Annotated in this window: 58 protein-coding genes and 1 riboswitch (1 of these 59 cut by a window edge); of the genes, 34 read left to right on the top strand and 24 right to left on the bottom strand. The window is 61.7% G+C overall.

The features are described from left to right. Window positions 1-30: 30 nt before the first annotated feature. The 7 genes from G9X68_RS26160 (at window position 31) to G9X68_RS26130 (ending at window position 8515) form a co-directional block, all read left to right on the top strand. Window positions 31-936, top strand: a complete 906-nt coding sequence (locus tag G9X68_RS26160) for a LysR family transcriptional regulator (protein ID WP_027665520.1) — start codon at window positions 31-33, stop codon at window positions 934-936. A gap of 178 nt (window positions 937-1114) precedes the next feature. After that, a complete protein-coding gene (locus G9X68_RS26155; protein ID WP_171604852.1) occupies window positions 1115-2059 on the top strand; it encodes an ABC transporter permease in 945 nt (314 codons plus the stop codon). Next, window positions 2056-2874: an ABC transporter permease gene (locus tag G9X68_RS26150; RefSeq protein ID WP_171604851.1), complete on the top strand. Its 819-nt coding sequence runs from the start codon at window positions 2056-2058 to the stop codon at window positions 2872-2874. Before G9X68_RS26155 ends, G9X68_RS26150 begins: the two co-directional genes overlap by 4 nt. Next, the gene (locus tag G9X68_RS26145) at window positions 2871-4499 is read left to right on the top strand and encodes an ABC transporter ATP-binding protein (RefSeq protein ID WP_171604850.1); all 1629 of its coding nucleotides are present in this window, start codon (window positions 2871-2873) and stop codon (window positions 4497-4499) included. The genes G9X68_RS26150 and G9X68_RS26145 overlap by 4 nt, the downstream gene beginning before the upstream one ends. Before the next feature lies 1 nt (window position 4500). Beyond that, window positions 4501-5364, top strand: coding sequence for a serine hydrolase (locus G9X68_RS26140; RefSeq protein ID WP_171604849.1), 864 nt, complete (start codon window positions 4501-4503; stop codon window positions 5362-5364). Window positions 5365-5388: 24 nt separating this feature from the next. Then, entirely contained in the window at window positions 5389-6933 is a 1545-nt protein-coding gene (locus G9X68_RS26135; RefSeq protein WP_171604848.1) for an ABC transporter substrate-binding protein, read from the top strand. A gap of 133 nt (window positions 6934-7066) precedes the next feature. Beyond that, on the top strand, window positions 7067-8515 hold the full coding sequence (locus tag G9X68_RS26130) for a M20 family metallopeptidase (RefSeq protein ID WP_171604847.1): 1449 nt from the start codon (window positions 7067-7069) through the stop codon (window positions 8513-8515). Between the two features lie 133 nt (window positions 8516-8648). Here G9X68_RS26130 and G9X68_RS26125 read toward each other — a convergent pair whose 3' ends face one another. Continuing rightward, the gene (locus G9X68_RS26125) at window positions 8649-9089 is read right to left on the bottom strand and encodes a DMT family transporter (RefSeq protein WP_171604846.1); all 441 of its coding nucleotides are present in this window, start codon (window positions 9087-9089) and stop codon (window positions 8649-8651) included. Beyond that, window positions 9086-9568 carry a DMT family transporter gene (locus G9X68_RS26120; RefSeq protein ID WP_171604845.1) on the bottom strand — a complete coding sequence of 161 codons (483 nt, stop codon included), beginning with the start codon at window positions 9566-9568 and terminating at the stop codon, window positions 9086-9088. Before G9X68_RS26120 ends, G9X68_RS26125 begins: the two co-directional genes overlap by 4 nt. A 264-nt stretch (window positions 9569-9832) precedes the next feature. Here G9X68_RS26120 and G9X68_RS26115 point away from each other — a divergent pair, with 264 nt between their 5' ends. Both G9X68_RS26115 and G9X68_RS26110 read left to right on the top strand, forming a co-directional pair. Continuing rightward, window positions 9833-10645 carry a pirin family protein gene (locus tag G9X68_RS26115; protein ID WP_171604844.1) on the top strand — a complete coding sequence of 271 codons (813 nt, stop codon included), beginning with the start codon at window positions 9833-9835 and terminating at the stop codon, window positions 10643-10645. A gap of 93 nt (window positions 10646-10738) precedes the next feature. Then, window positions 10739-10957 carry a hypothetical protein gene (locus tag G9X68_RS26110; protein ID WP_018483477.1) on the top strand — a complete coding sequence of 73 codons (219 nt, stop codon included), beginning with the start codon at window positions 10739-10741 and terminating at the stop codon, window positions 10955-10957. A 141-nt stretch (window positions 10958-11098) separates the two neighbouring features. Here the strand turns inward: G9X68_RS26110 and G9X68_RS26105 are convergent, their stop codons facing one another. The 6 genes from G9X68_RS26105 to G9X68_RS26080 all read right to left on the bottom strand — a co-directional run bounded on the left by G9X68_RS26105 (window position 11099) and on the right by G9X68_RS26080 (window position 15953). After that, window positions 11099-11509, bottom strand: a complete 411-nt coding sequence (locus tag G9X68_RS26105) for a TIGR02588 family protein (protein WP_171604843.1) — start codon at window positions 11507-11509, stop codon at window positions 11099-11101. Between the two features lie 6 nt (window positions 11510-11515). Next, window positions 11516-12385, bottom strand: coding sequence for a TIGR02587 family membrane protein (locus tag G9X68_RS26100; RefSeq protein ID WP_171604842.1), 870 nt, complete (start codon window positions 12383-12385; stop codon window positions 11516-11518). Window positions 12386-12556: 171 nt separating this feature from the next. Next, on the bottom strand, window positions 12557-13369 hold the full coding sequence (locus tag G9X68_RS26095) for a DUF1206 domain-containing protein (RefSeq protein WP_171604841.1): 813 nt from the start codon (window positions 13367-13369) through the stop codon (window positions 12557-12559). 444 nt (window positions 13370-13813) lie between these two features. After that, window positions 13814-14347 (bottom strand): GNAT family N-acetyltransferase, encoded by a 534-nt coding sequence (locus G9X68_RS26090; RefSeq protein WP_171605070.1) that lies wholly within the window; start codon window positions 14345-14347, stop codon window positions 13814-13816. A gap of 19 nt (window positions 14348-14366) precedes the next feature. After that, on the bottom strand, window positions 14367-15185 hold the full coding sequence (locus G9X68_RS26085; RefSeq protein ID WP_171604840.1) for a bifunctional allantoicase/(S)-ureidoglycine aminohydrolase: 819 nt from the start codon (window positions 15183-15185) through the stop codon (window positions 14367-14369). Between the two features lie 114 nt (window positions 15186-15299). Further along, on the bottom strand, window positions 15300-15953 hold the full coding sequence (locus G9X68_RS26080; protein ID WP_171604839.1) for a glutathione S-transferase: 654 nt from the start codon (window positions 15951-15953) through the stop codon (window positions 15300-15302). Window positions 15954-16076: 123 nt separating this feature from the next. Here G9X68_RS26080 and G9X68_RS26075 point away from each other — a divergent pair, with 123 nt between their 5' ends. Next, a complete protein-coding gene (locus tag G9X68_RS26075; RefSeq protein ID WP_171604838.1) occupies window positions 16077-17291 on the top strand; it encodes a polyhydroxyalkanoate depolymerase in 1215 nt (404 codons plus the stop codon). Window positions 17292-17321: 30 nt separating this feature from the next. Here G9X68_RS26075 and G9X68_RS26070 read toward each other — a convergent pair whose 3' ends face one another. The 6 genes from G9X68_RS26070 to G9X68_RS26045 all read right to left on the bottom strand — a co-directional run bounded on the left by G9X68_RS26070 (window position 17322) and on the right by G9X68_RS26045 (window position 24575). Then, window positions 17322-19157, bottom strand: coding sequence for an ABC transporter ATP-binding protein (locus tag G9X68_RS26070; protein WP_171604837.1), 1836 nt, complete (start codon window positions 19155-19157; stop codon window positions 17322-17324). A gap of 32 nt (window positions 19158-19189) precedes the next feature. Then, the gene (locus G9X68_RS26065; protein WP_171604836.1) at window positions 19190-20386 is read right to left on the bottom strand and encodes an aminotransferase class V-fold PLP-dependent enzyme; all 1197 of its coding nucleotides are present in this window, start codon (window positions 20384-20386) and stop codon (window positions 19190-19192) included. 68 nt (window positions 20387-20454) lie between these two features. Next, entirely contained in the window at window positions 20455-20967 is a 513-nt protein-coding gene (locus G9X68_RS26060) for a RidA family protein (RefSeq protein WP_168313080.1), read from the bottom strand. A gap of 50 nt (window positions 20968-21017) precedes the next feature. Next, window positions 21018-21887, bottom strand: a complete 870-nt coding sequence (locus tag G9X68_RS26055) for an ABC transporter permease (RefSeq protein ID WP_094088629.1) — start codon at window positions 21885-21887, stop codon at window positions 21018-21020. Further along, complete coding sequence (locus G9X68_RS26050; protein WP_003547937.1) at window positions 21887-22828, bottom strand: ABC transporter permease; 942 nt, start codon at window positions 22826-22828, stop codon at window positions 21887-21889. The genes G9X68_RS26055 and G9X68_RS26050 overlap by 1 nt, the downstream gene beginning before the upstream one ends. 220 nt (window positions 22829-23048) lie before the next feature. Further along, window positions 23049-24575 (bottom strand): ABC transporter substrate-binding protein, encoded by a 1527-nt coding sequence (locus G9X68_RS26045; RefSeq protein ID WP_171604835.1) that lies wholly within the window; start codon window positions 24573-24575, stop codon window positions 23049-23051. Window positions 24576-24803: 228 nt separating this feature from the next. Between G9X68_RS26045 and G9X68_RS26040 the strand changes: the two genes are divergently transcribed. The 19 genes from G9X68_RS26040 (at window position 24804) to G9X68_RS25950 (ending at window position 43769) form a co-directional block, all read left to right on the top strand. Continuing rightward, entirely contained in the window at window positions 24804-25388 is a 585-nt protein-coding gene (locus G9X68_RS26040) for a DUF1349 domain-containing protein (RefSeq protein WP_168313076.1), read from the top strand. Window positions 25389-25614: 226 nt separating this feature from the next. After that, complete coding sequence (locus G9X68_RS26035; RefSeq protein WP_171604834.1) at window positions 25615-26748, top strand: transporter substrate-binding protein; 1134 nt, start codon at window positions 25615-25617, stop codon at window positions 26746-26748. Next, complete coding sequence (locus tag G9X68_RS26030) at window positions 26745-27326, top strand: ANTAR domain-containing response regulator (protein WP_168315105.1); 582 nt, start codon at window positions 26745-26747, stop codon at window positions 27324-27326. The genes G9X68_RS26035 and G9X68_RS26030 overlap by 4 nt, the downstream gene beginning before the upstream one ends. Beyond that, a complete protein-coding gene (locus G9X68_RS26025) occupies window positions 27326-28174 on the top strand; it encodes an ABC transporter permease (protein ID WP_168313073.1) in 849 nt (282 codons plus the stop codon). Before G9X68_RS26030 ends, G9X68_RS26025 begins: the two co-directional genes overlap by 1 nt. After that, window positions 28174-29094 carry an ABC transporter permease gene (locus G9X68_RS26020; protein ID WP_024320038.1) on the top strand — a complete coding sequence of 307 codons (921 nt, stop codon included), beginning with the start codon at window positions 28174-28176 and terminating at the stop codon, window positions 29092-29094. The genes G9X68_RS26025 and G9X68_RS26020 overlap by 1 nt, the downstream gene beginning before the upstream one ends. Before the next feature lie 25 nt (window positions 29095-29119). After that, window positions 29120-30739 carry an ABC transporter substrate-binding protein gene (locus tag G9X68_RS26015; protein ID WP_171604833.1) on the top strand — a complete coding sequence of 540 codons (1620 nt, stop codon included), beginning with the start codon at window positions 29120-29122 and terminating at the stop codon, window positions 30737-30739. A gap of 65 nt (window positions 30740-30804) precedes the next feature. Further along, window positions 30805-31749: an acetamidase/formamidase family protein gene (locus G9X68_RS26010; RefSeq protein WP_171604832.1), complete on the top strand. Its 945-nt coding sequence runs from the start codon at window positions 30805-30807 to the stop codon at window positions 31747-31749. Beyond that, a complete protein-coding gene (locus G9X68_RS26005) occupies window positions 31746-33434 on the top strand; it encodes a dipeptide ABC transporter ATP-binding protein (RefSeq protein WP_171604831.1) in 1689 nt (562 codons plus the stop codon). Before G9X68_RS26010 ends, G9X68_RS26005 begins: the two co-directional genes overlap by 4 nt. Before the next feature lie 159 nt (window positions 33435-33593). Beyond that, a riboswitch (TPP riboswitch) is annotated at window positions 33594-33690 on the top strand. Window positions 33691-33740: 50 nt separating this feature from the next. Continuing rightward, window positions 33741-34544, top strand: coding sequence for a hydroxyethylthiazole kinase (gene thiM / locus G9X68_RS26000; RefSeq protein WP_171604830.1), 804 nt, complete (start codon window positions 33741-33743; stop codon window positions 34542-34544). Then, complete coding sequence (thiE, locus tag G9X68_RS25995) at window positions 34541-35176, top strand: thiamine phosphate synthase (RefSeq protein ID WP_168312235.1); 636 nt, start codon at window positions 34541-34543, stop codon at window positions 35174-35176. The genes thiM and thiE overlap by 4 nt, the downstream gene beginning before the upstream one ends. After that, window positions 35173-35982 (top strand): bifunctional hydroxymethylpyrimidine kinase/phosphomethylpyrimidine kinase, encoded by an 810-nt coding sequence (thiD, locus tag G9X68_RS25990; protein ID WP_171604829.1) that lies wholly within the window; start codon window positions 35173-35175, stop codon window positions 35980-35982. Before thiE ends, thiD begins: the two co-directional genes overlap by 4 nt. Before the next feature lie 217 nt (window positions 35983-36199). Then, window positions 36200-36679, top strand: coding sequence for a GNAT family N-acetyltransferase (locus G9X68_RS25985; protein WP_171604828.1), 480 nt, complete (start codon window positions 36200-36202; stop codon window positions 36677-36679). A gap of 24 nt (window positions 36680-36703) precedes the next feature. Continuing rightward, window positions 36704-37726, top strand: coding sequence for a glycoside hydrolase family 3 protein (locus tag G9X68_RS25980; protein WP_168315096.1), 1023 nt, complete (start codon window positions 36704-36706; stop codon window positions 37724-37726). Between the two features lie 43 nt (window positions 37727-37769). Beyond that, window positions 37770-39413, top strand: a complete 1644-nt coding sequence (locus G9X68_RS25975) for an ABC transporter substrate-binding protein (RefSeq protein ID WP_171604827.1) — start codon at window positions 37770-37772, stop codon at window positions 39411-39413. 55 nt (window positions 39414-39468) lie between these two features. Further along, window positions 39469-40446, top strand: a complete 978-nt coding sequence (locus G9X68_RS25970) for an ABC transporter permease (protein ID WP_171604826.1) — start codon at window positions 39469-39471, stop codon at window positions 40444-40446. Window position 40447: 1 nt separating this feature from the next. After that, window positions 40448-41326 carry an ABC transporter permease gene (locus G9X68_RS25965; protein WP_033183630.1) on the top strand — a complete coding sequence of 293 codons (879 nt, stop codon included), beginning with the start codon at window positions 40448-40450 and terminating at the stop codon, window positions 41324-41326. Continuing rightward, window positions 41323-42126 carry an ATP-binding cassette domain-containing protein gene (locus G9X68_RS25960; protein ID WP_171604825.1) on the top strand — a complete coding sequence of 268 codons (804 nt, stop codon included), beginning with the start codon at window positions 41323-41325 and terminating at the stop codon, window positions 42124-42126. The genes G9X68_RS25965 and G9X68_RS25960 overlap by 4 nt, the downstream gene beginning before the upstream one ends. Continuing rightward, window positions 42123-43022: an ABC transporter ATP-binding protein gene (locus G9X68_RS25955; RefSeq protein ID WP_171604824.1), complete on the top strand. Its 900-nt coding sequence runs from the start codon at window positions 42123-42125 to the stop codon at window positions 43020-43022. The genes G9X68_RS25960 and G9X68_RS25955 overlap by 4 nt, the downstream gene beginning before the upstream one ends. Before the next feature lie 69 nt (window positions 43023-43091). Beyond that, window positions 43092-43769: a spermidine synthase gene (locus G9X68_RS25950; protein WP_171604823.1), complete on the top strand. Its 678-nt coding sequence runs from the start codon at window positions 43092-43094 to the stop codon at window positions 43767-43769. A gap of 20 nt (window positions 43770-43789) precedes the next feature. Here the strand turns inward: G9X68_RS25950 and G9X68_RS32230 are convergent, their stop codons facing one another. From G9X68_RS32230 to G9X68_RS25930, 4 genes are all read right to left on the bottom strand, one after another. Beyond that, entirely contained in the window at window positions 43790-44416 is a 627-nt protein-coding gene (locus G9X68_RS32230; protein WP_168315090.1) for a CatB-related O-acetyltransferase, read from the bottom strand. Window positions 44417-44526: 110 nt separating this feature from the next. Further along, complete coding sequence (locus G9X68_RS25940) at window positions 44527-45321, bottom strand: HpcH/HpaI aldolase family protein (RefSeq protein ID WP_168312224.1); 795 nt, start codon at window positions 45319-45321, stop codon at window positions 44527-44529. A gap of 99 nt (window positions 45322-45420) precedes the next feature. Continuing rightward, on the bottom strand, window positions 45421-45624 hold the full coding sequence (locus tag G9X68_RS25935; protein WP_171604822.1) for a hypothetical protein: 204 nt from the start codon (window positions 45622-45624) through the stop codon (window positions 45421-45423). A gap of 120 nt (window positions 45625-45744) precedes the next feature. Next, window positions 45745-46647: a choline sulfate utilization transcriptional regulator gene (locus tag G9X68_RS25930; RefSeq protein ID WP_171604821.1), complete on the bottom strand. Its 903-nt coding sequence runs from the start codon at window positions 46645-46647 to the stop codon at window positions 45745-45747. Window positions 46648-46790: 143 nt separating this feature from the next. On the opposite strand from G9X68_RS25930, the gene betC reads away from it, so the two are divergent. Then, window positions 46791-48299 (top strand): choline-sulfatase, encoded by a 1509-nt coding sequence (gene betC / locus G9X68_RS25925; RefSeq protein WP_171604820.1) that lies wholly within the window; start codon window positions 46791-46793, stop codon window positions 48297-48299. A gap of 137 nt (window positions 48300-48436) precedes the next feature. Here the strand turns inward: betC and G9X68_RS25920 are convergent, their stop codons facing one another. Together G9X68_RS25920 and G9X68_RS25915 are read right to left on the bottom strand one after the other, a co-directional pair. Then, complete coding sequence (locus tag G9X68_RS25920) at window positions 48437-49297, bottom strand: TIM barrel protein (protein WP_168312220.1); 861 nt, start codon at window positions 49295-49297, stop codon at window positions 48437-48439. 70 nt (window positions 49298-49367) lie between these two features. After that, entirely contained in the window at window positions 49368-50750 is a 1383-nt protein-coding gene (locus G9X68_RS25915) for an amidase (RefSeq protein WP_171604819.1), read from the bottom strand. 274 nt (window positions 50751-51024) lie between these two features. Here G9X68_RS25915 and G9X68_RS25910 point away from each other — a divergent pair, with 274 nt between their 5' ends. Both G9X68_RS25910 and G9X68_RS25905 read left to right on the top strand, forming a co-directional pair. Further along, a complete protein-coding gene (locus tag G9X68_RS25910; protein WP_062940326.1) occupies window positions 51025-51303 on the top strand; it encodes a hypothetical protein in 279 nt (92 codons plus the stop codon). A 176-nt stretch (window positions 51304-51479) separates the two neighbouring features. Beyond that, window positions 51480-51920, top strand: coding sequence for a DUF1810 domain-containing protein (locus G9X68_RS25905; RefSeq protein WP_171604818.1), 441 nt, complete (start codon window positions 51480-51482; stop codon window positions 51918-51920). A 48-nt stretch (window positions 51921-51968) separates the two neighbouring features. Here the strand turns inward: G9X68_RS25905 and G9X68_RS25900 are convergent, their stop codons facing one another. Continuing rightward, complete coding sequence (locus tag G9X68_RS25900) at window positions 51969-52157, bottom strand: hypothetical protein (RefSeq protein ID WP_003547852.1); 189 nt, start codon at window positions 52155-52157, stop codon at window positions 51969-51971. 82 nt (window positions 52158-52239) lie between these two features. Next, entirely contained in the window at window positions 52240-52863 is a 624-nt protein-coding gene (locus G9X68_RS25895) for a TetR/AcrR family transcriptional regulator (RefSeq protein ID WP_168315087.1), read from the bottom strand. A gap of 127 nt (window positions 52864-52990) precedes the next feature. Between G9X68_RS25895 and G9X68_RS25890 the strand changes: the two genes are divergently transcribed. Further along, window positions 52991-53206 carry a hypothetical protein gene (locus tag G9X68_RS25890; protein ID WP_168315086.1) on the top strand — a complete coding sequence of 72 codons (216 nt, stop codon included), beginning with the start codon at window positions 52991-52993 and terminating at the stop codon, window positions 53204-53206. 179 nt (window positions 53207-53385) lie between these two features. Here the strand turns inward: G9X68_RS25890 and G9X68_RS25885 are convergent, their stop codons facing one another. Further along, window positions 53386-54243 carry an SDR family oxidoreductase gene (locus G9X68_RS25885; protein WP_129419120.1) on the bottom strand — a complete coding sequence of 286 codons (858 nt, stop codon included), beginning with the start codon at window positions 54241-54243 and terminating at the stop codon, window positions 53386-53388. A gap of 247 nt (window positions 54244-54490) precedes the next feature. Here G9X68_RS25885 and G9X68_RS25880 point away from each other — a divergent pair, with 247 nt between their 5' ends. Then, on the top strand, window positions 54491-55339 hold the full coding sequence (locus tag G9X68_RS25880; RefSeq protein WP_171604817.1) for an IclR family transcriptional regulator: 849 nt from the start codon (window positions 54491-54493) through the stop codon (window positions 55337-55339). A gap of 23 nt (window positions 55340-55362) precedes the next feature. Here G9X68_RS25880 and G9X68_RS25875 read toward each other — a convergent pair whose 3' ends face one another. After that, a protein-coding gene (locus G9X68_RS25875) for an amidohydrolase/deacetylase family metallohydrolase (RefSeq protein ID WP_171604816.1) crosses the window boundary here: on the bottom strand, window positions 55363-56269 show its 3' portion. Its footprint extends 302 nt past the window's final position; 907 of the gene's 1209 nt are visible here — the last part of the coding sequence; its start codon lies beyond the right edge, outside the window — the gene reads right to left on this strand; its stop codon occupies window positions 55363-55365.

The raw sequence follows: 56269 nt of genomic DNA, 5'->3' as shown, positions 1-56269 counted from the left end.
GCCTGAACCGTCCCGGGGGATCGCAAACGCATGAATATCAAGCAACTGGAAGTCCTGCGCACGCTCCTGGCGACAGGCTCGACGATTGCCACTGCAAAGACGATGGGGCTCAGCCAGTCCGGCGTCAGCCGCCTGCTCCAGCAGCTCGAGGCGGACCTTTCGATGTCGCTTTTCGTGCGCGACAAAGGCCGTCTCATCCCCACCCCCGAGGCCCTGCTTCTTGCCCGCGATGCCGAGAACATCCTGCTCGCGGTCGATCGGATGTCGGGTCATGCGGAGGACTTAAGAAGCGGCGCCGCCGGCCCGGAGATCGTCCGCATCGGCCTGCCGAGCAGCATGTGGGAGCATTTCGCGCCGGCAATGCTGGCCGATTACATCAGCGATTTCCCCGGTGTGCGGATCGAAACCTTCTTCGAGACGACGACCGCGATCAACAAGCTCGTCGAGCAGAGGGTCATCGATTTCGGCTTTCTGCGCATGGAGGGCGAGAGCGGACCGGGCATCGAGGTCGAGCGTGTCGCCACCGGCGAAAGTGTCTGCGTCGTTCCGAAGGATCATCCTCTTGCGAAACTGGAGGAAATCACCGTCAGGAATTTGCGCGACGTGCCCCTCATTCTGATTGGCCGCCAACGGCCGAACCGCATGGCGCTCGACCAGACCTTCCGGCGGGCCGGCGTCAAGCAGATCGTCAAGATCGAGACGCATACCAACAGTTCCGCCTGTTCCTATGTCGCGCATGGCCTTGGGGTCACGATCATCAGCAGCTTTTATGCGAATCTCTATCGCCACCTGCCGGTGGTTCACCGTCCTTTCGTGCCGCGCGCGACCCAGGAATTCGGATTGGCGAGGGCGGTGGGCACGCCACTCTCGATTGCCGCCCACGCTCTCAGCGATGCATTGAAGCGACAGATCCAGCTTTCTCAAAAAGACATTTAAAATCAGATTTTTAACCTGAGCACTTACGCCAACGCAGCCGTTTTGGTTGCGGTCGTATTCCGCATAGACTTATGACAGAATCGCATAATATTGCGGATATTTCCTCATTCGATCATAGTCTGCGGCAACGAAACCGATGGCGCCGGGCACTGTCCGTCGCCCATCGCGGGGAACAAAAATGCTGAAATTCGTTCTGAACCGTCTGTTGATGGCATTGCCGACGATCGTCCTCGTTTCGGTGACCGTCTTCACGCTGATCCGCTTCATACCCGGCGATCCGGCGGCACTGATGCTGGGTGATATGGCTGAGCCGGCTCAGATCGCGGCGATGCGCTCGGAACTCGGCCTCGACAAATCGCTGCCGCAACAGTTCCTGATCTGGACCGCCAATGTCGTGCAAGGTGATTTCGGCCGCTCGATCGTCAATGACGAGCCGGTTCTGCCGCTCGCCGCATCACGCTTTCTGGTCAGCGCCCAAATCGTCGTCGTCGCCGTGCTTCTGGCGAGCCTGATCGCCGTGCCGGCGGGTGTCATCGCCGCCTGGCGGCAGAACAGTCTGACGGACCTCGCGCTGGTCGGCACGGCCACGATCCTGCTGTCGATCCCGACATTCTGGCTCGGCCTCCTGCTTCTGCTTTTCTTCGGCTTGAAACTCAGCTGGCTACCGGTCCTCGGCTATGTCTCGATCGGCAGCAACGTCACCGGCGGCCTGCTTTACCTCGTGCTGCCGATCATGACCCTGGTCATTCACGAGATGGGTGTGTTGATCCGCATGGCACGCGCCTCGACGCTGGAAGTGCTGCGTCTCGACTATATCACCCACGCCCGGGCCAAGGGGCTTTCCGAGAGCGCCGTCCTTTGGCGGCACGCCTTCAAGAATGCCTTCGGCCCGACCTGGACGGTCATTGGTCTGATCCTCGGCAATCTGCTCGGCGGCATTGCCGTCATCGAGACGGTCTTCACCATTCCGGGGCTCGGGCGACTGATGGTCGACAGCATTTTTGCCCGCGATTACCCCGTGATCCAAGGGTGCCTGCTGTTCGTCTCGTTTTCCTATGTGCTGGTCAATTTGGTCGTCGACCTGCTCTATCCCTTGTTCGATCCGCGGGTAGTCGCCGAATGAAAAACGTCACCTTCAACGGCTTCATCGGCAGCATTCTGATTGCCGCATTGCTCATCTCCGCTGCGATCGGCCTTTTCTGGACCCCCTATGATCCGATGAAGCTCGGCTTCACCGCACGGCTGGCGGCGCCAAGCAGCGCCCACTGGCTCGGAACCGACGAATTCGGCCGCGACGTGCTCAGCCGCCTGATCGTCGGCGCCCGGGCGAGCGTCTGGATCGGCACCTTGACGGTCACATTCGCAACGGTCTGCGGCACGCTGATCGGTCTCGTCACTGGTTATGCCCGCGGTTGGGTCGATGCCGTCATCATGGCCGTCAACAACGCGCTTCTCGCTTTTCCGGGCATTCTTCTGGCGCTGGGATTGCTCGCCGTCTTCGGCGCCAACCAATATGGCATCATCTTCGCGCTGGGCATTGCCTATTCTCCCTCCATGGCCCGCGTTGTCCGGGGTGCCGTCCTGTCGCTGCGCGAGCGGGAATTCATCGAGGCCTCCAAGGTGATGGGCAATGGCGAGCTTTACACCATGTTCCGCCATATCCTGCCCAATTGCGTCGCCCCGATCACCGTGCTGGCGACCTCGATGTTCGGCTGGGCGATCCTTTCGGAAAGCGCGCTCAGCTTTCTCGGCCTCGGCGTTCCGCCACCGGCGCCGACCTGGGGCAACATGCTGGCCGCCGGGCGACCATTCATCGAGCAGGCGGTCTGGCTGGGTCTGTTCCCCGGCCTGGCGATCGCCCTGACGCTCCTCGGCATCAATCTTCTGGGCGACGCTCTTCGGGACAAGCTTGATCCGCGGATGAGGGGGCTGAAATGACCAATAGAACGCTTTTGAATGTCCGCAACCTGTCACTTCAGGTCACCGGGACCGGTGTGCAGGTCGTCAAGGAGGTCAGCTTCGACATCGCGCCGGGCGAGATCTTCGGCATCGTCGGAGAAAGCGGATCGGGCAAGACGCTGGCAACACGCGCCCTGATCTCGCTGCTGCCGGCGCCCATCAAGGTGATCGGCGGCTCCGTTGCCTACAAGGGACGCGACGTGCTTTCCATGAACGCCGCCCAATTGCGCCAATTGCGTGGTGCGGAAATCGGTGTCGTCTTCCAGGAGCCGATGACCTCGCTCAATCCCTCGATGACCGTCGGCCGCCAACTCGAAGAAGGGTTGCAGCTGCATACGAAACTCTCGCAGGAGGAACGGCGCAGCCGGATCCTCGACATGCTGAACCGGGTCGGGATCCGCGATCCCGCCGGGGCGCTCACGTCCTATCCGCATGAATTCTCGGGCGGCATGCGCCAGCGCATCATGCTGGCATCGGTGATGCTGCTGAAACCGGCGCTCTTGATCGCCGACGAGCCGACGACGGCGCTCGATGCCGTGATCCAGCGCGATGTCATGGAATTGATGGTGGAGCTGACGCAGGCGGAAGGCACCGCCGTGCTGCTGATCAGCCACGATCTGCCGATGGTAGCGCGTTACACCAACCGCATCGTCGTCATGGAAAAGGGCGTGATCGTCGAAGAAGGACGCACCGCCGATCTGCTCGACGCGCCGCAGCGTGCCTATACGAAGAAACTGCTTTCCTCCCTGCCGTTCCGCGGAGAGACGCGGATGATCGACAAGACCAGGGCACCGATGGTCTCAGCGCGGGATATCATCGTCGACTATCCAGGCCGGCGGTCGCTGATGAAGAAGGCAAAGCCGAAACGGGCGCTGCATGGCGTCAGCATCGATATCCACGAGGGCGAAGTCGTGGCGCTGGTCGGCGGTTCGGGTTCCGGCAAGACCACGCTCGGCCGCACCATTGCCGGACTGGTCCGGGAGAGCGAAGGCGATATCCGGTTCAAAGGACGCAGCCGCGACGACGACTGGATGGATTATCGGCTGAATTGCCAGATGGTGTTTCAGGATCCTTATTCCTCGCTCGATCCGCGCATGACCATCCTCGCGCTCGTCGAAGAAGCGCTGCGGCTCGTTCCTGATCTCGACGCCATGGAAAAGCGCAAGCGCGCCCTGGAGACGCTGGAAGAAGTCGGGCTTGGGGCCGACTACGCCGGGCGCTACCCGCATGAGCTTTCGGGCGGCCAGCGGCAGCGCGTGGCGATTGCCCGGGCCATTGCGCGCCGGCCGAAATTCCTGATCGCCGACGAACCGGTATCGGCGCTCGACGTGACGGTCAGGGCGCAGGTGCTTGAACTCCTGTCCGATCTGCAAAAACGCTACGGCTTTTCCTGCCTGTTCATCAGCCATGATCTCGGCGTGGTCGAACAGGTGGCCGATCGCGTCGTCGTCATGCAGGACGGCCGGATCATCGAGGAGGGCGACCGCGATACGGTTTTCGACAGCCCGAAGGAGGCCTATACGCAAAGGCTTCTCTCGGCCATCCCCGCTCTGGACCACAATGCTCAGGGCGGCGTGATCCTCAAATGGCGCCTGGAGAACTGACATGACGACGATGATTGAATCCGCAAAGCTCGCGGAGCGATTGAACGCGATCTGCAATGCCCAGCCTTTCGTGACGCGCTTCATGGTGCGTGCGCTTGGCAGCGGCGAAACGATCGGCAGAGGCGCGGACGAGGAAACCCCCTCCGCCAGCACCCGAAAGACTTCGATCATGATGGCAGCCCTGAAGGCCGCACATGAAGGCCGGCTGGATCTGGACGAACAGATCACCTACGAAAAGCGTTTCGCCGAGGAAGTGGCGAGCGGGATGTTCCGCTATCTGACGCCTGGTATCGTCATATCGCTGCGCGATGCCATCACCGGCATGATGGTGCTGAGTGACAATGTCTGCACCAAGATGGTCTTCGAAAGGCTGACGCTCGAAGAGGTCGACAGCTATTGCAAGTCGATCGGCATGACTGGCACCAACCATCGCTTCCTCATCCCTCCCTTGGCGTTGTCGCCCGATCATTCATTGAAGGCCGTCACCACGACGACGGCGCGGGATCAGGTCTATCTGCTGCAGACCATCCTCGATGCGCAGGATTCGCGGGAAGCCGCGGACCGGCTCGGCTGCTCGCAGGCGCTCAGCGCCTATGCGCTTCAAACCCTGAAGAACCAGATCCTGCGTTATGCCATTCCCTCCCGGCTGCCATTCGGAGTGCTCGTCGCCCACAAGGGCGGCACGGGAAAGCGCGGCCGCATGAATGCCGGTATCGTCTATCGCGACGGTTCCCCCTTCTACATCATCGCCGTCTATACCGACGACGTGCCGCAGGAAATGCCGGACGGCACCCCCGGCTACACAGTCGCGCTTGAAACCATCGGCAGGCTTTCACGCGCCTGCTGGGATGAATTCCAATCCTAACGATCATAAAAAGAGGGTAGAACAATGCACAAACTTCTTCTTGCAGGCACCATGTTGATGGCGATGACCGGCGTGGTCGACGCCCGCGACATCGTCGTGGCTCAAAGTTCCGATCTGCGCAGCAACAATCCGGGCGTCAATCGCGACGGCAATACCGATGGCGTCATCCTGCATATCGTCGAGGGGCTCGTCGGCTATGCCAACAATGGCGAGGTCAAGCCGCTGCTGGCAAAGAGCTTCGAAGTCTCGGCCGATGGGCTGACCTACAGCTTCAAACTGCGTGACGACGTCAAATTCCACAACGGCAAGAAATTGACCGCCGATGACGTCGTGTGGAACTGGAACCGCTATCTCAAGCCTGAAACGAAATGGACCTGCCTTCCCGATTTCGACGGCAGTGGCACCGTGCATGTTACCGGGGTCAAGGCAGTCGATACTTCGACCGTCACCATCACGCTGGAAAAGCCATCGGCGGTTTTCCTTGGCCTGATGTCTCGCCCCGAATGCGGTTACACCGGGATGATCTCCCCGGAATCGGTCGGCGCGGACGGAAGCTTCGTCAAGCCGATCGGCACCGGTCCTTTCAAATGGGATGAATGGAAGAAGGGCGAGTATATCCATCTCGCCAAGTTCGACGGTTATATCTCGCCAGAGAACGACGGCAAGCCCGACGGCATGGTCGGCTCCAAACGCCCTCTCGTCGACGGCATCAAGTTCATGGTCATTCCCGATGCTTCGACCGTAAAGGCCGGCCTTCAGTCCGGCGTGCTCGATACCGCGGAGATTTCGCCGGATCTCATTCCCGAATTCAAGACGAGCGACACGATGCAACTGATCGTGGCCCGCAACAACGGCAAAAACCTCTTCTACGTCCAGACGCGCGACAAGGTTCTGAGCAATCCCGGCGTGCGCCGCGCCATGGCGATGACACTCGATCTCGACCAGCTCGTCGAGGCCGCCTCCAATGGCACCGGCGCAGCCAACGGCTCCATGGTTTCGCAAGACTCGCTCTATTTCGACGATGTCCAGAAGGAGCGTCTGCCCTACGACATCGAGGCCGCGAAAAAGGAGCTTGCGGCGGCCGGCTACAAGGGCGAGCCGATTACCATCATCGCCAACAAGCGCAGCAACGTGCCAAGCTTCCCGGCCGCGGTGATGGCGCAGGCCATGATGCAACAGGCAGGTCTCAATGTGCAGATCGAGGTGCTCGACTATGCGACGCAGGTCGATCGCCGCCGGTCCGGCAACTACCAGATCATCTCGCAATCGGTCGCGCCGCGGCTCGATCCGGCGCTGATGTACGGCTTCTATGTCGGCAACAAGGACAAGAATGCTTCCTTGATGTGGGATGACCCGAAGGCCGTCGAGTTGATGAAGGCCGCCTATGCGGAGCCCGACCAGACGAAGCGTCAGGCGATCTTCGACGAGTTTCACACGCTGATGCTCAAGGAAATGCCGGGCATCTTCCTCTATGACATGGTCGATGTCTGGGGTGCGACCAAGAAGCTGAAGGGCCAGCCGGTCTGGCAATCGAATGCCCGTCTTTGGGAAGTTTCGCTCGACAATTGAGCCTGAACTGCCGCCCGGTGGGTCGGGCGCCGCCATCCCCTTTCGACAGTCAACAGGAGATCCGGCAGGCCAGTCCTGCCGGGTCCGGTGCAACACGTCCCTGTGGCGGCAGGACAGACAGCGAGGAAATGCCATGAATCTTGACGCGATCAGCTCCATTGCCGCGACGGTCGAAAAGATGAAGCCGGATTATATTGCCCTCAGCGACAGTATTTGGGACTTCGCGGAACTGAAATTCGAGGAGCGGCGCTCGTCGCAATTGCTGGCAAGGATGCTCGAGGAAAACGGCTTTGCCGTGCGCCGCGGCGTCGCCGGCATGGAAACGGCCTTCATCGCTGAATCCGGCAGCGGCAAGCCGGTGATTGCTTTCCTCGGCGAATTCGATGCGCTGGCCGGGATGAGCCAGACCGCCGACGTGGCCGAGCCTCTTCCCGAGGTGGCGGGAGCAACCGGTCACGGCTGCGGGCACAATCTGCTTGGCGTCGGATCGCTGATGGCGGCGGTTGCGCTTGCCCGCCACCTTAAGGAAAACAAGCTGCCCGGGACGGTGCGTTACTACGGCTGCCCGGGAGAGGAGGGCGGTTCCGGCAAGACCTTCATGGTTCGCGCCGGCGCATTCGATGACGTCGATGCCGCCCTGACCTGGCATCCGGCTCCGTTCAACGGTGTTCGCTCGACGAACAATCTTGCCGTTCTCGAATATTACTATCGCTTCAGGGGTGTCGCGGCACATGCTGCCAACAGCGCCCATCTCGGCCGTTCGGCGCTCGATGCGGTCGAACTCATGAATGTCGGCGTCAATTTCCTGCGTGAACACATGCCGCAGGATTGTCGCGTTCACTACGCGATCACCGACACCGGCGGCAGGGCCGCCAATGTCGTGCAGGCAAGCGCCGAAGTTCTCTATCTGATCAGGGCGCCTGACATGCCGCAGGCGCTTGCGCTTGCCGGGCGCGTCGAGAAAGTGGCACGAGGTGCCGCGATGATGACCGAAACCACGGTCGAGATCGTGTTCGACACCGCCTCGACGAACCTTCTTCCCAACATCACGCTGGAAACTGCGATGCACGAGAACATGGTCGCGCTCGGGCCGATCGCCTTCGACGAGGCCGACATCGCCTTTGCCAGGAAAATCCAGGATACCTTCGCTGAGGAAGCGATCAGGAGCAGCATCCGCCTCTATCAGATCAAGGGCGATGTGTTCTCCAATGCCAAGGTCGATGGCTCGACGCCCTTGCACACCGGTCTGCGCGATTTCGAGGGACAATCGCATTTCCGGGCCGGGTCGACCGATGTCGGCGATGTCAGCTGGGTGACGCCGACCGCGCAATGCTGGGCGCCAGCCTGGGCAATCGGCACCAATCCCCATACCTGGCAGGTCGTCGCGCAGGGGAAAAGCCCGGCCGCGCATAAGGCCATGGCGCATGCGGCCAAGACGCTTGCGACCACGGGGCTCGCATTGATGTCGTCATCCGACCTCCTGGCAGCGGCGACGGCCGAGTGGCGGGAAAAGACCAGCGGCAAAGCCTATGTGTGCCCGATCCCCGACGATGTGATGCCCGCAACGGTTCACCGCCGGTAGCCCTGCTCTGAGAACGCCGCGCCTAAAAGATGCTGCGGGGCGGGGGCGCTCCCCGCCGTCCATCCGTCCCTTGGCTGGCGATCGGTCGATGAAATTGCCCGGTCGGCCATGGCGTCGAAAGCCATCCGTTTGGCTATTGCGGACCGCCGGCTTTGCGTCGTCTCCGGCTGACCATCATTCCGCCGACGATGAGAACAATTCCGGTCGCGTTTGCCCAAAATGACGCTGGAACGGCGCTGATATAATCAAACGCTACCCCTGTCACCATCTGGCCACCGATGATCAGCAGAGCCGAATTGACCGCACCTATTCGAGCAATGACCCAACTGCCCGCCGCCACGAAGATGACGCCGATGGGACCACCCAGATAGGCATACCAAGGCGCCTCGGCAGCCCCCGCAGGAAGCAGGCCTCCGACAAAGAGACCAAGGCAGGTGAGGGCAGCAAAGCCTATGGCATGGTTCCAGAAGGATGCGATCAGCGGCGTCGTCGATATGCTCAACCGTCCATTGAGCTGACGACTGAGGCCGACGAGCACACCGCCCAGGCACGCGAGGAGAATGAACACCGTCACGCCGCACCTCGCCCAAATAGGATGATGAGCGCAGCCCCCGTGACGACCAAGCCGAGTGCAGCGATGTCTCGTCTATCCGGACGCCGCTTTGGCAGACCGAACAATCCCCAGCTGTCGGCCGCGACGCTGAAGGCGACCTGGCCTGCCAAACCCAAAGCCAAGGTGCCGGAGAGCCCGAGCGGTGAGTTGACCGCAGTCGAGGTCAGAATGACCGTTGCCGCACCGGATATCCCACCGAAGTGAGCCCACCAAGGCGCATTGGGGGCTTTTTCCACCATCGGCATGCGCCGGCGGTGGACCAACAGGAGAAGAATAACGGCTGCGATGATGCCTGTGCCGTGGGCGGTCCAAGATGAGAATAGGGGATTGCCATAGCGGGCCAACTCCCCGTTGAGGTGCACCATGAAAGTCAGGAGCCCGCCCGTGGCAAAAGCTCCGATGAAGTAGATGGGATGCGAATTGCGTGCTTCGGTGGTCATTGCAGATCCCGTCAAAGAATCGATTGCGCCCGATATTTTTCAGATTGCCACTACAGCGCCGCGTCTTTTAGACGCGCAAAGGACGCTGCAGCACTCGCCTTTACGAATGCGTCGACCATGGTTCCTGATTAGGACGGTACGTCTCAGCGGATTTCCTGCCTGGCGTCAATCGTGGTCCGACAAACATCCTTTCCATTGACGGGCCCTTCCGGCCGATGGCTAATGGCCTGGTGTCGTCACTGCCTTGCAAGCATGGAGGATGCGATGCTGATCAAAGGCGCTCGAACGTTCGTGGTGCGGGATGCGGGAGGCTTCGTCGCACATGTCAACATGCCGGGCTGGTTGAAGCCGAAGCCGACCGATCACGGCCAAGGCCCTCTCGCCATGGTCGTTGAATCCATCCTCGATCCCGGCCGCCTGATCGCCATGCACGAGCACCGGAACGACGAGATCATTTCCTGGGTGCCCGAAGGCGTCATGCGGCACGACGACAAGGCCGCTGGCCGACTGGTAATCGATCGCGATCATCTGATGGTGATGAATGCCGGAAAAAGCTTTTGGCATTCCGAAGAGACGCTGGCATCCGATCCGCCTCTGCGAATGCTGCAGATCCTTATTCGCCCTTATGCGGTTGATCTCGAGCCGAAGATCCAGCACGGGCCGATGCCACCTGCCGCGGCAAACGTTTGGCGACACCTGGTCGGGCCGGAAGGAGAGGGCGCGCCCTTCTATGTCCGCAGCGCAATCGACTTCTTCGACATGCGGCTGGACGCAAGCGTACGGGTGGGATTCCCGCAGAAACAAGGCCGAGCCCTCTATTTCTATGTCTTTAGCGGTTCCGTTGTCGTCGATAAGCAGACGTTCGCCGAAGGCGAGCAGGGGCTGCATTTATCGGATGACAAGCTCGAAGTAGAGGCGCAGAGTGCAAGCACGTTGGTCGCGTTTCTGCTCGACCCGAACGCATCTATCACCAGGCAGGGGACTGTCGGCGACCACAAGAAGATCCCGCCGGCAATCATCATTCGCGCGTTCCTGCGATGGAAGAAATTTCGCCACATGTGGCGTCGTCATCTTTAGCATCGCCGCTCAAAGACCGAAAAGGCGATATGAATGGAACAAGGATGCCCCTAACGGGTTTCGAACCTTAGCGTTCAATAGGAGGAGCATTTCATGCCTACGGTTGCCGCCACACCCATCACCCCACCAGACCAGCACGTCGTAACAGCCCGCGAAGCCATCGAGCCACTTTATGAGAAGCTTGAGCTTCAAACGGAATCGCTGGTCCTGTCTGCGGCGCTGGAAGCGGGATGGTCTTCGGATGAGGCAACCGAGGCGCTGGCGGCGCTTAGACTGCAGGATGCACTTTCCACCCTTGGACGAACGGACTGACCGAAAACTCCGAGAATAATCGACATCTCCTGTCGGAGCGCCGGCTATCAGTTACCGAACGGTCTCGCGCGGCGTGCTGACTAGCACGGCGGCTACGGAGATATCGCGGGCGCTGGATGAAAGTCGAAACTAACAAATCGACTATGGCTCATCGAATGAGGACGCTCTGACCGTCAACGTTTTCCCGGTGGGGTCTTGCTGGAATATCAGCCCACCTTTGGCTTTCGAGTGCCCCGGGACGTAGTCCAGGACGGTCTCGACGTCTTCAATCACTGCACCTTGTTCTCGTATCTCGCCGTGGACGGTTACCTGTGACGCGGTCGCGCTTGAATCGTTTCGGATTTCGAAGAGGACCTGAAAGCCACCGTCACGCTTTTCGGTTTGCAGCACGACCCCGACCAGGTTCGGCGTAGCATCACGGTCCACCAATGCATCCTTGCCAATCCAAGCAATCACGCCAAGGACAATTACGGCCGAGACGACGCCCGTGGCCCATTCAATCCAATGCGGTTCGCCTGCTTCCACATTTTTGTTGTTGGAGGTTTTTGTCATGGTGCCTCACAGGATCAGGCGAGCTGCCGCCGCACCAATGGCAGCGGGAAAGCTCAAAACAACAACGGCCATCAGGATTTGGGTAGACCCGATGTCATCGGTTCTGTGGAACGTCCAGAGGCAATAGGCACTGATCAGACCGGCAATCACGTAGCCCGGCAGGGTGAAACGAACGAAAGCGTGCCAGCCTGGCGTACCCTCGGCGAGATCGTGGCTCCCCTTAAAAGAAAGGGCGTAGACGAACCCATGCATGACTGCCAGCGAGGCGGCGATCATGATTAGGCCATGCCACGGCGTCATCTTGTACGAAAGCAAGACCATTTCCTCGGTGGGCGCGACGTTAAGGCTGAGGAACAAGGCGCCGACCGCCATCAGGAATAGTTCACCGGCGTAGCTCGTTTCCCGTTCGCGGACTGGGTCATCACTATCGCTTTCCTTGGCATCGTCGCCATCGTCCGATTGTCCGCCGAGCTGGCTCCGACCTAGCATCGCGCCGATGCTGGCAGGTATGGCCTGGATCGCGATCATTCCGGTCATCTCATGCAGGGATTGATCGTGTTTCAGAACCCCCATGGCGATGAGGATCAGTGCACTGCCCAGTATTCCAAGGCCGTAGGCAATGCTTGCGTCACGCATCGCTTGTCGCCAGGTCGACGTCCGCTCAAATCCGATCCGGTCTGAGAGAATAACGAGGAGGGGAATATTGACGATCAACAAGAGAAACAGGCGGCTGCGGTCCATGTAGAAGCCGAGTTCCCACATTTCCATGGTCATGAACATGGGCAGCGCGAAAAGCAATGCTCCAGCAATACCGCGCGCGATACCTGAAAAAAATCTGCTGCTATTGAAATCCTGGTGCGTGGTCGCGGCACTCAAGTTTGATCTCCCCCTAAATTAAAAACTCCCACCACCCGTAAACCGAGGCAGCGGCATTCAAAGCGCACGCGCTCGCTGCGAAAGCGCGGGGTTGGACGCATGAGCACCAGCGCCGCCGAAGCCAAAGCCGTCATGGACATCAAGGTTGACATGACTTTTCTCAAATGCTTCTCAGTTGTGAGATCCTGGCAGTTCCGACCGTACCTGGGAGAGTTTGGGTGTCGACACGGTTCGATATCGTGCCTCCACCAAATTATAGATCCCGAACGCAGCCAAGCCGATAGCGACGACGAGGTAGAGAACAGCTCCGAAAGGAAGCTGTCTCACGAAGGTCAAGGCATCGCTTATGCTTCCCGCCTGGCCCGGATCGATGGTGAAGGCCGCATAGCAAAAGAAGATGCCGACGATCACGAAAACGACCCCACGGGAAACCAGCCCGTAGACGCAAACCAATAACAGAGGTCGGCTTTGACCGAGCGTGAGATATCGCTCAAATCGCCGTGTGATACCTTTCAGCGCGGTAACAGCACCACCAACGACAAACCCGAGACCAATCGCACCAGCTAGGAATCGACCAAATGGCTGCGACATGGCCCAGGCTGCTAGGCCCTTTTCTCCGCCGTCGCCACCGGATCCAAATCCAAAGGACTCCTGAAAGGCATATACCGCCAACCCCATGTACGTCACGGCGCTCCCGAGGAGGGCGGCACGGATCAGGTAGCTTTTCACACTGTGGTCATGGTTGTCTGCGTTCGCGATGGACTGGGCAAGCCGCCATGCTACAAAGCCGAGTAGCCCGAGCCCTATCAAGCCCAGCCACAGCCGGCCCAATGGCTGCTCCAAAACAGCGTCGAGCGCTGATTTGGTATCGGCCTGTCCGCCGCCGAAGCTCGAAAATACTGCCAGCGCAGCAACGAGCAAAAACACAATACCTCGGGCGCTATATCCGGCCCGCGCAAGCCATTCTAATTTCGACCTGGTCATCTCTGTTTTCCCGCCGCGTTTTTTAACGAGCGCCCAGCAAAACAGTTCCGACTTCTCGCGGTGAATCTCTTCAACGAGGCAAGCGCCTCGAACCTTTATCGCAATTTTGATTGTCGGACGTTCACCGGGGGATTCCCCAGGAAACGAGATTACGAGCAGCGCGTACGAGACTGCAAATCGAGGCGGACGAAGGTCGCCCGAATGGTCGCCACGAGAAACAGCATGAGGCGGCTGAAGAGGTCGCTGAGGTCACAAACGCCAGGCAAGCGTCTACCAGGATCAAGGGAGGTGGCAAGAAGCGTGACTTCCTGCAACGCGCTGTCCATACATAAACGCGGCTAAAATATATATGCCAGTTCCATAAGATAGATTACGCCACTTTTACAATCATAAGTTTAACTGTTTTGATGTGCACACTTACAGGATGCAGATGCGTGAGGAGGGTCAAATACCGTTTGGTGATCGCAGCTCGTAGAGCACGTGATGACGCAATGGATGCCCCTCGGCGAAATTGGGATGATTGAACTCACCGATGCGGTTCATCCCCAACCGTCTCATCAAACCCCAGGAATTGCTGTTTGCGGGCACTGTGAAGCTGACGATGCGGTCAAGCTTCAGCGTCTTGAATGCAAAGTCGAGAGACCGTTCTGCGGCCTCGCGTGCATATCCGGCGCCGTGCCGCGAGGCTGAAAGCCGCCAACCGATTTCGACTGCCGGGGCAAACGGCAAAGCCGGCGAAACGTTGTTGAGGCCGCACATGCCGATCAACGCGCCGCTTGCCTTCTCCTCCAGCGCCCACAGCCCCCAGCCATGATCCTCGAAGTGCCGGTCGATGCGGTCGAGCATCGCATCCGACTGTTCGTCGGTCAGAGGATTGAGATATCTGACGACGTCGGGCTCGGCATTGATCGCAGCGAAGGGTTTGCGATCCTGCTGCCGCCAAGGTCTCAAAATCAGACGTTCGCTTTCGAGCTTCATCGTCACTGCGCTCTAGCTCCTACCAGAGCGTCATGTGACGGTTGACATCCTTGTAGAGCAGGTAGCGGAAACGGCCGGGGCCACCGGCGTAACATGCCTGCGGGCAGAAAGAGCGCAGCCACATGAAGTCGCCGGCCTCGACCTCGACCCAATCCTGGTTCAGCCGATAGACGGCCTTGCCTTCCAGCACATAGAGACCATGCTCCATGACATGGGTTTCCATGAAGGGGATCACGGCGCCCGGCTCCAAAGTCACGATATTCACGTGCATGTCGTATCGGACATCGGCCGGATCGATGAACCGGGTCGTCCCCCAGCGTCCATCGGTATCAGGCATCGCCGAGATGGGGTGCTGGTCCTCATGCGTGAAGATCGCCGGTGGTGGCTCCAGCCCCTCGACCTCCTGAAAGGCTTTTCGTATCCAGTGGAATTTTGCCGCCGTCGAACCGCCGTTTTTCAGGCCCCAGACCGAACCCGCCGGAATATAGGCGAACGAACCGGAGCGCAGCGCATGACTGACGCCATCGAGTTCCACCGTCACCTCGCCGTCGACGACAAACAGGACCGCTTCGGCCCGTTTATCGGGCTCCGGCCGATCGCTTCCACCGCCGGGCTCAACCTCCATCACATATTGCGAGAAGGTCTCGGAGAAACCGGAGAGCGGCCGGGAGAGAACCCATGCCCGTGTCCCCGTCCAATGCGGAAGGACGCTGGTGACGATGTCGGTCATGACGCTGCGCGGGATGACCGCGTAGGCCGTGGTGAAAACGGCTTTGCTGGAAAGCAGCTCGGTTTGCGGCGGCAATCCGCCGAGTTTCGAATAATAATCTCTGTTCATCGGTCCAGGCTTCGCGGCATTTGGTATGCATCTGCTTTATGCGCCGCTCATCGTCCAGGCAACTCTTAATTCGGACCGTGAAAATCGATAGGGAGCCGCCCGGCCGCGTTTCCGTCAGAACTCGACTTCCAGTTCGACGATCTCGTCCGGCTCGACCATCGCGCCTTCGGTCCATTCGCCCATCAGTGGCCAGGACAACACCGTCTCGACATAGGCTGCAAGCCGCGGTTCGAGCTCCACCGCATAGGTGCGGAAGCGGGTGCAGACCGGCGCGTACATCGCATCGGCTACGGTCGGTGTGGTGCCGAACAGCCAGGGCCCACCACTTGCCTCGAGGCATTCGGTCCAGATCGCCTTGACGCGCTCGACATCGGGCCGCGCGCCCGAGAATATCTTGAAGCTTGCATGCCGCGCCTTGAGGTTCATCGGCAGTGCCGAGCGCAGGTTATGGAAACCCGAATGCATCTCGCCCGAGACCGACCGGCAGCGGGCCCGCGCTGCGCGCTCGGAGGGCCAGAGCCCGGCGTCCGGCACCACCTCGTGGAGATATTCGGCAATCGCCAGCGTGTCCCACACCGTCACGTCGTCATGGGTCAGCCTCGGCACCAGAACCGACGGCGAGAGCAGCAGGAGTTCCTGGCGCGCCTCGTCATCCATCTCCACAAGCACCTCGGCGAAGTCCAGCCCCGCCATCCGGCACAGCAGCCAGCCGCGCAGAGACCATGAGGAGTAGTTCTTTGAGGAAATCGTCAGTGCAGCTTGCGACATCGGGCTCGTATCCTTGTCGGACAATGTTGCTTCTTCCTCGATAATCTTCTCGCATGGCAGGACATATTCAACTAGCTTTTTTTGCACCGCCGCATCGATGCGGCAGTGCGGGAGATTTCGGCCATGCTCTACCAGGCCTATCAGTTCCAGGATGACCTCATCGCGCCGCTCCGCGATCTGGCGCGGCGCCTGCAGATGTTTTCCGCGACAGCGTTCTGGAACCCCGGCGGCGAAATGGGACGGCAGTTCTCCGCCGCGATGGAGATGATTTCCCGCTTCGAGATTACTCACGAACGTCCGGATTTCGCCATCACCTCGGCCTTGATCGGCAACCGCATGGCGCCCGTCACCGTCGAGTCCGTGCTCGACCTGCCCTTCGGCACGCTGCTGCGCTTTGCAACGGACACCGATGCAAAGCGGCCGCGGGTGCTGGTCGTCGCACCGTTGTCCGGCCATTTCGCCACACTCCTGCGCGGCACGGTGCAGACCCTGCTGCGCGATCACGACGTCTATATTACCGACTGGGCGAACGCCCGCGACGTGCCGCTGTCGGCAGGGCGTTTCGGCATGGACGACTATGTCGATTATATCATGCATTTCCTGGAGGAGATCGGTCCGGGCGCTCATATCCTCGCCGTCTGCCAACCCTGCGTGCAGGCCCTGGCCGCCGTTGCCGTGATGTCGGAAGAGCGGCATCCCGCCACCCCGCGCACCATGACGCTGATGGCCGGGCCGATCGACCCGCGCGAAAGCCCGACGAAGGTCAACGAGCTTGCCGTGTCGAAATCGCTCGCCTGGTTCGAGAACTCGCTGATCACGGGCGTTCCCTGGCGTTATCGGGGCGCCGGGCGGCGGGTCTATCCCGGCTTCCTCCAGCTCGTCGCCTTCATGTCGATGAACATGCAGCGCCACCAGGACGCCCATCGCAGGCTCTACGATCATCTGGCGAAGGGCGAGACGGCCGAAGCCGGCAAGATCAAGACGTTCTACGACGAATATTTCGCCGTGCTCGACCTCACTGAAGAATTCTACATCGAAACCATCGAGCGCGTCTTCCAGAAGGCGGAACTCGCGACCGGCGACCTCACCCACCATGGCCGCAGGGTCGACCCGGGCCAGATCCGCAACACGGCGCTTTTGACCGTCGAGGGCGGCCGCGACGACATCTGCGCACTCGGCCAGACCTCGGCCGCGCACGATCTCTGTCGTGCGTTGCGCCCGCATCTGAAGCGCCATCATCTTCAGGCCAATGTCGGACATTACGGCGTCTTCAGCGGCCGCCGCTGGGAGGGGGAAATCTACCCCGTCGTGCGCAACATGATCCTGGCGATGGAATAGTGCCGGCCAATCCGAAACGCGATGGCAGGTCTACCGATCGGCCATCACCAGGTGGCCCGGCCCGACTTCGCGATAAGACGTGCCTGCAGGCTGATAGTCGACCGGGCGCATCGGGCTCTTGATCTCGTCATTCGCCACCATCCGCTTTTCATGGCGGCGGTCGGGATCCGGCACGGGCACTGCCGCGATGAGTTTCTTCGTATAGGGATGCTGCGGATTTTCGAAGACAGCGGATCGCGGGCCGATCTCGACGATCTCGCCGAGATACATCACCGCCACGCGATGGCTGACGCGTTCGACCACCGCCATGTCGTGCGAGATGAACAGGAAAGCGAGGTTGAGGCTCTGCTGCAGATCCAACATCAGGTTGATGACCTGCGCCTTGATCGAAACGTCAAGCGCCGAGACGCTTTCATCGGCGACGATGACCTTCGGCTGCAATGCAAGCGCGCGGGCGATGCAGATGCGCTGGCGCTGGCCGCCGGAAAATTCATGCGGATAGCGCGCGGCCATCTCCGGTAACAGGCCGACCTTCACCAAAAGATCGGCGACGATGTCCTTCGCCTGTTTCGCATTGCCCATTCTGTGTTCGAGATAGGGTTCGGCGATCGCGGCACCAACCGTCATGCGCGGGTTGAGGCTGGCAAAGGGATCCTGGAAGATCATCTGCACGGATTTGCGCATCTCGCGCAGATCCTTCCTGTCGAGGCCGAGCACCTCCCTGCCCTCGACGAGAACGGAACCGGCCTGCGGCTCGATGAGCCGCATGATGGCGCGGCCGGTCGTCGATTTGCCGCAGCCGGATTCGCCGACGAGCGACAGCGTCTCGCCGGCGTGAAGATCGAAAGTGACGTTTTCGACGGCGTGCACCCGGCTGGTCAGCCGGCCAAACAAGCCGGAATGAATGTCGAAGCGCTTGGTGAGGTTCTTCACCTGCAAGACCGGCGTCGTTGCAACCGTATCGGCGACCTCGGCGGGAATGTCCGATTCCCCCGTTGCGGTATTGACCACGGGGAAGCGCAGCGGCCGGGGCCTTCCCTGCATCGAGCCGAGCACCGGCACGGCTGAAAGCAGCGCTCTCGTATAGGGATGTTTACCGCGGTGGAAGATATCGGCGGTGGCGCCGCTTTCCACCTGTTCGCCGCGATACATCACCACCGTCCGGTCGGCGATCTCGGCAACGACACCCATGTCATGGGTGATGAAGAGAACGGAGGTCCCCTCCTCGTCCTGCAGCATCTTGATGAGATCGAGGATCTGGCCCTGGATGGTGACGTCGAGCGCAGTCGTCGGCTCGTCGGCGATCAAGAGTTTCGGTCGGCTGGCGAGCGCCATGGCGATCATTACCCGCTGGCGCATGCCGCCGGAAAAACGATGCGGATATTCGCCGAAGCGCGAGGCGGGCGAGGGGATGCGGACCTTTTCCAGCAGCCGGATCGTCTCGGCTTTGGCATCGGCCCTGCTCATATCGGAATGGCAGAGCAGCGCCTCGGAAATCTGGTCGCCGATGGTGAAGAGCGGATTGAGCGATGTCATCGGCTCCTGGAAGATCATCGCCACCTCGTTGCCGCGCACCTGCCGCATGGCATTTTCCGGCAATGCCAGAAGGTCGCGTCCGCCGAGCATGACGCGGCCCTCGACACGGCTCGTATCCGCCTGCAGCAGCCGCATGATCGAGAGTGAGGTGACGCTCTTGCCCGAGCCGGATTCGCCGACGATCGCCACCGTTTCCGCCGGAGCGACGGTGAAGGAGACGTCGCGCACGACCTGTTTCCAGACGCCGTCCACCAGGAAGGAGGTCGTCAGCCTGTCGACGGAAAGAACGTCAATCGTCGTCTGGATCGGTTGCGTTTGGGCGCTGGCCATGGTGGTTCCTCTTGCGACGGGGAAGCGGCGGTTCAATCCGGCCAGCGAAGTGCACCGTCGAAGCGGTGCCTGCTGCGGTTCTCGATCGGCGTTGCGATGATCTCGTTGGAGGCGCGCGCCTTGTCGAGTTCCTGCGCCAGGCGCTCCGCCACGATCGTCTCCTCGCCCGGGTGCAGATTGCACGGGTCGAGATAGAAATAGCGGTGCTCCACCTCGTGATCGCGCACGATGATCGGCGGGCTGCCCTTGGCAAGCGCATCGGCCAGATCCCAGGCGGTGATATGCGCCTGCTCGGGATCGACGATCAGGCGCAGCCGATCGAGGGGATTGTTGGTCGGATCGGGCTCGATCAACGCAGTGAGGCCAGGGCGGCCGTCGAGCGTGCGCTTCCACAGGTTGAGATAGCCGGTCTCGCGTTCCCGGATGCCGGCATGGTCGCGGTTTTCCCAGGCTTCGAGTGCTGCCATGACGCCGAAGATGCTCTCCTTGCCGACCTTCATGCCGCGGCCGATGCCCATATTCTGCAGAAAGGCATGGCGCACCAGCTCCTTGCTGCCGGCAACGATGCCCGAGGTCGGGCCGCCGAGGAACTTGTGGCCGGAGTAAAGGGCGATATCGGCCCCCTGCTCCAGGAAAATCCTAAGATCATATTCCGAGGCCGCATCGACGATGACGGGCACGCCCTTGGCATGAGCGATCTCGACGAATTCCTTCAGGTTCAGCAGGCCGTAATCGACGACATGGTGGGAGACGACATAGACGGCGGCGGCGGTCTTGTCGGTGATGGCGTTTTCCATGTGGAAGCGATGCGTCGAGGTCGCCTGCCCGACAAGCACGACCTTGCCGCCGGCAAGCCGGATCGCCTGGTCGACCGGGGCGCCGTAACTGACGACATGGCCCATCTGCACCAGCACTTCGTTCTTCTCGGGCACCACATCCGGCAGTTTCTCGATCGCCAGCAGGTTATTGCCGGTGATTGCGCCGGCAACGGCCAGCGAAATGCCGGCCGAGCAGGAGGCGGTGACGAAGCCCGCCTCGCCACCGGTCAGCCGGGCGATGACGACGCTGGCCTTACGCTGCAGGTCGTTGATCTCGACGAAGTGCGGCAGGATCGATGCCATCGCGCTGATCGCTTCGGGAACGACGATCGAGGCGCCGAGGCTGGTCATCGTGCCCGATACGTTGATGACAGGGCGAAGGCCAAGCGACGGACGGATATCAGTGGACATGGAGGTCTCCAGGAGTCTGGGTCGAAAAACGAAACATGGCGCGGTCGATCAAATGTGTCGAGCTCCCGTCAGCCATGCAAGGCGACGATCGCCTCGATCTCGACGGTAATGTTGCCGGGCAGCGAGCCGAAGCCGACGGCCGAGCGGGCATGTTCGCCGGCCGGCCCGAAGACTGCGATCAGCAGATCCGAGCAGCCGTTGATGACGCTCGGATGATCCTCGAAATCAGGCACGGCATTGACCATGCCGAGCAGCTTGACCACTCGCTTGACGCGGGAGAGATCGCCGAGCGCATCCTGCATGACGGCAAGCAGGTTTATGCCGGTCAGCCGCGCGTGGCCGTAGGCCTCGTCGACACTGACCCCACCGCCGACCTTGCCGGCATGCATGAAGCCGTCAGCCTCGCGCGGCCCCTGGCCGGAGAGATAGAGCATGTTGCCTTCGATCACATGCGTGACGAAATTGGCGATCGGCGGCGGCGGCGGCGGTAGCGCAATGCCGAGGGCGGCAAGCCGTTCGTAAGGCGAGTTCTCGACCTTGCCGGCGGCGGTGGGAAACTGATTCACGCAAACTCCTGTCATGCAATTTTCGATTTGGCGAATTTCGATTGGGCCGATGCTTGGTCGGCGGATTAAAGATCCTTGCGCAGTCTTGGATCGAGCATGTCCCTGAGCCCATCGCCGACCATCTGCAGCGACAGCACGGAGAGGATGATGGCGACACCCGGAAACAGCGTCATCCAGTCGGCCTGGCCGATATACTGCCGGCCGGCGGCGATCATCGTCCCCCAGGTCGGGATTTCGGGGCTGACGCCGAGGCCGAGGAAAGACAGGCCGGCTTCGGCAAGCATCGCGCTCGCAAAGAGGAAGGTGGCTTGCACCAGGATCGGCGACAGCAGATTGCGCAGCACATGCCGTGTCATGATGTGGAAGGTTGAAATGCCGAGCGCCCTCGCCGCCTCGACATAGGGGAGTTCACGAATGACCAGCGTCGAAGCGCGAACGATGCGGGCAAGGCGCGGCGCATAGACGATCGACAATGCGATGATGACCGTCGTCAACGACGGGCCGAGGGCGGCAACGAGCGCGATCGCCAACAGAATATCCGGAAACGCCATCATCGCGTCGATCAGCCGGGCGATTGGCGTATCGAGCTTCTGGAAGAAGCCGGCAAGCAGGCCGAGCGTCACGCCGATTATGGCCGAGAGCGTCACGACCGCAACACCGACGAGCAGCGACAGGCGGCCGGCGAAGATGGTCCGCGAGAAGACGTCGCGGCCGAACTCGTCGGTGCCGAAGAAAAAGGTGCCGCTCGGCGGCTTCAGCCGGTTGACGATGGAAAGCTTCGACGGCGAATAGGGCGCGACAACAGGCGCGAAGACCGCCAGAAGCACGAAGATCGTCAGGATCAGCAGACCCAAGGCGACCGTCTTGCGCTTCAGCAGGCGCTTGACGAATTTGCTGCCTTCGCCTTCGACTGATTTGATTGCGATATCTGCCATCAGTAGCGCACCCTCGGATCGATCAGCAGATAGAGCATGTCGATCGCAAAATTGATCAGCACGTAGAGGGCGGCGATGACGAGCAGCGCGCCCTGGATGACCGGATAGTCGCGGCGCAGGACCGCCGAGACGACGAGATTGCCGACACCCGGCAGGCCGAAGACCGTCTCGGTGACGACGGCGCCTGAAATCAGCACCGCTGCCGTCAGGCCGATCACCGTCAGGATCGGGATCAGCGCATTCTTCAGCGCGTGCTTGAGGATCACCCGTCGCTCGATCAGCCCCTTGGCGCGGGCCGTGCGGATGTAGTCGTCGCCAAGCACATCGAGCATCGACGCGCGGGTGAAACGCAGGATCAGCGCCGAGGAGACAATGCCGAGCGCAAATGCGGGCAGCGTCAGATGATACATCCGCTCGAAGAAGGTCGAGCCCGGACCGCCATAACCCGAGACCGGGAAGAGGTTGAGCCTGACGGCGAAGAACTGCATCAGGATCAGGCCGAGCCAGAAGCTCGGAATGCTGGCGGCAAACATGGCGAGCGTCGTTGCCGCCTGGTCGATGAAGGAGCCGCGCCGATAGGCGGCATAGATGCCGATCGGCAGGGCGATGATGCTGGCAATGGCGAGCGAAAACAAAGTCAGGAAGAAGGTCGGCTCGGCCCGGTCGAGCAAGGCCGAGGTGACTGGCATGTTGAGGAAGATCGACTGACCGAGATCACCTCTCAGCATCTGGCCGATATAATAGACATATTGCAGGCCGAGCGACTGATCGAGGCCAAGCCGGGCCCTGAGGTCGGCAATATCCTGCGGCGTCGCATCCGGCCCGAGCATGACGGCGGCCGGATCTCCCGGCGTCACGCGCACGATGACGAAGACGATCGTGACGACGAGAAACATCACGACGATCATGCCGAACAGGCGCTGGAGGATGTAGCGTATCATCCGAACGTCGCTCCTACGCTTGGTCGATGTAGCATTGTCGCGGCCGTCCAACCTCCTCATTCCTGTGCTCGTCACAGGAATCCAGTGCGCCCAAGTCTTTGGGCGCGGGAGACTCCTCGCCTGTCGTAAATGGGTCATTCCCGGCGCAGACGCGCCGTGGCTGGATTCCTGTGACGAGCACAGGAATGAGGGAGAGAGGGGCGGCCACGAAATCACTCCATTACTTCTTGATCGAAGCATTCCAGAAATACGGCCACGGAGCCGGATCGACGCCTTCAAGCTTGGCCGACACTGCCGAAACGGCGTTGAAGTCGCCGATCTTCATGAAGGGGGCGTCGGCATAGATCGCCTTCTGGACATCGGCCCAGAGCGCCACGCGCTTCTTCGGATCGACTTCCGAGGTGAAGGCATCGACGGCGGCCTTGCGGGCCGGCGTATCCCACCAGCCGGGCGAGCTGGTCGAAAGCGAGCCGATCAGCGCCGGCTCCGGCAGGAAGGGGCTATGGGTGATGTAGATATCCCAGAGCTTCGGATCGGTGCGGCGCTGCGTCAGCGTCGCCCAGTCCACAACCTGCATATCGACGGTGAAGCCGGCAAGCTTCAGATATTCGGCGGCGACCTGCGCCATCTTGTAGTGGAACTCATACTGGCGGCTGGTCAGGATACGGATCGGCTCACCATTGTAGCCGGCCTTCTTGGCGGCGGCGGCCGCCCCTTCCGGATCGGCGACGTTATAGGCGCCCTCGACGCCGGCATCCGTCGACCAGGCAAAGGTCTTTGGATAGATGGCGCCGTCGAGCGCGTAGAAATCCGTGCTGCCGAAGGCCGCGGCCAGCATGTCTTCCATGCTGAGCGCCTGACGGATCGCCTTGCGGACCTCGACATTCCCGGCAATACCTTCCTTCGTATTGAAGACGAAGACGGGATAGCCGAAGGGCTTCAGGATGATCGGCTGCGAGGCGGTGGAGGCCTTCAGCTTGTCGTAGGATTCGACCGGGATCGAGTCGACGTAGTCGTACTGGCCGGAAACGGCTGCCTCGACGCGGGTGTTCGGATCCGGCACCGGCACGAAGCGGATCTCATCGAGATACTGGCGGCGGGCGCCGCCATAACCATTGCTGTCGCCTTCGCGTGACTTGTAGCCGTCGAAGCGGACGAGCTGGATATACTGGTCGGCCTTGCGCTCCTTCAGCATATAGGGACCGGTGCCGATGAAGTCCTTCATCGGTTCGTCCTGCTTTTCGGACGGGATGATGATCGCGGCCGAATTGTTGAAGGCGAGCAGCGAGGTCAGCGGCGCATAGGGCTGCTTCAGCGTGATCGTCACGGTTGCCGGATCGGCGGCGGTGACCTTGTCGATGAAGCCGGCCACCTGCTTGCCGCGCGAGGCGATCTTCATCCAGCGGCCAAGCGAAGCGACGACATCTTCCGAGGTCATGTCGGTATTGTCGTGGAACTTGATGCCGGTCCTGAGCTTGATCGTATAGGTTTTGCCGTCGGCGCTGATCTCAGGCAGGCTTTCGGCGAGAAGCGGCGTGACGTTCCAGCTCTTGTCGAAGGTGTAGAGCGTTTCGAAAATGTGCTGCGTGACGATGCCGACGAGATCGGCCGTCGACGACATCGGATCGAGCGTCGGCGGCTCGCCGATCGTCGCGACATTGATGACGCCGCCCTTTTCCTGGGCAAGGAGCGTCGAAGGCAGGGCGACGAGCGCGGTGCCGAGAAGGAATGCGACCAGTGTTTTCATATGAGGGCTCCCGTTTAGTTCCACAATTATGTAATTCATCTTTTTGTAACAGAATAGGAGATGGATCGATCCTGTCAAGCACGAGCGACGGATTATGCTTGGGGGCGGATACCGGGACGCCGCAAAAACCCACAATCTTCGGCTGCGCCCGCCTGCACCACGGCCGCGCATTATGCCAAGATGAGGCGATCACCCTGCGGTCAGGCTTTAGCGGAACGGGAGAACAGCATGAGCATCGATTTCAACGAAGGAAAATGGCTGAACGAGCCGGCACACTGGCAGGCGACCGAAGCCGCCCTCACCCTGACCACCGATGAGAAAACCGATTTCTGGCGGGAGACCCATTACGGCTTCACCCGCGACAGCGGCCATTTCCTGGGCTTTCCCACAGCCGACAGTTTTACAGCGCAGATCCGCGTTCAGGGCGCATTCCGCACGCTCTATGACCAGGCTGGCCTGATGGTGCGCATCGACGAGAAATGCTGGGTGAAAACAGGCGTCGAGTTCACCGACGGCGAAGCCTTCCTCAGCACCGTCGTCACCGACGGCAAGTCCGACTGGTCCGTGGCACAGCCCTTCAAGGAATTGGAGGATTTCCGCATCCGCGTCACCGTTGCAAACGGAGCGATGCGCATCCAGGCTTCGCGTGATGGCAGCTTCTGGCCGCTGCTGCGGCTCGCCCCCTTCCCGGCAGCAGCACACTACGAGGTCGGACCCACGGCCTGCACGCCGGAGCGCAGCGGCCTGACGGTCCGCTTTTCCGAATTCTCGATCGGCCCGGCGATCACCAAGGATCTGCATGATTTGAGCTAGAAGAGCGACCTTTCGCGCCTCTACCGCAAGAACAAGATCAAATGACTGCGAGTGCAGCGCAGCACACTTGACAAAGACAAGCTGCCTGTATTTTACTCAAGCCTGCGGAATAGGCAGAAGGCCAGCCCGCATTGACATGACTCCGATAGTCTCTGGGCAGTTTCGCCCCATGACGCCTCATCGCTCGATGGGACCAGCGTCGTGGGGTTTTTGATGTGGTCACTTCATGAATGACGCGCTGAAAATCGGCATCCTCTTTTCGACCACCGGACCCTACGGCTCGATGGGCCGCGACGCGCGCGACGGTGCCGATTTCGCGATGGCCGAATATGCCGGCGTCGAAGGGCTGGCGATCGAGCCCGTCTTCTTCGACCCGCATGCCGATCTTGCCGCCTATCTCGACGGCGCGCGCCATCTTCTGCGCGCCAACTGCCGCCATATCGTCGGCACGATCACGTCTGCGGCGCGCAAGGAAGTCATCCCGCTGGTCGAGAAACATGATGGCCTGCTCTGGTACATGTGCCCCTATGAAGGTTTCGAGGCCAACGAGAATGTCATCTATGTCGGCGGCTGCCCGAACCAGCATCTGCTGCCGCTTTTCGAGCACCTGATCCCGCGTTACGGCGCAAGGCCCTATCTCGTCGGCGCCAACTACGTCTGGGGTTGGGAGATGAACCGGCTGGCCCGCGAGCTCATTACCAATGCCGGTGGCGAGGTGCTGGGCGAACGCTATCTTCCGCTCGAGGAGACCGCCGTCGAACGCATCGTCGCCGAGATCGCGCAGCGCCGCCCGAGCTTCATCCTCAACAATCTGATCGGTCCCTCGAGCTACGCCTTCCTGGAGGCGATCAAGGCCCTCGGCGATCGCGACCCTGCCTTTCGCGCGGAAAACTGCCCGGTGGTCAGCTGCGACCTGATGGAATGCGAACTCGACGATATCGCCGCAGGTGCTGCCGCCGGCCAGCTTTGCGCCGCCTCCTATTTCGACAGTATCGCGACCTCCGAAAATGCCGCCTTCAAGGCACGTGTCACCGAGCGTCACGGCGCCGAGCGGCGTGTCTCCAGCGTCTTTGCCAGCGCCTATACGGCCGTCCGGCTCTGCGTCGACGCGATCCTCGCTGCCGGCGGTGACGATCCCGACGCCGTCCGGCGCGAGCTCCACAATCGGTCCTGGCCGACCTTGTTCGGCGCGTTGGCGATCGACCGGGAGACCAATCATGCCGCCCTGCCCTTCCATCTCGGCCGGATCAACGCCGACAACGGCTTCGATGTCGTCGCCTCGCGGCCGCCGCTCGCTGCCGACCCCTATCTGACCGGCCGCAACCGGCAGGCCTTTCCGCGGCTGAGGGTGGTGTCATGAGAGAGACACCCAATTTCACCGGCTGGCAGGCGACGGTCCTGCATCGCGAGGACGGCAACACCGAAAGGCTGATCCGTCAGCTTCGCCTGCTCGGCATCCACGCAACGCTGCAATGGGCGCCGCTTTCGGCCGCGGTGCTGCCTGATCTCGTCATCGTCGATGCCGACCAGGGCTGGGACGATCTGCTGCCCTGGAACGGCGAAACGCCGGCCTGCCCCGTTGTCGCCTTGCTTGGTTCGGAAGCGCCCGGCCGCATCGCCTGGGCGCTCGGACAGGGCGCCGGCGCGATCATCGCCAAGCCGATCGCCACCTCGGCCGTCTATCCGGCGCTTGTCATGGCCGTCTCCATTCATCGGGAGCGCAAGACAACTGCGGAAAAGCTGCAATATCTCGAAGAGCGCGTCCGGCTGCGGCCGCTCGTTCACGCCGCCGTCGAAAAGCTTCAGGCCGCACACGGCATCGACGAGGAGAGCGCTTACGCAATCCTGCGCAATTGCGCCATGCGCCGCCGCCTGCCGATGGAGCAGATATCAGCCTTCATCCTGGCGGGCGCGGAACCCCTGCCGGAGGCGGGCTGATGCATGTGCTGAAACAGATGATCCGCCAGCCGACGGCCCTTTTCGGCCTGATCGTCGTCACCCTCGTCATCGGTCTCGCCATCGCAGCGCCGTGGATCGCGCCGTTCAGCCCCGACGAGCAGATGTTTGACGGCCTGTCGCTCGAAGGCGCGCCGCTGCCGCCGGGCGGTCCCTATCTGCTGGGTACCGACACGCTCGGCCGCGACCTGTTCTCGCGCCTGCTCTTCGGTGCCCGCACCTCGCTGATCATCGGCCTTGTCGCCAACGGCATCGCGGTGACGATCGGCCTCATCGTCGGCATCGTTGCCGGCTATCTCCGCGGACTGGCGGGCAACATCCTGATGCGCTTCACCGATCTGATGATGGCCTTTCCGGCGCTGCTGCTCGCCATCGTGCTCGCCGCATTGCTGAAGCCGAGCCTTTGGATCGTCGCCATGGTGATCGCGCTCGTCAACTGGGTGCAGGTCGCCCGCATCGTCTATACCGAGACTCGCGGCCTGGTGGAGCGCGATTTCATCATGGCCGAACGGTCGCTGGGCGCCGGCCATATGCGCGTGCTCTTCATGCATATCCTGCCGCATCTCGTGCCGACGGCAATCGTCTGGGGAACGCTCGGCATCGCCACCACCGTGCTGCTCGAGGCCACACTCTCCTTCCTCGGTGTCGGCGTCCAGCCGCCGCAGCCCTCCTGGGGCAACATCATCTTCGAGAGCCAAAGCTATTTCCAGGCCGCCCCCTGGCTGGTCTTCATTCCGGGCGCGATCATCCTTCTGACGGCGCTTTCCTTCAATCTGGTTGGCGATGCGCTGCGCGACATTCTCGACCCGACCCAGCGCGGGAGGGGCTGATGGCGTCGCTCATGCTCCGCAGGCTGGCGCAGGCGGCCCTCATCCTGCTCGGCGTCGCGGCGATCACCTTCGTGCTGCTCTACGCCCTTCCGGCTGATCCGGCCCGCATGATCGCCGGCCGCAGCGCTACGGCCCAGACAGTCGCCAACATCCGCCATGAGCTCGGCCTCGACCAGCCGCTGCTGGTCCAGTTCGGCACCTATCTCGGCAATCTGCTGCACGGCAATCTCGGCCGCTCCTATGCGCAGAAAACCGACGTCTGGACGCTGATTGCCGCCCGCCTGCCGGCGACGCTGACGCTGATGCTTGCCGGCATCTTCGTCGAGGTGGTGCTCGGCCTGACGCTCGGCACCATCGCCGCCGTGCGCCGCGGCGGCTTCGTCGACCGGCTGGTGATGATGGCCTCCTTTGTCGGCACCTCCGCACCGCAATTCCTCGTCGCCCTGCTGCTGCTCTACCTGCTGGCGGCAACGCTCGGCTGGTTTCCGATGAGCGGCTACGGCAGCTTCTCGCATCTCGTCCTGCCTGCCGTAACGCTCGGCATCTGCGGCGCCGGCTGGTACGCCCGCATGGTGCGCTCGTCGATGATCGACGTGCTGAACCAGGATTATGTCCGCACGGCGCGCGCCAAGGGCCTTTCCTCGAAACGCGTCATCCTGCGCCATGCGCTGCCCAATGCCGTACTGCCCATCATCGCGATGATCGGCATCGATATCGGCCAGTTCATGGGCGGCGTGGTCGTCGTCGAAGCGGTCTACGGCTGGCCCGGCATCGGCCAGCTCGCCTGGCAGGCGATCCAGCAGGTCGACATCCCGATCATCATGGGCGTCACCCTGACCTCGGCGCTCGCCATCATCATCGGCAACCTGCTTGCCGACCTCGTCGCGCCGGTCATCGACCCGCGCATCCGCACACGCTGACAGCAACCAAAGAAGGGGAACCAAGATGTTCAAACGCTGGCTGCAACAGACGACCATGGCAACGATGGTGGCGCTCGCCCCATTGTCCGTCATGGCGCAGGAAACGCCCAAGCAGGGTGGCGATATCGTCGTCACCTACAAGGACGACATCACCACGCTCGACCCGGCAATCGGCTACGACTGGGTCAACTGGTCGATGATCAAGAGCCTTTATTCCCGCCTGATGGACTATGCGCCCGGCACGCCGAACCCAGTTCCCTCGCTTGCCGAAAGCTTCACCGTTTCGCCCGACGGCTTGACTTACACCTTCAAGCTGCACAAGGGCGTGAAGTTCTCGAACGGTCGCGAGGTCGTCGCCTCCGATGTGAAGTATTCGATCGAACGCGCCGTCGACCCGAAGACGCAGGGACCCGGCGCCGGCTTCTTCGGCGCCATCAAGGGCTTCGAGGATGAAACCGGCGGCAAGACGACGACGCTCTCCGGCATCGAGACGCCTGACGATAGCACCGTCATCTTCAACCTCTCGCGTCCCGACGCCACTTTCCTGCACGTTCTCGCCATCAACTTCGCCTCGGTCGTGCCGAAGGAAGCCGTCGAGGCGGCCGCCGGCGACTTCGGCAAGAAACCGGTCGGCTCCGGTACCTTCATCCTGAAGGATTGGACGATCGGTCAGCAGCTCGTTTTCGAGCGCAACAAGGATTATTTCGTCAAGGGCGTTCCCTATATCGACAGCTTCAAGGTCGAGGTCGGCCAGGAGCCGCTGGTGGCGCTCTTGCGCCTGCAGAAAGGCGAGGTCGATATTGCCGGCGACGGCATTCCGCCGGCGAAATTCCTCGAAATCAAGAATTCGGCCGACGGCGCGCAGATGATCGTCGACGGCGAGCAGTTGCACACCGGCTACATCACGCTGAACACCAAGGTGAAGCCCTTCGATAACGTCAAGGTTCGCCAGGCGCTGAACATGGCGATCAACAAGGAGCGCATCACCCGCATCCTCAACGGCCGCGCAACGCCTGCCAACCAGCCGCTGCCGCCGCTGATGCCGGGCTACGACAAGGCCTTCACCGGCTATGCCTATGATGTGGCGAAAGCCAAGGCGCTGCTTGCCGAAGCCGGCTATCCCGACGGCTTCGAGACCGTGCTCTACTCCACCAACACCGACCCGCAGCCGCGTATCGCCCAGGCGATCCAGCAGGATCTGGCCGCTGTCGGCGTCAAGGCCGAAGTCCGGGCGCTGGCCCAGGCAAACGTCATCTCGGCCGGCGGCACGGAAGGCGAAGCGCCGATGATCTGGTCGGGCGGCATGGCCTGGATCGCCGACTTCCCGGATCCATCCAACTTCTACGGCCCGATCCTCGGTTGCGCCGGCGCGGTTCCGGGCGGCTGGAACTGGTCGTGGTACTGCAATGCCGATCTCGACAAACGCGCCGTTGCCGCCGACTCCATGTCCGATCCGGCAAAGGCAGCCGAACGCACCGCCGCCTGGGGCAAGATCTTCACCGACATCATGGCCGATGCGCCATGGATCCCTGTCATCAACGAACGCCGCGTCGTCGCCAAATCGCTGCGCATGGGCGGTGCTGACAACATCTACATCGATCCGACCCGCGTCATCAATTACGACGCGATCTACGTGAAGCAGTAAGCCCTAAGAAACAAAGCCTTCCCGGCCCCGCCGGGAAGGCGTTATAAAATCGAGGGAGATACGACATGTGCATCGCCTGCACCCACACCATTCACCGCGCCCAGCATAATTTCGGCTGGAACAAGGATTTCGTCCCCGCCGTCGTCGCCAAGCCCGGCGAGACGATCCACTTCGAGTGCATGGATTCATCAGGTGGCCAGCTCGGAAGCGACGCGACGCTGGAAACGCTGAACGCGCTCGATTTCGGCAAGATCAACCCGGTCTCCGGCCCGGTCTATATCGAAGGCGCCAAGCCTGGCGATGCGCTGAAGGTGACGCTGCGCAAGTTCATTCCCTCTGGCGTCGGCTGGACGGCCAATATTCCAGGCTTCGGCCTGCTTGCCGACCAGTTCAAGGTTCCGGCGCTGCACGTCTGGTCCTATGACGCGACCAGCATGGTACCCGCCCTTTACGGCCCGGGCGGCCGCGTGCCGCTGAAGCCCTTCGCCGGCACGATCGGTGTCGCACCAGCCGAGCCCGGCACCCACTCCGTCGTTCCCCCACGCCGCGTCGGCGGCAACATGGACATCCGCGACCTAACGGCCGGCGTGACGCTCTACCTGCCCGTCGAGGTCGACGGCGCGCTGTTTTCGATCGGCGATACCCATGCCGCCCAGGGTGATGGCGAAGTCTGCGGCACGGCGATCGAAAGCCAGATGAACGTCGAAGCGACGATCGAGCTCGTCAAGGACGCCAAGCTGCAGACGCCGCGCTTCACCACGACCGAACCGGTAACCCGCCATCTCGACGGCGCCGGCTACGAGGTGACGACAGGCATTGGCCCTGATCTGATGACCGGCGCGCGCGAAAGCGTTATGCGCATGATCGATCTTCTCGGCGCCGAACATGGCATGAGCGCCATCGATGCCTATTTGCTCTGCTCGGTCTGCGGCGATCTCCGCATCAGCGAGATCGTCGACCAGCCGAACTGGGTGGTTTCCTTCTACTTCCCGAGGATCGTGTTCGCGTGAACGAAGCCATGCCCGCCGCAGCACCGGTGCTCAGCCTTCGCAATCTGAGCGTCGATGCCCGCACGCCCGAAGGCCGCAAGCCGGTGCTCCAGGATGTCAGCTTCGAGCTTGCAAGCGGCGAAACGCTCTGCATTGCCGGCGAATCCGGCTCCGGCAAGTCGGTCACCTCGCTGTCGATCATGGGGCTCTTGCCGAAAGCCTCGCTGCGGGTCGCCTCCGGCAGCATCATGCTCGGCGAGCGCGACCTGCTCAAGCTTCCCGACCGGGCCATGCGCAGCGTGCGCGGCGGCGATATCGCCATGGTATTCCAGGAGCCGATGACCTCGCTGAACCCGGTCATGTCGGTCGGCAACCAGCTGACCGAGGCAATCCGCGCGCACCAGGGCAGCGACAATGCCGAGGCGGTGGCCCTGAAGATGCTCGATGCCGTGCAGATCACCGAGCCGGCCCGGCGGCTGAAGCAATATCCGCACGAGCTTTCCGGCGGCATGCGCCAGCGCGTGATGATCGCCATGGCGCTCTCCTGCCGGCCGAAGGTGCTGATTGCCGACGAGCCGACGACAGCGCTCGACGTCACCGTACAGGCGCAGATCCTCAGGCTGATGCGCGAGTTGAAGCGCGAATTCGGCGCCTCGATCATCCTCATCACCCACGACATGGGCGTCGTCGCCGAAATGGCCGATCGCGTCGTCATCATGCAGAATGGCAGGATCGTCGAGCAAGGAACGGCGCTTGCCGTCTTCCAGAGGCCGAAGGAGGCCTATACCCAGCAATTGCTGGCCGCCGTCCCGCGGCTCGGCGCGCTTGCCGGCACCGACCGTCCGCCGCGCATCACCCAGCGCGCCGTCGAGACACTCCATCCGGACCGCACGCCGGTCCTGAACGTGCGCGACCTCACAGTCACCTACGGCAATGCCGCAAGCCGGTTTTTCAAGGGCAAGCCGCCGGTTGCGGCCGTCGATGGCGTTTCCTTCGATATCCTGCCGGGTGAAACGCTCGGTCTCGTCGGCGAAAGCGGCTCCGGCAAATCGACGACGGGCAAGGCCACCCTCGGTCTCATCCCCTTCAAGGGCAACGTCCTGATCGACGGCCGCAATATCGCCGGCCTCAGCCAGCGCGAGATGCGGCCCGTGCGCCGCTCGGCGCAGATGATCTTCCAGGATCCCTATGCCTCGCTCGACCCGCGCATGGCCGTCGGCAAGGCGATCGGCGAACCGATGATCATCCACGGCATCGGCAACCACAGCGAACGGCAGGACCGCGTCGCCGAACTGCTGCGCCGGGTCGGCCTGACGCCTGATGCGGCGACGCGCTATCCCCACGAATTTTCAGGCGGCCAGCGCCAGCGCATCTGCATCGCCCGGGCGCTCGCGCTGGAGCCGAAGCTGATCGTCGCCGACGAAAGCGTCGCAGCGCTTGACGTCTCCGTCCGCGCCCGGGTGCTCGACCTGCTGCTCGAACTGCAGGAAACGATGGGGCTCGCCTATCTCTTCATCTCCCACGACATGGCGGTGGTCGAGCGCATGTCGCACAACGTCGCCGTCATGCGCGCCGGCCGCATCATCGAAACCGGCACACGGCGGGATATCTTCGAGAATCCAAGGGATGACTACACCCGCGCACTGATCGCCGCGGTTCCAATCCCCGATCCGGAGGTCTACCGTGGCAGGGAAGCGCATGCGTGACTGAAGGACTGAGACATGACTAAAATGTCGCGAAGGAGGATGTCGGCGGCGGCTGGCCAGATCGTCGGCTGATCGCCTTTCTCAAATCGTCGACAATCGTTGCGCCGCGTCGATCATTTTCGGGATGACATCACCTCCGTTCTCTGCGAAAAGAATCGCGATGAGAGACAGGGGCGTTCGTCGACAGACGGGCTGAGAAGCACCCTTCGAACCTGAACCGGATAATGCCGGCGGAGGGAGTCGCTCGGGGCCGCGGCACTGCCCGCACGAACCGCCCCGTGCCCGCCCCCGCCTGAAAGGGGCCATATGCAGACCAGGACCACACCAGGAGCTATGCTGAAGGCGATGCGCGAGAAGCCGCCGCTCGTTCAGTGCATCACCAATTACGTCGCCATGAACATCGCCGCAAATGTGCTGCTTGCCGCCGGCGCCTCCCCCGCCATGGTGCATGCCGCTGAAGAAGCCGGCGAATTCGCCGGGATCGCCAGTGCTGTGACAATCAATATCGGCACGCTGTCGACGCAATGGATCGACGGCATGCAGGCGTCTGCGAAGGCGGCGACATCAGCCGGCAAGCCCTGGGTGCTCGATCCGGTCGCGCATTATGCGACGGCCTTCCGCCGCAATGCGGTCGCCGAACTGCTGGCCCTCAAGCCCACGATCATCCGCGGCAACGCCTCCGAGATCATCGCACTTGCCGGCGGAGAGAGCCGCGGCCAGGGCGTCGACAGCCGCGATCCGGTCGAGCAGGCGGAGGGTTCGGCGCGATGGCTGGCTGAGCGGCAGCGGGCGGTGGTTGCCGTTACCGGCGCGTTGGATTTCGTCACCGACGGCGAGCGGGCCGTGCGCATCGAAGGCGGATCGGCCTTGATGCCTCAGGTCACCGCACTCGGTTGCTCGCTGACCTGCCTCGTCGGCGCCTTTGCCGCGACGGCGCCTGAGGATATCTTCGGCGCGACGGTCGCAGCACTTGCAACCTTCGCCATCGCCGGCGAGGAGGCAGCACTTGGGGCGGCTGGCCCCGGCTCCTTCTCCTGGCGCTTCCTCGATGCGCTGGCCGCGCTCGACGCCGAAACGCTTGACGCCAGGGCAAGGATATCGGCCGCATGAAGGCTTTCGACCTTTCACTCTATCTCGTCCTCGACCCCGATCTCTGTGCCGGGATCGGCATGGTCGAAACCGCGCGCCTTGCCGTTGCCGGCGGTGCGACCATGGTGCAGTTGCGCGACAAACACGCCGGCACCATCAAGATGGTCGAGACCGGCCGCGCCTTGAAACAGGCGCTGAATGGGACCGGCGCCCTCCTCATCGTCAACGATGACGTCGAGGCGGCAATCGCCATCGGCGCGGACGGCCTGCATATCGGCCAGGAAGACATGGATGCGATGAGAGCGCGCGCGATGGTCGGCCCCGAGATGATCCTCGGCCTTTCGGTCGAGAGCGAGGCGCTTGCTAATGCGGTCGATCCTGATCTCGTCGATTACACCGGCGTCGGGCCGGTGTTTGCGACACCGACCAAGGCCGATCACAAGCAGCCGATCGGCTTTGACGGACTTGCAAGGCTGGTAAAGGCCTCGCCAGTGCCATCAGTCGCGATCGGCGGGCTCAAGGCGGATCATGTCGCCCAAGTGTTCGCCGCGGGCGCCCGGGGGCTTGCCGTCGTCTCAGCCATCTGCGGCACGCCCGATCCGGAAGCCGCTACGCGCCGCATCGCTGCAGAAATTCGAAAGGTCCGCGCATGATCCGCAATGTTCTCTCGATCGCCGGCTCCGATCCCTCCGGCGGCGCCGGCATCCAGGCCGATCTCAAGGCCTTTTCCGCCCGCGGCGTCTACGGCATGGCGGTGCTGACCGCGCTGACGGCGCAGAACACGCAAGGCGTCAGCGGCGTGCATCTGGTGCCGCCGCAATTCGTCGCCGATCAGATCAATGCCGTCTTTGCCGACGTGCGCGTCGATGCCGTCAAGATCGGCATGATCGCCAATGCCGGCATCGCCGACGCCGTTGTCGGTGCGCTGACTGACCACCGCGACATTCCGATCGTTATCGACCCGGTCATGATCGCCAAGGGTGGAGCCGCTCTACTGGCGCCTGAAGCGGTCGACGTGCTGACCCGCCGGCTGCTGCCGCTTGCCACACTGCTGACCCCGAACCTGCCCGAAGCCGCCGCCCTGCTGCACCAGCCGGTGGCGACAAACCGCGCTGAGATGGCGGAACAGGCCGAGCGCCTGCGGGCGCTTGGCCCGGCCGCGGTGCTGGTCAAGGGCGGCCATCTCGACAGCGACGAGAGCCCTGACGTGCTTGCCACGGGGGCCGGCCTGCACTGGTTTGAAGCCAAGCGCGTGCCGACCAAGAACACCCACGGCACCGGCTGCACGCTCTCCAGCGCGCTGACGGCCGAGCTCGCCAAGGGCGCTTCGGCGCAGGAGGCCGTCGCCATCGCCAAGGATTATCTCGCCGGCGCGGTCGCGGCTGCCGGACAACTCACCGTCGGCTCCGGCCATGGCCCGGTGCAGCATTTTCATGCGCTCTGGAAAGACGGCGAATAGGCGTCCGCTCAGCCAATATTCCGCCAATCGACAACGGCCCGGCCTTCCCGGGCCGTTTTGCGTTCGGCACCTACTTTGCGTTGAAACCCTGGGGACAGCGGCGAGTCGACCCTTTGCCCTTTGAAAAACCCTGTTGACAAGCCCGGCCAGATGGCCAAGTCTATGACACTAAAAGGGGATATGTTCCGCAATACCGGAATAGCTGGAGGAGTGACAGGTGCCAGACCTGCTTGTGAGCCTATATTCCACTGAGCTCGCCGACCTGAAACGCAAAGCCGATGATGTCGGCGTCTCCATCCGTCCGGCCCTCCCCCCGGAACTGCATCTTATCGTCGGCTGGGTTCGCGAACAGTTCAGCGAGAACTGGGCGAGCGAAGTCGCGGTCGCCTTCTCCCGCCAGCCCGTTGCCTGCCTGATCGCCGTTGAAGCAGGCAAGCTGCTCGGCTTTGCCTGCTATGACACGACGGCGCGGGGCTTCTTCGGCCCGACCGGCGTCGATCCCGACGCCCGCGGCAAGGGCATCGGACTCGCCCTCTTTTCCGCCTGCCTTCAGGCCATGAAAACGCTCGGCCACGCCTATGCCTTCATCGGCGATGCCGGGCCGGTCGATTTCTACTCCAAGACTGCAGGCGCAACCATCATCCCCGCCCTCGATAAGGGCATCTACGAAGGCATGCTGAGAAGCGCGCCGAAATGACCATCTGATACCGGAGCACCAGAATTGTCCTCGACCCCGCTCGCCCTTTTCGTCGGCCTTCCGAATCCCACTATTTCGGATGATGAATTCGCCCTCTTTCGCGAAACCAATCCGCTCGGCCTGTTCGTCGGCCGACGCAATCAGCGCGAGCCGGAGCAGACGAAGCGGCTGATCGAGCGTTTCCGCGAAGCCGTCGGTCGCGACGACGCGCCTGTCTTCACCGACCAGGAAGGCGGCCGCGTTCAGCATCTCGATGCCGGCCCCTGGCCGCTCTTCCGCAGCTTCGGCCAGTTTGCCGAACTTGCACGCCGCGATTTCGATCTCGGCAAAAAAGCACTGCGCCTTTCCTCCCAGGCCATGGGCGCGATGATGGCGGAACTCGGCCTTTCCAGCGGATGCTCGCCCGTTCTCGACCTCGTCTTCGAGACGACGAGTGCGGTCATCGGCGCCCGCTCCTTCGGCCCTGATCCCGATTTCATCGCTGCCCTCGGCCGCGAGGTCGTCGATGGCCTGCTCGAGACCGGCAATATGCCTGTCATCAAGCATATTCCCGGCCATGGCCGTGCGACGCTCGACTCCCACAAGGAACGTCCGGTGGTCAATGCCAGCCGCGAGACGCTTACCGCCACCGATTTCAAGCCCTTCGTGGCGCTGAAGGATACGCCATGGGCGATGGTCGCCCATGTCGTCTATTCGGCCTATGACGCGGAGCTGCCGGCGTCGGTCTCGCCGATCATGCACGACGTGATCCGCAACGATATGGGCTATGACGGCGTGCTGATTTCCGACTGCATCTTCATGGAATCGCTCTCCGGCACCCTGCCGGAGCGCGTCAAGCAGGTGCTCGACGCAGGCTTTGACATCGCGCTCCACAGCCACGGCGACATCCCGGAAAGCGAAGCCGCCGCCAAGGCCGCCCGCCCGCTGACGGACGCCGCCCTGCAGCGGATCGTCGCCGGCAAGGCGCGCCTCGGCAATCTCAAGATCGATGTCCGCGCCGCCCACGCAGAAGTCGAAAACATGTTTGCAAGCGCGCTGGTCTCCTGACCGGCGCGCCAACTCTCACCGCATAAGAAAAGGGGAATAGAACATGAAAAAATATCTTCTTGCCGCCGCGCTGACGCTGCTTTCGGGATCGGCCATGGCGCAGACGGTCCTCACAGTGAATATCGAACCGGCGACGACCTGGGTTCGCAACTTCAACCCGTTCAACCAGACCTCGGCGCGCCAGTCGACGCTCGATTTCATCTACGAGCCGCTGGTCGTCTTCAACCGCTTCGACAGCAACAAGCCGGTCTATCGCCTGGCCGAAAGCTTCAAGCTCTCTGATGATCTGAAGAGCATCGAATTCAAGCTGCGCTCAGACCTGAAATGGTCTGACGGCAAGCCGCTGACGGCGGCCGACGTCAAGTTCACCTATGATTACCTGAAGAAATTCCCGGCGCTCGACTTCGTCAGCATCTGGACCTTCGTCACCGACGTGCAGGCCGTCGACGGTCAGACGGTGCGCTTCACGCTCGCCAATCCGAGCTCGCTTGCCGCCGAGCAGATCTCACAGTTGCCGATCGTTCCGGAACATGTCTGGAAGGACATCTCCGACCCGGTCACCTTCGCCAACGAAACCCCGGTCGGCAGTGGCCCGCTGACGGAAGTGCCGCGCTTCACCGGCCAGACCTATGACCAGTGCCGCAACCCGCACTATTGGGACAATGCCCATCTGAAAGTCGATTGCATGCGCTTCCCGCAGCTTGCCGACAACAACCAGATCCTGACGGCAACGGCCGACGGCACGCTCGACTGGGGCGTCTCCTTCATTCCCGACATCGACAATGTCTATGTTTCCAAGGATCCGGCGCACTTCCATTACTGGTATTCGCCGAGCAGCATGGTCGCCTTTCTGTTCAACTTGGAAACGGCGAACGAGAACAACAAGAAGGCCTTCAACGACCTGAAATTCCGCCGTGCCGTCGGCATGGCGCTCGACCGCAAGACGATGATCGACGTCGCCGGCTACGGCTATCCGACGCTGAACGAAGACCCCGGCCTGATGGGCGAGCTCTACAAGAGCTGGGCGGACCCATCCGTCAAGGCCGACTTCGGCAAGTTCGCAACCTATGATGCCGATGCCGCCAAGGCCCTGCTCGACGAGGCGGGCTACAAGGACCAGGACGGCGACGGCTTCCGCGACAATCCCGACGGCAGCAAGATCTCCTTCTCCATCATTGTCCCGAACTCCTGGACGGACTGGGTCGACACAGTCAACATCGCCGTGGAAGGCATGCAGGCCGTCGGCATCGACGCCAAGATCGAAACGCCGGAGGAAGCGGTCTGGACCGGCAACCTCATCAACGGCACCTTCGATGCGGCGATCAACAGCCTGCCGGCATCGGCTTCGCCCTATTACCCCTATAAGCGCGCCTTCAGCGCCTCGGACAAGGGCAAGACCCGCTTCACCGCGCAGCGCTGGTTCAATCCGGAGGTCGAAAAACTCGTCGCCGAGTTCACTCATACCGCCGACCTTGCCAAGCAGAAGGACGCGATGAACAAGGCGCAGCGCATCGTCGCCGAAAACATGCCGATGATTCCGGTGTTCAACAATCCGAACTGGTATCAATACAACACCAAGCGCTTCACCGGCTGGTCGACCAAGGAAAATCCCTTCGTCAATCCGTCGATCTCGCGGACCAATCCGGCACGCCTGCTGAACCTGCTTGCTCTCGAGCCGGTCAAGTAAGCATCGCAATCCTCGGGAGCGGCGCAAAGCGCCGCTCCGTCACGACGGAGTCCCCATGGCTTTCCTGCTTCGCCGCCTCGTCTTCTACGTGGCAGCCTTCATCGCGGCAGCGACGATCAATTTCTTCCTGCCGCGTCTGATGCCGGGCGATCCCGTGCAGATCATGTTCTCGAGCGCCGGCACCGAATTGCCGCCGGAAAGCCTGCAGGCGCTGAAGCTCACCTTCGGTTTCGTCGACGGTCCACTCTGGCAACAATACCTCACCTATCTCGGCAGCATCTTCACCGGCGATCTCGGCCGCTCGATCAAATATTTCCCGCTACCCGTCACCTCGGTGCTCGGCCATGCGCTCGTCTGGACCGTCGGCTTGATGGGCACGGCGACGATCGTCAGCTTCGCCCTCGGCACCTTTCTCGGCATCGTCGCTGCCTGGCGCCGCGGCAGCAAGTTCGACGTCGTCGTCTCCGTCGGCGCGATCTTCGCGACCTCGGTGCCGGCCGTCGTCACCTCGCTGATCGTGCTCTTCGTCTTCGGCTTCACACTCGGCTGGTTTCCGAATGGTTATGCCGCCGACCCATCGCTCGATCCGGCCTTCAGCCTCCAATATATCGGCAGCCTCGCCTATCACGGCATCCTGCCGATGGTGACGCTCTGCACCGTGCTGATCGGCGGCTTCACCGTCACCATGCGCAACAACATGATCAACCTGCTCGGCGAGGACTATATCGTCATGGCCCGCGCCAAGGGCCTTTCCGACCGGCATGTGATGCTCTGGTACGCAGCTCGCAACGCCCTATTGCCAACTGTCTCCAGCCTTGCCATCGCCATCGGCACCATCCTCGGCGGCTCGCTGGTGACGGAGGTCGTCTATAATTACCCCGGCCTCGGCAACATTCTCTACCAGGCGATCCTCGCCCGCGATTACCCCGTCATCCAGGGCCAGTTGCTCATCATGACCGCGACCATGCTGATCGCCAATTTTATCGTCGACGTCAGCTATGTGCTGCTCGACCCGCGGCTGAAGGGAGCGTGAGATGAAGACCCTGCTTCGAAACCGCAAGGCGCTCGTCGGTCTCGTCATCATCGCCTTCATCGTCCTCGTCGCGATCGCAGCGCCGCTGCTGACACAGTACGATCCCGCCGCCCGCACCGGGCGGCCGCACCAGCCGCCATCGCTCGATCATATCCTCGGCACCACCCGCATCGGCCAGGATGTCTTCGCCCGGTTGATCTATGGCGCCCGGACTTCGCTTGCCGTCGGCTTCGGCGCCGGCCTGCTGATCACACTCGTCGGCACCGCACTCGGCATCATCTCCGGCTATCGCGGCGGCAAGACCGACGAGATCATCAGCTTCTTCACCAACATGGTGCTGGTCGTTCCGAACTTGCCGCTTCTGCTGGTCCTCGCCGCCTTCATCGGCCAGGCAAGCCCTCTCGTCATCGCCCTTATCCTTGGTGCCACCTCCTGGGCATGGGGCGCACGCGTCACTCGTGCCGAAACGCTCTCCGTCAAGCAGAAGGATTTCGTCAAATCGGCCGAGATGATGGGTGAGCCGCAATGGCGCATCATGACATTCGAAATCTTTCCCAACGTGATTTCAATCGTCGGCATCAATTTCATCGGCAGCGTCATCTTCGCGATCATCACCGAGGCGACACTGGAATTCCTCGGCCTCGGCGATCCGAGAGCGATCTCCTGGGGCACCATGCTCTACAATGCGCAGAAGGCCTCGGCCCTTTCTGTCGGCGCCTGGTGGGATATTCTCACCCCCTGCTTCGCGCTCGCCTTCCTCGGCATCGGCATGTCATTGCTGAACTTCGCCGTCGACGAAATCGCCAATCCGCGGCTGCGCACCGGCAATCACCTGAAGCGCTGGTCCCTGCTCGTTCGAACAGGGGAGGGCCGCCTGTGACGCAGCCGCTGCTCTCGGTGAGGAACCTCACCATCGACTATATCGGCGAGGAGAAAGATTTCCGCGCCGTTAGCGATGTCAGCTTCGATGTCGCGCCCGGCGAGGTCTTCGGCCTTGCGGGCGAATCCGGCTGCGGCAAGAGCACCATCGCTTTTGCCATCAGCCGCCTGCACAAGCCGCCGGCGCTGATCCGCAAGGAGAGCCGCATCCTGCTCGACGGCCGCGATGTGCTCGGCCTCGACCGGCAGGCGCTCAGCGCCTTCCGCTGGCGCGAGGTCGCCATGGTCTTCCAGAGCGCGATGAACTCGCTGAACCCGGTGCTGCGCATCGAGGCGCAATTCTACGACATGCTGCGCACCCACAAGGGCATGAGCCGCGCTGCAGCCCGCGAGCGCACCGCCGAGATGCTGACGCTCGTCGACATCGCGCCGGACCGCATGCGCGATTATCCGCACCAGTTTTCCGGCGGCATGCGCCAGCGCATCGTCATCGCCATCTGCATGGCGCTCGATCCGAAGCTCGTCGTCATGGACGAACCGACGACGGCGCTCGACGTCGTCGTCCAGCGCGAAATCCTGCAGCGCATCAATGAATTGCGCCGCAGCTTCGGTTTTTCCGTGCTGTTCATCACCCATGATCTCGGGCTGATGGTGCAATTCTGCGACCGCATCGGCATCATGCTCGCCGGCCAGCTGGTGGAGCAGAACACGGCCGAGGCGATCTACAGGACGCCCAAGCATGGCTACACGAAAAAGCTCTGGGCTTCCTTCCCCTCGCTGCATGGAGGAGTGCTGTTATGACCGACGCCATTCTCGCACTCGACAAGGTGACGAAGACCTTCGGCCATGGTTCCGGGGCCGTACATGCCGCCCGCGCCATCTCGTTTTCTCTGCATGCCGGCCGGGCGCTGGCACTCGTCGGCGAATCCGGCAGCGGCAAGACCACCTGCGCCCGCATGGCGATGCGCGAATATCTGCCGACATCGGGCCGAATTCTCTACAAGGGCCGGCCTGTCGAGGCGGCAAAATCCGCCGAGATCGCCCGCTACCGCCGCTCGGTGCAGATGATCTTCCAGGACCCTTTCGCTTCCCTCAACCCGGCCCATACCATCACCCATCATCTCCGGCGGCCGCTGAAGCTGCATCGCCCGGAGATCAAAGGGGCCAAGATCGACGTCGCGGTCCGCGAACTGCTTGAACGCGTCAGGCTCGACCCTGATCTCGTTGCGCCGAAATATCCGCATGAGCTCTCTGGCGGCCAGCGCCAGCGCGTCAACATCGCTCGCGCCTTGGCCGTCAAGCCGGAGGTGATCGTCGCCGACGAACCGACCTCAATGCTCGACGTCTCCGTGCGCCTCGGCGTGCTGAACCTCTTGAACGAGATGAAGCAGGAGATGAATCTCGGCCTGCTCTACATCACCCATGACATCGCCACCGCCCGCTATGTCGCCGAGGACATCGCCGTGATGTATGCCGGCCAGATCGTCGAATGGGGCAGCGTCGCCAAGGTGATCGACAATCCGCTGCATCCCTATACCCGTCTGCTGCTCTCGGCCGTGCCTGATCCGGAGGTTCGCTTCGACGACCCGAAGGCCCGGCTGAGGCCCGACGAGGTGGAAGATATTCGCCGCCGTTCGGCCGTTCCGCAGGACGACATCGTCGAATTAGAGCAGGATCATTTCATGCGGATGATGTGAGGCCGGCTTGCTGGCCTCATCTGGCGCCCCATGCTAGGGACGGTCTCTTTCATATGAGGCGATACCGTCATGCTGCCCTGGATCCAGCTCGATTCCGCGACCATTCCCGGTGAAAACGGCGAATTGCGGCTGAAGCGGCGCGGCGGCGAGTTCTCGATAATGCTCGGCGCCAACGAGCTGATGAACAGCCGCCTCAGCGGCTCGGAGGAAGCGCTGGCGAGCCTTTCCTGGGATCGGATCAAAATGAATCCGAAGCCAAGGATCTTGATCGGCGGTCTCGGCATGGGCTTTACCCTGCGCGCCGCTCTAGCCGTCCTCCCGGAAGACGCCGGCGTCACCGTCGCCGAACTGGTGCCTGCCGTGATCGCCTGGGCACGCGGGTCGATGGCCGAGGTCTTCAAGGGCTGTCTCGACGATCCGCGCGTCGGCATCCATCAGGGCGATGTCGGCGAGGCGATCCGTGCCGGCAAAGGCGCCTATGACGCAATCCTGCTCGATGTCGATAACGGCCCTGATGGCCTGACCCGCAAATCCAACGATCGGCTCTACGATTTCGCCGGCCTTCGCGCCGCCCGCGACGCGCTTCGCCCCGGCGGGGTGCTCGCCGTCTGGTCGTCCGGTCCGGACCCCGATTTCACGTGGCGTCTCAAGGATAGCGGCTTTACCGTCGAGGTCGTCAATACCCGCGCCAACCGCAAACGCGGCGCCCGGCATGTGATCTGGCTGGCAGTCAAATCGGGCGGCTGATGGAATGCCTGACAGAAACTTCAGGCGGCGTCCGTCTGCCGCTCACCGTCGGTGCCCTGTCCCCGGAATGCCTGCAGCATGAGGTCGAGAAGCTCCTTGGTGGGCTCGCTGCAGAAGAGGATTTCAGAAATCTGCTTGATGCTCTCATCCGGCAGCTCCCACCATTTGAGCTGCATCATGAGATCGCGGATTTCAGGATTGAAGCGGTATCTTATGTGCCGAGCCGGATTACCGCCCACGATCTCGAAAGGCTCGACATCCTTATAAACATGCGAGCGGGCGGCGATGACCGCGCCATCGCCGATGGTAACGCCCGAAAGGATGGTGGCTCCGAAGCCGATCCAGACATCGTTGCCGATAACAACGTCGCCCTTCGTGCCGCTCGGCTGTTTGATCCCCTCGCCGCCGAGTTGCGACAAAAATTTCGCATGTCCGAAAGGATAGGTCGTGAAGCAGTTGGTCTTATGCTCGCCACCAAGCAGGATACTCACATCCATGGCCACGGAGCAGAACCTGCCGACCCGCAACGACGCGCCCTGGTCGTAGGTGAACACCTTGGTCCCCAAAACGCCGTAGGAATACTTTCCGATATATACGCGGCTCGCCCCGAATTCGAGTACGCGATCCTCAGCTACTGCATCATCCATAGACGGTCCCCCAATTGCGGGAGATTGTGCCGGGCAAAGCTTTCGCGAAGCTTGGGTCGACGCAACAAATGCGTGTCAGGTAGGGAACTGCGCAATGAAGCGCGCTCCGACTAACTTCCCGAAGCGATCCTGCGGGCGGCATTGATGGCGCGGCGGGCGCCGGAGCGCAGCTGCGCGGTCTCGGCACCGGCAATGACCAGATCGAAGCCGAATTTCAGCAGTTCGCCGGCCCGCTCGCCGTCGCCGGCGAAGGCGCAGGCGAATTTGCCGTGGGCGCGGCAGCGCGAAACCGCATGCTGCATCGCGCTGTCGATCTCGGCGGCGTTCGGCGCCACCTGGTCGCCGTTCGAGAGTGCGATCGAAAGGTCGGAAGGACCGATGAAAATGCCATCGATGCCGGCAACGCCGAGGATGCCGTCGATCGCCTCGAGTGCAGCCCGGGTCTCGATCATGGCGATGGCAACGGTGAGCGCGTTGGCGTTCTTCAGATAATCATCGGCCGACAGCCCTGTATGGTTGAGCGCCAGTGACGGTCCCCAACTGCGCTCGCCAAGAGGCGGGTATTTTGTGGTCTTGACGAAGGCTTGCGCGTCTTCAACCGAATTGATCATCGGCGCGATGATGCCGGAGGCGCCGGCATCGAGCAGGCGCGAGGCGGAGGCGAAATCACCGACCGGTATGCGCGCCAGCGCCGGCTTGCCGGCAAGCCGCACCTGGGCGACGGCATTCGCTGCCGAGGGCATGTCCCACATGCCGTGCTGCATATCCAGCACGATGGCGTCGAAGGCCTCCTGCGCCAGGTGATTGGCGAGCGTGGCGTCGGGAATACCGATCCAGGCGGAGATCATGCCGCCCCGGTGGTGCCTGATCCGGTCCGCAAAGCCGTCTATTTCAGCTGCGCTCATGCCATTCTCCTCAATTCGACAGGCCGTTAGCCGCCAGATATTTCTGCTCGAGGAACTTGTCGATGTCGAATTCCCTCAAAGCCATGCACGATTGCCGGCTCATCCTCTCCGGCGCAGCCGTGAAACAATGATTGTCACAGCGAGCCCCGCGACAGCCATTATTATTCCCCAGAGAACCCAGATGCTTTGGTTGATCATGAAACTGGACGCGGGATAGGGAAAATAGCCGCTTCCCTGGGCGATCCAGATGAGTCCCAACAGGATCATGAGCAGTCCAACGACGTATCCGACGGTTCGCGACATGCTTCGCCCCTTCCCTATGAATCGATGCCACAATGTCGATCGGCGTCGGTCATGACAAGGCTTCTCTCCTGAGCGCGAACATATTCCGGATGCAATGACGCGCCGGCCTCCGTCCGAATGTCATGTCCTGCCGACTTCATCCACCAGCCAGTTGCTGAGCCTTTCGCTATCAACATTTGCCGATCGCGGCGGTATCAGCCAGTAACCGCGGTCGCGGGCCTCGATAGCCGGCCCGGCTTCCACCAGCATGTGCGTGGACAGAAGCGTATCGACCAGCCCCATCCAGCCGATCGCCACGCCCTGTTCGCTGAGAGCGGCCTGGACGACCAGCGAGTAAGTGTTGAAGCTGACATCACCGCGGCCGGCATGGAGATCGCGAGTGACGGAGAATTCAGCAAAATAACTTCGCCAGTCGAACCACGGCGATGGCATCGGCGAGTCGAGATGGATCAGGATCGACTTGGCAAGCTGCTGCGGATCGTCGAACGGGCCGTTGCGATCGAGAAAGCCTCGCGTGCAGACGGGCACGACTTCTTCCTTCAGCAGAAGCGATCCGATAGCGCCGAATTCCGCCTTTGTGCCGAAAACCACCCCCACATCTGCGTCGTCACGAAAGCCGGGCTCAAGCCTCTGGGTCGCGACGATCTGTATATCCATTTCGGGGTGAAGGAGGCGAAAGCCGTGCATGCGCGGGATCAGCCATAGCGCCGAAAAGGCATAGTCGGTTCTCAGTCTGACGACCGGCCTTTGAGCCTCAGCGCGGAAACTGCGCGCCAGGGCATCGATGTCACCAACCGTCTTGGCCGCGACCTGGAAAAGGCGTTCGCCCTCCTCAGTCAACTCGACGCCGCGGTGCTGTCGACGCAGCAGGGCGACGCCGAACTGCTCTTCTAGCCGCCGAATCTGATAGCTGACGGCGGGCTGCGTGAGGCCGAGAACTGCCGCCGCGGCCGAAAAGCTGCCGAGCCTTGCGACCTCCGCAAAGACGCGCATCCATCCCAGCTCAGGCCGACGGTCTGGCATAAAAATTCCTTTTGGTAAGCATCAAAAAAAGCCATCTTTACAAGCAGGATGATAGTGGTTTTGATAAGATCTGCAAATAGCAGTGGGCGTCGACTTCCAGCAAGACCTTCCCCCGCCTTTGAGACCACAGGAGACAATTTCGCATGGTGCGTCCGAATATCCTCATCCTGATGGTCGACCAGTTGAATGGCACTTTCTTTCCCGATGGCCCTGCCGATTTTCTGCATGCGCCGCATCTGAAATCACTGGCAGAGCGTTCCGTGCGCTTCACCAACGCCTATACGGCAAGCCCGCTCTGCGCACCGGCGCGGGCCTCCTTCATGTCCGGACAATTGCCGAGTCGAACCCGCGTCTATGACAATGCGGCGGAATTTGCCTCGGACATTCCGACCTATGCGCATCATCTGCGCGCTGCCGGATACCAGACAGCACTTTCCGGCAAGATGCATTTCGTCGGCCCTGACCAGTTGCATGGCTTCGAGGAACGCCTGACGACGGATATCTACCCGGCCGATTTCGGCTGGACGCCTGACTATAGCAAGCCGGGCGAACGCATAGACTGGTGGTATCACAATCTGGGTTCGGTCACCGGCGCCGGTATTGCCGAGATCACCAACCAGATGGAATATGACGACGAGGTCGCCTACCACGCCGGCCGCAAACTGTTCGATCTCTCGCGCGGTCATGACGAGCGCCCCTGGTGCCTGACCGTCAGCTTCACCCACCCGCACGACCCCTATGTCGCGCGCCGCAAATTCTGGGACCTCTATGAGGATTGCCCGGCACTGGACCCTGCGGTTGCGCCGATTGCCTTCGAGCGGCAGGACCCGCACTCACAACGTTTGATGAAAGCCTGCGATCACGCCGCCTTCGACATTAGCGATGAGCAGATCAGGCGGGCAAGGCGGGGCTATTTCGCCAATATTTCCTATGTCGACGAGAAGATCGGTGACATTCTCGGCGTCCTCGAACGGACCCGCATGGCTGAAAACACGATCATCCTCTTTGCCTCCGACCATGGCGACATGCTCGGCGACCGCGGTCTCTGGTTCAAGATGAACTTCTTCGAAGGATCGGCCCGCGTTCCGCTGATGATCGCAGCATCCGGCTGGAAGCCCAGACGGATCGATCAGCCTGTCTCCACGCTCGACGTGACGCCGACGCTGGCGGGTCTTGCCGGGATCGATATCGCCTCGCTGAAGCCGTGGACCGAGGGCGAAGATCTGGCAGCGCTTGCCGAAGGCACCGGCAGCCGCAGCCCGGTGCCGATGGAATATGCCGCAGAGGGTTCCGAAGCGCCGCTCGTCTGCATTCGGGATGGCCAATACAAACTCTCGCTCTGCGAGAAGGACCCGCCGATGCTGTTTAATCTCGAGGCCGATCCACAGGAGCTCGACAATCTGGCGGCCGACCCGGCGCATGCCGAGATCTTGGCAAGGCTTGCCGAACAGGCCGGCCGGCGCTGGAACCTTTCCGATTTCGACGCAGCCGTACGCGAGAGCCAGGCGCGCCGCTGGGTGGTCTATGCGGCGCTGCGCAATGGGGCCTATTATCCATGGGACTACCAGCCGCTGCAGAAAGCCTCGGAGCGCTATATGCGCAACCACATGGATCTGAACGTGCTGGAGGAAAACCAAAGGTTCCCGCGCTAGAACAGGATGATTTTAGGCCGGGTCGGCCTAAAATCTGAATCCTCTTCTAAATTATATAGTTAGAGCATGATGTCGTCCGAAAACCGATCACACTTTTCGGCATCATGCTCTAGGAATGAGCAAGAAGCGCTGCTGATTTAAGCCGTCTTGCGCGCCGGCGCCTCGCGCAGGAAATCCTCGATGAACGCCTTCTGCAGCAGGATGCCGTCCCATTCGTCAGGGAAGAAGGGCGAGTCGTAGATCAGCGTGAAGGGACCGTCGTAACCGGCTCTCTCGCACATCTCCAGGCACGTGCGGTAATCCTCGGCATCGAGGCCGGCAGTGCCATAATCGGCTTTGGCATGGCAGATTTCCGCCCGGCCCATGATATCGGCAAGGCCCTCGTATTTCGCTGGAGCCGCCCAGTTGCCGAGGTCGCCGTTGAGACCGACCTTGCCGTCCAACCGGTCCAGCAGCCAGTTCATTTCGACTGGCGATGGCAGCAGGTCGAACCAGTTCTCGACGACGACACGCACGCCGCTGCCTTCCGCCTTTCCGGCCAGCCAACTCAGATGGCGCGCGGCGCGGGTAAGGTTTTCCTCCGTCGGCTTCTGCTTGCCGGCAATGACGCGCATCCTCTCAGCCCCAAGGGTTGCGGCGATGTCGATCCACTCCGCCATCCATTCAACGTCGCGTTCGGCCGTCTCCGGATGACTCGGATCACCGTCCTCGACGAGTAGCGTCTGGAACAGTACGTTCGAGGCCGCCATCGCATCGCGCAATTCGCTTATATAGGCGGCGTCGAGGCTCGGCAGATGGAAGGAACAGACCTCCAGCCGGTTGACGCCGCGTGCCGAGAGCGCCGCAGGCACGTCGATCAGCGCCGCGGCGCCGGGGCCATAGGGTTCCTTCGCCGCTGCACTTTTCTCGGGATCGGGACTATAGGCATGAACGGCGCCGAGCAGCCGATGCAGCGACCATGTCGAAACCGCGAAACGTCCGTTTTGCAAAACCTGCACGTGCTTTCCTCCGGGATCTCCTCATGCCATCAATGGCAACTAAATCCCGGCGGTTCAATTGCCAATTGGTTCAATTGCCAATACGGGCAAAATCGTCGCGGATGACCGCCTCGGCGGCAAGGGCGATCCCCAGCAGCGCCTCATCGCGATGGGCAGTGGCCGAAAGCAGCAGTCCAACAGGCATGCCTGATACACCCGTGCCGCAGGGAATGGAAACGCCGCACCAGTCGAGGAAATTGCCGAGCGCGGTGTTGCGCAAGGTCTTGTTGTTCGTCGCGAAGAACAGCTCGTCATCCTGCGCCAGCGGCCCGATCGGCGGAGCGACATGGGCAACAGTGGGAAAGGCGAGCAGCCGGTCGCCGACGAGGCGCTCGACATCGGCGATCAGGCGGCTGCGCGCCTCGAGGATCGCTAGGTAATCCGGCAGCGTCGTCTTGCTTCCGAGACGGGTGCGCATGACGACGCGGTGGTCCATCCTGTCCGCGTCCGGTCCGGCCAAGCGTTCCTGATGAAGTGCGAAAGCCTCCGCCGTCACCAGCGGACCATATCTCGTCATCAGATCGAATATCTCGTTGAAGGCGGGAATGATGGTGCGGGCAACCTTGGCGCCGGCCTTTTGAAGACGTGCCAAAGCCGCCTCGAACGCGGCGACGACACCGACTTCAGCGCCATCGAAGACGATATTTTCAGGCACGATGAGTTCCAGCCCTTGCAGGGGATGCGCAACGACATCGGGCGCCGTCAGGCCGCGCATTGCCGCGTCGATCCAGACCGCGTCCCTGACACTGCGGCAGAGCGGCCCCAGCGAATCCAGGCTCTTTGCCAGCGGATAGACGCCTGCCATTGCGTGGCGGCCGCGCGTTGCCTTGTAGCCGACGATGCCGTTGAAGGCGGCGGGAATCCGCACCGAGCCGCCGGTATCGGTGCCCATGGCGACCGGCACCAGTCCGGCCGCGACGGCGACACCGGCGCCGGAGGATGAGCCGCCCGGAATGCGCGGGAGATCGAGGCTTCGCGGATTTACCGGCGTGCCGTAATGCGGATTGATGCCGAGGCCGGAAAAGGCGAATTCGCTCATATTGGTGCGTCCGACGGCGACCATGCCCGCCTGCCTGAGCAAAGCGACGACAGCCGCGTCGCGCTTGGCCGGCATATCCTCTGCCAGAACGACGGAACCCGCCGTCGTCGGCAAGCCTTCAATGTCGAAGAGATCTTTCCAGGCAATCGGAATGCCGTCCAGCAATCCAAGCGAGCGCCCTTCCCGCAGACGTCTCGAGGAGGCGCGCGCCTCCTCCATCGCCCGGCTTTCGAGCAATGTGGTGAAGACCGCCTTGTCGGCATAATTCGCGATGGAATCGAAGAACGCCTCGGCCACTTCGACCGGATCGGCCGCGCCACCTTGAATGAGGACGGAAAGCTGCGCGACCGACATCGCGCCGAAGGATTTGCTCATGGGACTGCCCAGAAGAGAGATGTTCCTCTCTGGACTACCCCGGATCATTCCGGTGAACCAGAGCTTCACGATATTTTGCATTTATTGGTACGATTTCTTGAACACTGAGTTTGGATATCGCCCCTTCAATTGCCACGATCGAAGACACACATGCTGCTCGCATGCGAAGCCGGTTCGGCATGAGGGTGAGAGTTTGCTCTAAGAACTCGGCTGCGCATGTGTTGCAGGAGTAATTAAAATGACAGATTGTGAAACTTTAAGCCGTCGCCAGGATATGGTGACCCTCCATGTAAAAGAGGACGAAACCGCCGGTTTAGGCGAGCGCGATTATGTAGATCATGTCAGCGCCCAGAAACTTTCGGCCTTCGAGCGCATTGTCGTGGTCGGAGCGCTGGTTCTCTTGAGCTTTGCGGGTTTTGCCGCATATTCTTCCGGCAATACGGACCCGATGACAACATCGGCCATTGCCGCCCCGGCCGGCGATAACATGCCGCCGCATCCGGCCTACGGCCATTGCCGCGATAGCAGCCCCTACGCTGAGAGGGTTTGCTGATAGCAAAACCACTGCATAATTCCTTAAATCGGAAACCGATTTAAGGATGAAATTATGCAGTCATTCTAAGTGCTACAGCGTCCTTTGCGCGTCTGAAAGACGCGCGGCGCTGTAGATCGCCGGGCGTGGAAACCTTGGCCCAGGCTGCATCGACAGCAGGAAAAGGGGAAAGGACCATGGCCGGCGACATCGACTACAAGCTTCACCGCTTCATCGACGCCCAGAACGGCGTCTACGAGCGGGCGCTCTTAGAGCTGAAGGCCGGACGCAAGACGTCCCACTGGATGTGGTTCATCTTCCCGCAGATCGCCGGTCTCGGTACGTCCGCGATGGCCGACAAATATGCGATCCGCTCGGCCGAGGAAGCCGCCGCCTATCTCGCCGATCCCATTCTCTCAAGCCGGCTGCTGCGTTGCGTCGAGGCGATCCTGTCGGTGGACGGCCGATCGGCGCACGAAATCCTGGGTTCACCCGACGACCTCAAGCTGCGCTCGTCGATGACCTTGTTTGCCGCGATCAGCGACCATGGTTCGCCCTTCCACAGGGTGATCGAGCATTTCTATCAGGGAATATTCGACGAACGGACGATGGAAATCCTTAGCGCCAGCACAGACTGACTTTATGCCGGTCGGCTTAAAATCTGAATGCTGTTGCAAATTAAATAGTTATCGGCCCGGCCTGCTCTCCAGCGTGGCAATTTCCTCGGAAATTTCGCTCAGCCGCTGACGCAGATCGCTGTCGGTGCCGTCATCGACTTCTTCCTCGCCGAAACAATAGCGCGCATCATGGAGTTCCAGCTTGGCTTCGAGCTCGGCGCGCTTGGCATATAGGCGTTTGAGATAGACGTAGTTCATCTCCCTGCCTCCACATTGCCCTCGGGTTAGTGTGAAAACGGCATGGAAGCGGTAAGGTTCCCCTCCCACACACTTGCGGTGGTCAGGCGAAAGAAGCGATCGCCGCGTGGCAGGCCTTGGCGAAATGACCGCAGCAGCCGGCAGCGCCCATGGCCTGACGGCTGACACGTGCGCCCTCGAGCAGCAGCGTCAATGTATCGGCAAGAAGCTGGGGTTCGCGCGCGCCGGCCGCCGAACAGAGCGCGGCCAGGCGATCACGCTGTTCGGCCTTGTGCCGCTCGATCATTTCGTGGGCTGGATGGCCCTCGCCCTTCAGCTCGATGGCGGCATTGGCGAGATCGCAGCCGGCGGGCTCGCCGTTCAGACATTGCGCCCGCAGCTCCACCCAGGCGTCCAGCTGGGCGCGCGGATTGCCGGGATAGGCCGTCTCCAGATCGCGCCAGATGGCACCCGCCTTTTCGGAGGCGCGCCGAAGCGTTTCGCAGACGAGTTCGTCCTTCGAGCCGAAATGCCGGTAGAGCGTCATCTTGTTGGTCAGAGCCGCATCGGCAATGGCATCGACGCCGATGCCGCGAATGCCGCGCTCGCGGAAAAGCTCCGAGGCGGTCGAGACGATACGCTCCCGCGGCGGGATGCGATCTTCTGGAACGGCTGCGGAGATTTCATTCGAAGTTTCTGATTTTTTTGCGGACGTAGTCCTTGACATCAATGTGACCGATCGGTAACAAATGCATTGTTACTTACCGGTAACACCACGAAACGCGAAAGTCAATGCCGAGGGCATGGCAGCGGAAAGTGGAACACGGGCCACCGCCCACGAAAGGAGGACAACCATGACAAAGACCAGAGATGACCTGACGATATCCGAAGCCCTTCGCGACCCCCTGATCGCCATGGTGTTGCGCGCCGACGGCGTAAAGCTTGAAGACTTCAAGCAACTCCTGGAGACGGCCGCCCGCAAGCGCGAACCGCGCTCGAAATCGGTGGGCAATATGATCGGAGCACTCGCAAGCCGCGCCAATCTGCCGGCAGTGCCCTGCTTCGGCTGAAGAAGCCACCTGAACAGCTTGGGGATCTCTCCCTGCCCCCGTCAAGGGCTGCCGTCAAAACCAGACGGCGGCCCTTGCCGCTTTAAAGCATGTCGCGCAAAAGTGTGCAGCGGTTTTGCGACAACGGCAAGCGTCAAACAAAGACTTAAGCACAAGGGGTCGAACGATCGCGACGCGCTTTAGAGAATAGGTTTGCCGCCGGTAACCGCGATTGTCGTGCCGGAGACATAGCTCGACAAGGGATCGGCCAGCATCACGTAGGCTGTCGCAAGCTCGGCCGGCTGTCCCGGCCGTTTCATCGGCACCTGCTTGCCGAAATTGCTGACGCTTTCTTCAGGCAGTGTCGAAGGGATGAGCGGTGTCCAGATCGGCCCGGGCGCCACCGCATTGGCGCGAATGCCTTTCTCGGCCAGAAGCTGCGCAAGGCCAGCGGTGAAATTCTGGATCGCGCCCTTGGTCGTCGCATAGGCAAGCAGCGTGGGGTTCGGACTGTCCGAATTGATCGAGGCGGTGTTGATGATGGCGCTGCCGGGTTTCATATGGGCGACGGCTGCCTTGGTCAGGTAGAACATCGAATGGATATTGACCTTGAAGGTCAGTTCCCACTCTTCATCGCTGATCTCGTCAATGCTCTTGAAGCTCGCCTGATGTGCGGCGTTGTTGACGAGAATGTCGATACCACCGAGCTCCTTGACCGCCGTCTCGACGATCTGCCGGCAGTGGGCCGGATCCTGGATGTCGCCGCTGACGAGGATAGCTTTGCGGCCGGCCTGCTCGACCAGCCGTTTCGTCTCGTCGGCATCCTCATCCTCGTCGAGATAGGAGAGCACCAGATCGGCACCTTCCCTGGCATAGGCGATTGCCACAGCCCGCCCAATGCCGCTATCGCCGCCGGTGATGATCGCCCGCTTGCCCTTCAGCCGCTCGGAACCGCGATAGCTCTTTTCGCCGTGGTCGGGGACAGGGTCCATCTGCGCGGTAAAACCTGGCATCGGCTGTTTCTGGGATGGGAAAGGCGGTGTGGGATAATTTGGCATGGTGACCTCCTGGGTTCAGGGGGTCAAACTCGGGCTGATGCTTGTTGTTCCAAGTCTCGCCGCGGAATGACTACTCGAGCAACCGCGCGCGCTGAGCACGCTCGCGGTCGTCGCCACATCCTAAATTTCCGGTGATATTGAAAACAGAGCCTCATCTGGTCGGCTCAATCCGACTAGCAACCCGCGAAATGTTGCCATTTGCCACAGCGACAGCTATGCCATAGTAATGTAACATAATCGCGTTTTCATGAGGTGCGTGGAATTGGACGGAAAGACATCAGCCGCAGTTTACTCCGAAGATGAGGGCGTTACCGGCGAGACCGGTGGCAAGGGTGCGCGCCGCGCGCGCGTCAGCGGCATCGACCGGGCGCTTCAGGTGATTGATCATCTTTATGAAACCGGATCGCCCGCCGGCGTCTATGCCATCGCAAAGGCGGTGAAGGCGCCGCTGTCGACGGTTTACGTCATCGTCGACGATCTCGTCGAGAAGAACATGTTGACACGCCAGGCGGACGGCTCGATCTGGCTCGGCGCGCGGCTCTACCATTACGGCCTTGCCTATGCCAGGTCGCTGGATTTCATGAGCATCGCCACCCACGAAATGCACGATCTCTGCCGCCAGGCCGGCGAAACCGTGCAGGTCTGCGGCCGCGACGGCGACTATATGCTGGTGTTGGCCATGGCCGACGGCCCGAGCCATTTTCAGGTGGCGTCCCGCGTCGGCACAAGGGTCCCACTGAACTGGACGGCCTCTGGCCGCCTGCTCGTCGGCCACCTGGCCGAGGAGGAGCGCATCGAACTGTTCAAGCGCTGCGCCCGCTCTTCACCGACTGGCCGCGCCGAGATCGATCCGGGCACGCTGTCGGAAGCCGCCGGCAAGGCCTTCGAGTCGCGCCTGTCGATCCAGGCAGGGGAATCGGATTATGCGGTTGCCTGCATCGCCTCGCCGATATGCGATCGCGATGGCCAGTGCGTCGCCACCATTTCCATCGTGCTGCCGGAACAGAAGGCGTTTTCCGACGAGAACCACTATACGGCGCATGTGCGCAGTTCAGCGGAACGGATCGAAAAGCTGATGGGCTGGCGCAACCGCTGAGCATTGCGCCCGGCCCGCGGATCCTACCTGTAGGAATAGCCGTGGCTGTGGCGCACCAGCTTGCGCGCCCACGGCACATAGCGGCTGGCAGCGAAAGCATCGGCGCCCATTACCGCATAGCGCGGCTCGAACAGCTTATTGAGGACCGAAACGTCGCCGTTGGAATCCGTCGCCTCGATATCGGAATCGACCAGATCGAAAATAGTGAATTCCGCTTGCGAGCCGACCGCTAGGCCGTTCTCCATCGACAGCTTGATGACGGATGCCGGCGCATGGGTGACGGCTTCCACCACCTTGTCGAAAGGCATGCCGACTCTGAGGAGTTTAGACATCGTCGTCGCCAGATCCCAGACCGGGAAGTTCATCGAATGGCCGTGCAGATCGGTCGAAATCGAGAACGGCAGAAGCCCGCGGGCGATCGCCGCCTCGGCGACCTTGAAGGAGAAGGAGGCGCCGCCATGGCCGATGTCGAGACGGATGCCTTCGGAAGCGCAACGCTCGGCGAGATTGAAGAGATCCTCGTCTTCCATGATGCTCGACCCGGCCTTGCCGTTGAAGCAATGCGTGACGACGTCGCCGGGGCCGAGGATCTCTAGCACTTCGTCATAGAGCGCCGGCGGCTCGCCGACATGCACCATCATCGGCACTTTCAAGATCTTGGCGATCTTCTTGCCGAGCTTGACCGGGGTGACGCCCCAGGACCCGGTGATGACATGGCTGGCGCGCACCTTGATGCCGACGATGTGCTCGCTGTTTTCGGCATAGACTTCGAGGATGCGGTCGAGATCGATATCTCTTATATCTCTGAGTTCGGCGACGCGGTTGCAGGCGACAAGGCCGATCGAGCCGAGGTTCAGGAAAGCCTTAATGCGCTCGCGCGACGGTTCGATGATATATTCCCGAAAGCCATGGAAATTCGCCTCACCGGCC

The sequence above is a fragment of the Rhizobium changzhiense genome (assembly GCF_013087625.1).
GTDB lineage: Bacteria > Pseudomonadota > Alphaproteobacteria > Rhizobiales > Rhizobiaceae > Rhizobium > Rhizobium sophorae.
Note: the sequence above shows the minus strand (reverse complement) of the source record. Positions and strands in the feature narration are given on the sequence as shown.

Bases quoted from the DNA above. Each gene is read 5' to 3' on its own strand.
- G9X68_RS25935 (WP_171604822.1), bottom strand. From the start codon at position 45,624: ATGTCGCGAACCGTCGGATACGTCGTTGGACTGCTCATGATCCTGTTG.
- G9X68_RS26145 (WP_171604850.1), top strand. From the start codon at position 2,871: ATGACCAATAGAACGCTTTTGAATGTCCGCAACCTGTCACTTCAGGTC.
- G9X68_RS25915 (WP_171604819.1), bottom strand. From the start codon at position 50,750: ATGAGCAAATCCTTCGGCGCGATGTCGGTCGCGCAGCTTTCCGTCCTC.
- G9X68_RS26050 (WP_003547937.1), bottom strand. From the start codon at position 22,828: ATGATACGCTACATCCTCCAGCGCCTGTTCGGCATGATCGTCGTGATG.
- G9X68_RS32230 (WP_168315090.1), bottom strand. From the start codon at position 44,416: ATGGATGATGCAGTAGCTGAGGATCGCGTACTCGAATTCGGGGCGAGC.
- G9X68_RS26135 (WP_171604848.1), top strand. From the start codon at position 5,389: ATGCACAAACTTCTTCTTGCAGGCACCATGTTGATGGCGATGACCGGC.
- G9X68_RS26060 (WP_168313080.1), bottom strand. From the start codon at position 20,967: ATGACAGGAGTTTGCGTGAATCAGTTTCCCACCGCCGCCGGCAAGGTC.
- G9X68_RS26055 (WP_094088629.1), bottom strand. From the start codon at position 21,887: ATGGCAGATATCGCAATCAAATCAGTCGAAGGCGAAGGCAGCAAATTC.
- G9X68_RS26120 (WP_171604845.1), bottom strand. From the start codon at position 9,568: ATGACCACCGAAGCACGCAATTCGCATCCCATCTACTTCATCGGAGCT.
- G9X68_RS26090 (WP_171605070.1), bottom strand. From the start codon at position 14,347: ATGAAGCTCGAAAGCGAACGTCTGATTTTGAGACCTTGGCGGCAGCAG.
- G9X68_RS26010 (WP_171604832.1), top strand. From the start codon at position 30,805: ATGTGCATCGCCTGCACCCACACCATTCACCGCGCCCAGCATAATTTC.
- G9X68_RS26065 (WP_171604836.1), bottom strand. From the start codon at position 20,386: ATGTCCACTGATATCCGTCCGTCGCTTGGCCTTCGCCCTGTCATCAAC.
- G9X68_RS25910 (WP_062940326.1), top strand. From the start codon at position 51,025: ATGGTGACCCTCCATGTAAAAGAGGACGAAACCGCCGGTTTAGGCGAG.
- G9X68_RS25940 (WP_168312224.1), bottom strand. From the start codon at position 45,321: ATGAGCGCAGCTGAAATAGACGGCTTTGCGGACCGGATCAGGCACCAC.
- G9X68_RS25900 (WP_003547852.1), bottom strand. From the start codon at position 52,157: ATGAACTACGTCTATCTCAAACGCCTATATGCCAAGCGCGCCGAGCTC.
- G9X68_RS25885 (WP_129419120.1), bottom strand. From the start codon at position 54,243: ATGCCAAATTATCCCACACCGCCTTTCCCATCCCAGAAACAGCCGATG.
- thiE (WP_168312235.1), top strand. From the start codon at position 34,541: ATGAAGGCTTTCGACCTTTCACTCTATCTCGTCCTCGACCCCGATCTC.
- G9X68_RS26155 (WP_171604852.1), top strand. From the start codon at position 1,115: ATGCTGAAATTCGTTCTGAACCGTCTGTTGATGGCATTGCCGACGATC.
- G9X68_RS26150 (WP_171604851.1), top strand. From the start codon at position 2,056: ATGAAAAACGTCACCTTCAACGGCTTCATCGGCAGCATTCTGATTGCC.
- G9X68_RS25970 (WP_171604826.1), top strand. From the start codon at position 39,469: ATGGCTTTCCTGCTTCGCCGCCTCGTCTTCTACGTGGCAGCCTTCATC.
- G9X68_RS26070 (WP_171604837.1), bottom strand. From the start codon at position 19,157: ATGGCCAGCGCCCAAACGCAACCGATCCAGACGACGATTGACGTTCTT.
- betC (WP_171604820.1), top strand. From the start codon at position 46,791: ATGGTGCGTCCGAATATCCTCATCCTGATGGTCGACCAGTTGAATGGC.
- G9X68_RS25905 (WP_171604818.1), top strand. From the start codon at position 51,480: ATGGCCGGCGACATCGACTACAAGCTTCACCGCTTCATCGACGCCCAG.
- G9X68_RS25880 (WP_171604817.1), top strand. From the start codon at position 54,491: ATGAGGTGCGTGGAATTGGACGGAAAGACATCAGCCGCAGTTTACTCC.
- G9X68_RS25955 (WP_171604824.1), top strand. From the start codon at position 42,123: ATGACCGACGCCATTCTCGCACTCGACAAGGTGACGAAGACCTTCGGC.
- G9X68_RS26160 (WP_027665520.1), top strand. From the start codon at position 31: ATGAATATCAAGCAACTGGAAGTCCTGCGCACGCTCCTGGCGACAGGC.
- G9X68_RS26045 (WP_171604835.1), bottom strand. From the start codon at position 24,575: ATGAAAACACTGGTCGCATTCCTTCTCGGCACCGCGCTCGTCGCCCTG.
- G9X68_RS26015 (WP_171604833.1), top strand. From the start codon at position 29,120: ATGTTCAAACGCTGGCTGCAACAGACGACCATGGCAACGATGGTGGCG.
- G9X68_RS26080 (WP_171604839.1), bottom strand. From the start codon at position 15,953: ATGTCGCAAGCTGCACTGACGATTTCCTCAAAGAACTACTCCTCATGG.
- G9X68_RS26105 (WP_171604843.1), bottom strand. From the start codon at position 11,509: ATGACAAAAACCTCCAACAACAAAAATGTGGAAGCAGGCGAACCGCAT.
- G9X68_RS25895 (WP_168315087.1), bottom strand. From the start codon at position 52,863: ATGTCAAGGACTACGTCCGCAAAAAAATCAGAAACTTCGAATGAAATC.
- G9X68_RS25890 (WP_168315086.1), top strand. From the start codon at position 52,991: ATGACAAAGACCAGAGATGACCTGACGATATCCGAAGCCCTTCGCGAC.
- G9X68_RS26140 (WP_171604849.1), top strand. From the start codon at position 4,501: ATGACGACGATGATTGAATCCGCAAAGCTCGCGGAGCGATTGAACGCG.
- G9X68_RS26020 (WP_024320038.1), top strand. From the start codon at position 28,174: ATGGCGTCGCTCATGCTCCGCAGGCTGGCGCAGGCGGCCCTCATCCTG.
- G9X68_RS26110 (WP_018483477.1), top strand. From the start codon at position 10,739: ATGCCTACGGTTGCCGCCACACCCATCACCCCACCAGACCAGCACGTC.
- G9X68_RS26115 (WP_171604844.1), top strand. From the start codon at position 9,833: ATGCTGATCAAAGGCGCTCGAACGTTCGTGGTGCGGGATGCGGGAGGC.
- G9X68_RS26075 (WP_171604838.1), top strand. From the start codon at position 16,077: ATGCTCTACCAGGCCTATCAGTTCCAGGATGACCTCATCGCGCCGCTC.
- G9X68_RS25950 (WP_171604823.1), top strand. From the start codon at position 43,092: ATGCTGCCCTGGATCCAGCTCGATTCCGCGACCATTCCCGGTGAAAAC.
- thiD (WP_171604829.1), top strand. From the start codon at position 35,173: ATGATCCGCAATGTTCTCTCGATCGCCGGCTCCGATCCCTCCGGCGGC.
- G9X68_RS26095 (WP_171604841.1), bottom strand. From the start codon at position 13,369: ATGACCAGGTCGAAATTAGAATGGCTTGCGCGGGCCGGATATAGCGCC.
- G9X68_RS25930 (WP_171604821.1), bottom strand. From the start codon at position 46,647: ATGCCAGACCGTCGGCCTGAGCTGGGATGGATGCGCGTCTTTGCGGAG.
- G9X68_RS26030 (WP_168315105.1), top strand. From the start codon at position 26,745: ATGAGAGAGACACCCAATTTCACCGGCTGGCAGGCGACGGTCCTGCAT.
- G9X68_RS25975 (WP_171604827.1), top strand. From the start codon at position 37,770: ATGAAAAAATATCTTCTTGCCGCCGCGCTGACGCTGCTTTCGGGATCG.
- G9X68_RS26085 (WP_171604840.1), bottom strand. From the start codon at position 15,185: ATGAACAGAGATTATTATTCGAAACTCGGCGGATTGCCGCCGCAAACC.
- G9X68_RS26025 (WP_168313073.1), top strand. From the start codon at position 27,326: ATGCATGTGCTGAAACAGATGATCCGCCAGCCGACGGCCCTTTTCGGC.
- G9X68_RS26035 (WP_171604834.1), top strand. From the start codon at position 25,615: ATGAATGACGCGCTGAAAATCGGCATCCTCTTTTCGACCACCGGACCC.
- G9X68_RS26130 (WP_171604847.1), top strand. From the start codon at position 7,067: ATGAATCTTGACGCGATCAGCTCCATTGCCGCGACGGTCGAAAAGATG.
- thiM (WP_171604830.1), top strand. From the start codon at position 33,741: ATGCAGACCAGGACCACACCAGGAGCTATGCTGAAGGCGATGCGCGAG.
- G9X68_RS25965 (WP_033183630.1), top strand. From the start codon at position 40,448: ATGAAGACCCTGCTTCGAAACCGCAAGGCGCTCGTCGGTCTCGTCATC.
- G9X68_RS26040 (WP_168313076.1), top strand. From the start codon at position 24,804: ATGAGCATCGATTTCAACGAAGGAAAATGGCTGAACGAGCCGGCACAC.